Genomic DNA, 57,671 nt, shown 5'->3' with positions numbered 1-57,671 from the left:
GAGTATACGGAGGCATGGATGGATGGTCATTACCTTCAGTTGCTTGGATCGGAGCTGTAATAATGATGTTTGGTATCCTTACAATATCTATGAATCCACTTGATTTATTTAGAAGAAAAGATGATATGGGAGGTTCAATGGATGAAGCCGCTTAATTATGCTATTTTAAAATATTTTACTACAGTTAACGAAGCTTCTGCTGATGATGTTATAGAAGCATTAAAAGGAGAATACGGAAGCTTTAAGGCTTTACAAAAGAAGGCTGTAATCAATGCCTTAATGACGGCAGAAGCAAATGGACTTATTGAAGAAACAAGATTTGAATTAGATAGAGATGGTGAGTTAACTGTTTACTATCATGCCCATGAAGATGGGGCTGCTACAATCAATAAATATATTAAAGATTAATTTTTAACATTGCCCATAGGGTAATGTTTGTACAAGACAAATATTCTGTGATGATGGTAGAACAAGGGCATTGTCTTTAATAATATAAGTAAATTTTCTTGGTAAATAGCCTAATTCACAGTGAAAAATATTTAAGAATTTATTGTAATAACATATTGACTCTCCCCTAAAGGGCAAGAGATATAATCAGTATAAAGTAAGTAACAGGGTTATATTAAACAAATATATAGTATAGTTCTTTGTTTAATTAAAACATATTCGTTTAAATAGGAAGGAGGAAATATATATGAGATACTATGGAAATGAGGCTTTAGGTCTTGTAGAGACAATAGGATTAGTTCCTGCACTTGAGGCTGCAGATAAAATGCTTAAGGCAGCTAACGTTGAACTTATTTCATATGAAAATGTTGGTTCAACCCTTGTAACTATAATGGTAAAAGGTGATGTAGGTGCAGTTAAATCTGCTGTGGAAGCAGGTGCAGAGGCAGCGGCTGCTGTTGGAACATTAACAGCACACAATGTTATGCCACGTCCTATTAGAGAAGTTGGAGATATTGTTTCAGTACATGATATTGATGCATAAATATAGAAAGGAAATGATACAAGTATGGCAAGATATGAAGCTTTAGGATTAATTGAAACTTTCGGGCTAGTTTTTGTTTTAGAAGCAGCAGATGCTATGTGTAAAGCAGCGGATGTTGAACTTATAGGATATGCAAACGTTGCCTCAGGATATATATCTGTATTAGTTCAAGGTGATGTTGGTGCTTGCAAAACAGCAGTAGAAGCTGGTGTTGCAGCAGTTAAAGCAATGGAAGGTGGAAACCTTTATAGTTCAATAGTTATTCCAAGACCACATCAGGATCTTGGAAAAATAATAAAACGTTATTCTATTACAAATCTTGTAACAGAATAAAAGTATTAAATTTTTTCTGAAAAGGGAGAGAGAAAAATGAATATTATAGATAATGATTTACTCTCCATGCAAGAAGCAAGAATTCTTGTTGAAAATGCTCGTGAGGCACAAAAGAAATTAGCAACCTTCCCACAAGAAAAACTTGATGAGATAGTTGAACGTATGGTTGAAGAGATTGAAAAACATTTAAAGGAACTTGCCCAGATGTCTAATGAAGAAACTGAATATGGAAAGTGGGAAGATAAATATATCAAAAACCGCTTTGTATGCAGATATCTAAAAAATAGGCTTAAGGGAATGAGATGTGTAGGTATCATTGATGAAGATAAGGTTGGAAACACAATGGATGTTGGAGTACCAATGGGCGTTATTATAGCCTTTTGTCCATCCACTAGTCCTGTTTCTACAACTATATATAAGGCATTAATTGCAATTAAATCAGGAAATGCAATTATATTTTCTCCTCATCAAAGGGCTAAAAATGCAATTGGCAAAACAATTGATATTTTGATTAGAGCTGCGGAGGGAGTAGGACTTCCAGAAGGTGCCCTTGCATATTTACATACAGTAACTGAAAGTGGTTCGGTGGAGCTTATGAAACATAGAGATACTTCACTGATAATGAACACGGGAGTTCCAGAAATGCTCGATGCAGCCTATAAATCTGGCAAGCCAATAATTTATGGCGGTAATGGAAATGGCCCAGCCTTTATAGAGCGTACAGCGGATATAAAGCAAGCAGTTAGAGATATTATTGATAGCAAGAATTTCGATTATGGAGTTGTATCCAGTGCTGAACAATCAATTGTGGTTGATAGTTGTATTGCAGCTGAAGTAAGAGAAGAACTTCAAAAAAACGGTGCATACTTTATGACAGAAGAAGAAGCTGAAAAATTGGCAGCCACATTCTTGGATAAAGATGGGGGCAAAAATGTAGAGATAATCGGTAAACCACCAAAATTCTTAGCTAAGAATGCTGGTTTTAGTGTTCCAGAAGATACGAAGCTTCTCATCTCCAAGCAAAAGTTTGTTTCACCAAAAAATCCTTATTCAAGAGAAAAGCTCTGTCCAGTGCTAGCCTTTTATATAGAAGACGACTGGATGCACGCTTGTGAAAAATGTATAGAACTATTGCTTAGTGAGAGGCAGGGACATACACTTGTTATACATTCAAAGGATGAGGAAGTTATTCGTCAATTTGCACTAAAAAAACCTGTTGGAAGAGTGCTTGTTAATACTCCAGGAACTTTTGGAAGCATGGGTGCAACTACAAATTTATTTCCATCCATGACATTAGGCAGTGGTTCTGCAGGGGATGGAATGACTTCTGATAACGTTTCACCTATGAACTTAATATATGTACGTAAAGTTGGGTATGGAGTTCGAAATGTAGATGAACTTGTTAAAACAGTAGATCTTGAAGAAGATAAATTAAATTCAAAGGAAATAGATAACATTAAGTTATTAGAGAGTATTTTGAAAAAAGTTATGAGGGATTTAAAATAAAAATCATATTTCAAATATGAAATATATTAAAGAATGAGAGGTAATAAATTGGATATTCGTGAATTTTCAAATAAGTTTATGGAAGCTACTAAAAACATGTCTGACGAAGAACGTGCTGGTTTAATGAAGATGTTTTCTAGTGTTTCTAAAGAAATAGCAAAAGAAGAACCAGCTTGCACACAGGTTGCAGGTGATAACAATGGTCAAATTCCAGATGGAATAACAGAGCGTTTAGTTAAGTTAAAGGAAATTTACTTAAAACACGTTCCAACTATAACAACTCACCGTGCAAGAGCTATTACTAAAATAGCCAAAGAAAATCCTGGTATTCCTAAATCCGTTTTGCGTGGTAAGTGTTTCAAACATTGCTGCGAAACTGCACCACTAGTAATTCAAGATAACGAACTTATCGTTGGAGCACCAAATGGTAAGCCTCGTGCAGGAGCATTTTCTCCTGATATAGCTTGGAGATGGATGGTTGATGAAATTGATACAATAGGAAATCGTCCACAGGACCCATTTTATATCTCAGAAGAAGATAAGAAAATTATGCGTGAGGAATTATTCCCATATTGGCAAGGTAAATCCGTTGATGAATACTGTGAAGACCAGTATCGTGAAGCTGGAGTATGGGAACTTTCAGGAGAATCCTTTGTTTCAGATTGTTCTTATCACGCAGTAAATGGTGGAGGGGACTCTAACCCAGGATATGACGTTATATTAATGCAAAAAGGTATGCTTGATATAAAAAGAGAGGCAGAAGAGAAATTAGCTAATCTTAGTTATGAAAATCCAGAAGATATAGATAGAATTTATTTTTATAAATCATTAATCGATACTGCTGAAGGAGTTATGATATATGCTAAACGTATGTCAGACTATGCAGCTGAGCTTGCTGCAAAGGAAACTAACCCTAAGCGTAAAGCAGAGCTTCTAAAGATTTCTGAAGTAAATGCTAGGGTTCCAGCACATAAGCCAAGTAATTTTTGGGAAGCAATTCAAGCAGTTTGGACTATAGAATCATTACTTGTAGTTGAAGAAAATCAAACAGGTATGTCTATAGGACGTGTTGACCAATACATGTATCCATTCTATAAAGCAGATATTGAAGCAGGACGTATGACTGATTTTGAAGCATTTGAACTAGCAGGCTGTATGCTTATAAAAATGTCTGAAATGATGTGGATAACAAGTGAGGGTGGTTCTAAATTCTTTGCAGGTTATCAGCCATTCGTTAACATGTGTTTAGGTGGTGTTACTAGAGAAGGTCGTGACGCTACAAATGAATTAACTTATCTTTTAATGGATGCAGTTCGTCACGTGAAGATATACCAACCATCATTAGCATGTCGTATACATAAAGGCTCACCTCAGAAATACCTTAAGAAGATAGTTGAAGTTATTCGTGCAGGTATGGGATTCCCAGCATGTCACTTTGACGATGTTCATATAAAGATGATGTTAGCAAAAGGTGTTTCTATAGAAGATGCAAGAGATTACTGCTTAATGGGATGCGTTGAGCCACAGAAGTCAGGAAGATTGTATCAATGGACTTCTACAGGATATACTCAATGGCCTATATGTATAGAACTTGTTCTTAATCATGGGGTACCACTATGGTATGGTAAGCAAGTATGCCCGGACATGGGAGATCTAAGTAAGTTTAAAACTTATGAACAGTTCGAAGCAGCTGTTAAAGAGCAAATTAAATACATTACTAAATGGACAAGTGTTGCTACAGTAATTTCTCAACGTGTTCACAGGGATCTTGCACCAAAGCCACTTATGTCTATGATGTATGAAGGTTGTATGGATAAAGGTAAGGGAGTAGAAGCAGGCGGAGCTATGTATAACTTCGGACCTGGAGTAGTATGGAGTGGTCTTGCTACTTATACAGATTCTATGGCAGCTATAAAGAAATTAGTATTTGATGAGAAAAAATATACATTACAAGAAATGAACGAAGCTTTAAAAGCTGACTTTGTTGGATATGAACAACTAAGAAAAGATTGCTTAGAAGCACCTAAGTATGGTAACGATGATGATTACGCAGATTTAATTGCTGCAGATTTAATCAACTTTACTGAACAAGAGCATCGTAAATATAAAACATTATATTCAGTGCTTAGCCATGGTACTTTATCAATCTCAAATAACACTCCATTTGGACAACTTACTGGAGCTACAGCAAATGGACGTAAAGCATGGACACCTTTATCAGATGGTATAAGTCCAACTCAAGGAGCAGATTATAAAGGACCTACTTCAATAATTAAATCTGTTTCTAAGATGAGTTGTGAAGATATGAATATAGGTATGGTTCATAACTTTAAGCTAATAGCTGGTCTTCTTGATACACCAGAAGGTGAACAAGGAATAATTACACTACTACGTAGTGCATGTGCTCTTCAGCTTGGAGAAATGCAGTTCAACTATCTAGATAACAATACTTTACTTGAAGCACAAAAGCATCCTGAAGAGTATCGTGATTTAATAGTTCGTGTTGCTGGATATAGTGCATTCTTTGTTGAATTATGTAAGGATGTTCAAGATGAAATCATAAGCAGAACTATGCTTACACATTTCTAAGTAGAGAACTCAAATGTTAAGTAGATATCCCAAATCTTTGATTTGGTGATAGTCACTTACACAGAGTGCTGATTTGTAGTGAATCAGTTAAGCAGACGTCCAAAATCTGTGATTTTGTGATGGTCGCTTACTCATTTGACTAAAAGGAGAAGGAGTTTCATCTAAATATATTAAAAATCAGTGTGAGTAAAATTGGAGAATGAAAAATATGAGTAATGGAACTTTAGGTATAATTGAACGAAAAGCGACGATTTTTAATATACAAAAATACAATATGTATGATGGAGATGGAGTAAGGACTTTAGTATTCTTTCAGGGGTGTCCCCTTAGATGTAAGTGGTGTGCAAACCCTGAGGGAATGATTAAAAAGAATAGAGTTATGTTTAAAAGTGATTTATGTGTTGATTGCGGGGCTTGCGCTTCTGTTTGCCCTGCTTCAATACACACTATAAGCAGTAAAACTTCGAAGCATGAGGTTAATCATGATGTTGATTGTATTGGATGTGGTAAGTGTAAAAGCGCCTGCCTTAAATCCGCTATATCAATAGTTGGAGAAGTAAAAACCATCTCTGAACTTTTAGAAATCGTAGAAGAAGATAGAACTTTTTATGAAGTTTCCGGTGGGGGAGTTACATTAGGTGGTGGCGAAGTTTTAATGCAGCCTGAAGCCGCAAGTAGTCTTTTAATGGCGTGCAAGCAGGCAGGGATAAATACTGCAATTGAAACTTGTGGTTACGCAAAATTAGAATCAGTACTTAAGGTGGCGGAGTTCACAGATTTATTCCTATTTGACATTAAGCATATTGATTCAGACAAACACTTTCAGTGGACTGGTGTTAGAAACGAACAAATTCTAGAGAATCTTAAAGAATTGCTTCGCCGCAAATATAATGTAAAAATTCGTATGCCTTTACTTAAAGGGGTAAATGACCAGAAAGAAGATATTGAAAAGGTAATGGAGCTTTTGAAGCCATATAAAGATTATAGAAACTTTAAAGGAATTGATTTACTTCCATATCATAAAATGGGTGTAAATAAATATAAGCAATTGGGAATGGAATATCCTATAAAAAATGACCCGAGTTTGACTAATGAAGATCTAAATAAAATAGAAGAATGGATTAGAAAATACGATTTATCTGCAAAAGTAATTCGTCATTAAATAATTTTCAAATAGATGATTAAGATGGAAGGTAAGGTTTATGGGAGATTTTTCTAATAAGGATATACAGCGTATTATACAAGAATCAGTTCCAGGAAAACAAATTACTATAGCTCACGTTATTGCATCGCCAATGCATGATATATATGAGCGTCTTGGAATTGATGAAAGAGGGGCAATAGGTATTTTAACTCTTTCTCCATATGAAACTGCTATTATTGCAGCAGACATTGCTACAAAGGCTGCTGATGTTGAAATTGGATTCCTTGATCGTTTTACAGGATCTGTGGTAGTAAATGGTGATGTTCAAAGTGTTGAGACGGCACTTTGTGCGGTAAACGATACGCTTAAAGATATGCTTGGATTTACTCCTGCTCCCATTACAAGAACATGAGAAAAAAACGCATAATGGTAATTGGTCCTTCAAGATGCGGTAAAACTACATTAGTTAACGCATTAAACGATTACGATGGTCCATTAAGACGAACGCCAGATTTGATCTATGGTAAGAATACCATTGATGTTCCAGGCTCCTACATAGAGAATGCATGGATGTATAAACATGTAATTGCAGCAGCTCAGGATGCATCCTGTGTGCTTGTATTGGTTGATCAGTCTAATTGTGCTGAAATATACTCACATGGATTTGCAAGATCCTTTAGATGTCCGATAATTGGAGTCATAACAAAATGTGATTTAATGGCTGAAAATGAAGAGAAGTGTTTGCGGCAGCTAAAGAACATAGGAGTATTGGAGCCATATTTTCATATTAGTTTTAAAGTGGGAACAGGAATTGACGCCTTAAAAAAGTATTTATTTGAAAAAGGTAAGGAGTAAAGGTCAATGATCAAATTTATTACCGAAGAGTATTTAAGAGATTTATATAGAAAAGAACCTTTTAATACCTACAAGTTACAACAAGGACAGCGTCTTACACCTGGAGCAGTTCAATATTTGTCTGATAAAAGGATAAAAATGATTAATGGTGATTCAAAGACCAATGAAAAAAATCAGGTAAAAGCTATAAAACAGGTAGAGATCACAAAGCAAGAGGAAAAGATCAATTTGAATTTAAATTCGAATTTGAAAAAGAAGCTTTGTTGTAAATTGAAATCTATAGAGGCAACATTTCTTGTTACCAGCAGTGAAATACTAAGAGAAGACATTATTTTAGCACAAAATATTATAAGTTTGGGTAGAAAAATATCAAACATAAGAAATGTTGTGGAAGGCAAAGGTACACTTGAACCTATTTATTGCAGAGAGTGTACTGGCATGAATTCATTAAATTTCACAACTGAGCTTCAGGATTGTTTCGAAATAACAGAATTTCATATGCAGCTTAATAAAAGCAGTGCAATATTAAAAATCCATGTACTTCGTTGTGCTTTAAGAGAGTTACACTTTGAAATAATTGATACTTATGAAAATGACGACGACGACCTAAAAGATAGGATTATAAATAATATTAATTCAATAATTAATTCGCTGTCTCAATTGATTTGTTCAGCAGTAGGAGGAAAACAATGTCAGAGAAAAATCTAACTTTTCAATATTGTGATGAGATGGTTCAAAAGTTTGAAGAAGTCATAGAAAAACCAGTTGTTAGTAACTCTTCTGTTTACTATACAGGTGTAGACTTAGGTACTGCATGTGTAGTACTAGCGGTTTTAGATGAAAATTATGAGCCTGTTGCTGGCAGCTACAGGTATGCAGATGTAGTTCGTGATGGTATGGTTGTTGACTATATTGGAGCAGTAAAGATTGTTAGAGAACTTAAACAGGAAATCGAGGAAAAACTAAATACTGAGCTTCTTTATGCCGCTGCTGCAATCCCACCTGGAACTGACGCTTTAGATTCTGGGGCAATTAAAAACGTAGTCCAAGCCGCAGGATTTGAACTTACATGCCTTTTAGATGAGCCTACTGCTGCTAATGCTGTGCTTAAAATTGAAAATGGTGCAGTTGTAGATGTTGGCGGTGGAACCACAGGAATATCAATTCTAAAGGATGGAAAGGTTATTCACGTTGTTGATGAACCTACAGGCGGTACTCATTTTTCATTAGTTATTTCAGGTGCATATGGAATGCCTTTTAAAGAGGCTGATAAATTCAAAAGGGATAACAAGAATCATAAAGAAATTTTACCGGTACTAAAGCCGGTAGTTGAAAAGGTAGCATCAATTATCAATTATAATATCAAGAATCATGATGTGAAGGAAATTTCTTTAGTAGGTGGTACTTGTTGTTTAACAGGAATAGAAGAAATTATTGCAAAACAAACAGGCGTTTACACACATAAACCTAAAAATCCTATGTTTGTCACACCACTTGGTATAGCATTAAGCTGCACTCAAGATATTATAGAGTAATGAGAATAAGGAGAGGGTTTAAAAGTGGATTTTAGAATCATAAAATCACCTTCCCAAAGTACTAAAGATATTCTAAGAAGACGAATGGGTGGAAACTGTAAAACAGATATAGATAGTAGTGATGCAATAGGACTTGTTCAAGGTAAACTTATTGATATGATTTATGCTGCAGATATTGCTGAAAAAGCTGTTGGAGTTACCGTTGAAGACATTAGGGGAACATGTCCTCAACATATGGTTTTACTGGGTATTTTTGGCGACACAGCATCAGTTGAATCTGCATTGAGTGAAATTAAATTAAAAATGAAAGAGGTAAAGGCAATATGATAGCAGCAAGACTTATTGATAATGTGTGGGCAACTAGAAAATCAGAAGCACTTAACGGGCTTAAATTTATGCTTGCAGAGGAAATTGGTGGAATAGATGCAGGAAGAAGATTTATTGTTGTAGATAACATCAGTGCAGGTATTGGTGATAGGGTTATAGTTAGTACCGGTTCATCTGCTAGAAGAATGCTAGGAGATGACAATATTCCTGTAGATGCAGTTGTTATTGGAATAATTGATGAAGATTGTAATTTTGGTTAAAACACAAATTTCAATGTTATTTGAAAGGAAGTGATAAAGTGAAAAAATTAATATGTGCAAAGGATATTGAAGCATTAATACTAAGTGGAGAAAAGGTATTTTGTATAGATGGTAGTGAAATTATTACACCATCAGCGCAAGATCTTGCCAAAAATAATGGAATAATATTTAGTACAAAGGCTCCTGAACCTAAGGTACAGCAGGCAGCAGCTAAAAAACCATTAAATGTAGAAGATATGGATTGCGATCAGATGCTTAATTTCTTTAGAGCAATGATGGACAAAGGCCTTCTACAGCAAATGCTTGAATGCTTAAAGGCAAAAAGTCTTCCATTCGAAGCTGATAGTGATCCTAGTGGACTTAAGGTTGTTAGAGGAAGTTCAGTAAAAATGGATGTATTTGATACTGGCAATCCAGATAATAAAGTTTACTTCCAAGAGTTAGTAAGTAAAGAAGAATCAAAAATGAGTGCAGGATTCTTAGTTATTGAAGATTCAAAGTTTGATTGGGAGTTGACCTACGAAGAGATTGACTATGTCATTGAGGGAACTTTAACAGTTGAAATCAATGGAAAAACATATACAGCTCATGCTGGTGATGTATTATTTGTACCATCAGGTTCTAAAGTAGTTTGGGGATCACCAGACAAGGCTAGGATATTCTATACAACATATCCAGCAAATTGGGCGGATCTTTTATAGAAGACTAGGAGGATAAACCTATGCAGGCGCTTGGTTTAATAGAAACAAAAGGATTACTTGCAGCTATTGAAGCAGCCGATACAATGGTGAAATCAGCAGATGTGAGTATTATTGAAAAAACTTATGTAGGTGGCGGCCTTGTTACAGTTTTAATTACAGGTGATGTAGGTGCAGTAAAGGCATCTATAGAAGCTGGAGTAGCAGCTGTCACAAAACTTGATGAAGAATTTTTAGTTTCACAGCATGTAATTCCACGTCCTCATGAGGAATTGAAAGGCATAATTGGGCCTAACAATCTCGAAGATGAGCAAGTCTCTGATGAAGAGACGGCTAATGAAGATAAGGTGGATACTATAGAAGATACAGAAAAATCAGAAGTTGTGGAAGAAGAAAAAGATATAGAAGAAACTGAAGAGACTGTTGAAAAAAATCAAGACTCTTTAGACTCAAGTAAGATACATAAGGTGAACTTAGAGAATCTGCGCAAAGATGATGTAGATAAGTTAGTAGAGAAAAGTGGTATTGAGAAAACCATTTCTATGTTATCTAAGTTAAAGGTTGTTAAGCTTAGAAATCTAGCTCGTGAATACAAAGATTTCGTAATCACAGGCAGAGCAATTTCAAAGGCAGATAAAAATTTATTAATTGCTAAATTTAAGCTATATTATGAGAAGAAATAGCTATTGTTAAGGCTAAGAAGGGAAGTATGAAACAATGGAAAACTTTGATAAAGATTTGCGCTCAATACAAGAAGCTAGAAATGTTGCCAGACTTGGAAAAGTAGCAGCTAATAAAATTGCTGACTATACTGAAGAGCAAATCGATAAAATTTTACGTAATATGGTTAGAGTTGCAGAAGAGAATGCTGTTTGTTTAGCAGAGATGGCTGTTGAAGAAACAGGTTTTGGTAAAGTAGAAGATAAAACTTTCAAAAATCACTTAGCATCTACTATATTATATAACTCAATAAAAGATATGAAGACTATAGATGTAATTAAAGAAGATCCTATAAATAAGCTTATAGAGATTGCTGAGCCAGTTGGTTTGGTTATGGGGATAGTACCTTCAACAAATCCAACATCTACAGCTATTTTCAAAGCTATGATATCAATTAAATCTCGTAATGCTATAGTGTTCTCACCTCATCCATCTGCTGCAAAATGTACAACTAAAGCAGTTCAATTAATGCATGATGCTGCTGTTGCAGCTGGTGCCCCAGAGAATGTTATAAGTGCAGTAAGCATTCCAACAATTGGAGCTACAAATGAATTAATGAAGTGCAAGGAAGTATCTATAATAATAGCTACAGGTGGTCCAGGAATGGTTAAAGCTGCCTACAGCTCAGGAAAACCAGCTCTTGGTGTTGGTGCAGGAAACTCTCCAGCATATATCGAAAGAACTGCTGATGTAGAAAAAGCTGTTAAAAATATTATGGCAAGTAAGACTTTCGATTATGGTACAATTTGTGCCTCAGAACAATCAATAATCTGTGAAGAATGTAATCAGGATAAAGTTGTTGAAGAGTTCAAAAAACAAGGCGGATATTTTATGACAGCAGAAGAAACTGATAAAGTTTGCAAGCTGTTATTTAAAAATGGACACGCTATGAATGCTAAGTTTGTTGGAAGAAGTCCACAGGTTATTGCTAGTGCTGCAGGGATTACAATTCCAGAAGGAACAAAAGTACTTATAGGAAGACAAAATGGAGTAGGCGAAGGTAATCCGTTATCCTTTGAAAAACTTACAACAGTTCTTGGATTCTATACAGTAAAGGATTGGCATGAAGCATGTGAATTAAGTATTGAATTACTTCAAAATGGAATTGGTCATACAATGAGCATTCATACTGAAGACAAAGATATAGTTATGAAATTTGCTAAAAAGCCAGCTTCACGTATCCTTGTTAATACTGGTGGAACTCAAGGTGGAACAGGTGCAAGCACAGGACTTAATCCTTCATTTACTTTAGGATGTGGTACATGGGGAGGAAGTTCAGTATCTGAGAACGTTACTCCAGAGCACCTTGTAAACATTAAGAGAGTTGCTTATGGAATAAAGGATTGTACAACATTAGCAGCTGATGACAAAACTTTTAACTATGTAAAAACTACTGAAAGCTGTCATGAACTTGAAAACGCATTTATGAATATGAGTCCAGCTCAAATTGCAGCCGCTGCAGCAGCTTTAAACAAAACTAATGAGTGTACTGCAACTACTAACACTTGCGCTAGCAATGAAGGTGAAAAAAATGAAGGGCTTTTAGATTTAGTTAACCAAATAGTTGCTGCTATTAAGGGGGCAAACTAATGGACAACTTTGAATCAGTATTAAAACTTTTGTTAGAGACAGTTGAATCTAATGGAAAAAAAGCTGTAGAAGAAAATTTATCTGAGATTCCAGTAGGTATTTCTAATAGACATGTACATCTTTCACAAAAGGATTTAGAATGTTTATTTGGTAAAGACCATGAACTTGTGAAGCTTAAAGATTTATCTCAACCTGGACAATATGCTTGCAAAGAAGTTGTAACAATTTGCGGACCAAAGGGTGCCATTGAGAAGGTTAGAATTCTTGGACCTGTAAGAAGCAAGACTCAAGTTGAAGTGTTAGCTGGAGACTGCATTAAGCTTGGAGCAGTACCACATATAAGACTATCAGGAGAATTAAGCAGAACACCTGGAATCACATTAGTTGGACCAAAAGGTTCTGTCCAAATTGAAGAAGGATTAGTGGTTGCTCAAAGACACATTCACATGACACCTGAAGATGCTAAAAATTTAGGGGTTTGTGATGGAGATGTAGTATCAATAAAATTTGATGACCTAAGAGGCGGAGTATATAGCAATGTAGCTATTAGAGCTAACGATGCTTCAAAGCTTGAATGTCATCTTGATATTGAAGAAGCTAATGCAATGGGCATGAACTCAAACTCAAAAATAACAATAGTAAAATAAAAGTTTGTAAATAAAAATTAAAATATAAAAATATAAAAATAAAGGATATTTAGGAGGATTTTAAAATGGTAAAATATGATGCATTAGGAATGATAGAAACTAAAGGATTAGTAGGAGCAGTAGAGGCAGCTGACGCTATGGTTAAGGCAGCAAACGTATATTTAATAGGTAAAGAATATGTTGGAGGCGGACTTGTAACTGTTATGGTTAGAGGAGATGTTGGAGCTGTTAAAGCTGCTACAGATGCTGGAGCTGCTGCTGCACAACGTGTTGGAGAATTAATATCAGTTCACGTTATTCCACGTCCACATTCAGAGGTTGAAGTAATTCTTCCATCAAATAAAGAAGCTGTAAAATAAGATTTTCAGTTAGACTATACAATATACAAACGTCGCTAAATATGGTTTAGCGGCGTTTTTATTGCGTTAAGAATACTATTATTTAGCTAGCTTGGGCTTCCAGATTTGGCATAAAAAATACCTTCCTTTCTTTTGTTCAAGCAAGTGCTGTCAGTTTTTAGACAACAAAAAAGACACCTGTGATGTTTTGTACCGTAATTAGATTTACGTGAAAAGCACCACATGTGTTGTTTCTTGAATTTATTATTTAATTTTTTATGTAACTCTATATTTAAGAGAGACTCTTAAATATCAACTATTTTATTAAATCTTCAACAAACTTAGGAAGTATAAAACAACCATGGTGAAGTTCTTTAGTATAGTATTTTGTGTCTATATCTATAGTGTTAGATAAGTCCACAGTTTTTGGATCATGCTTCTTTGAACCTACAGTAAAGCTCCAGAAACCACTTGGATAAGTAGGAATTCCAGCCATAAATAATCTAGTTACAGGGAAGATAGCATTTGCATCATCATAAACCTTCTTTACAACTTCAGGTAAATAGAAAGGAGTTTCAGTTTGAGCTATAAATATTCCTTCCTCTGTTAAACATTCAAATATCTCTTTATAGAAACTACCGCCAAATAAACCTTCAGCAGCTCCAAAAGGATCTGTTGAGTCTACTATAATTACGTCAAACTCATTCTTGTGTTCATGAACATATTTTATACCATCACCTATAAATACTTCACATCTAGGGTCGTCTAAGGCACAGCTTATTTCTGGTAAGAATCTCTTACACTCTTTGACAACCTCGCCATCTATTTCACATAAAACTGCCTTTTCTACAGAAGGATGTTTAAGAACTTCTCTTATAGCTCCACCATCTCCGCCACCAACAACAAGTACCTTCTTAGGATTTGGATGGGTAAATAGAGGAATGTGTGCTATCATTTCATGATAAACATATTCATCTTTAATTGTAGTTTGAACTATACCGTCTAAAACCAACATCCTTCCTAAAGCATATGTATCAACTATAGCTAAATCTTGAAATTCGGTTTTTTTAGTAACTAATGTTTCCTTTATTTTGTATGTCATAGCAGCATCAGCTATCTGACCTTCTTTTAACCACATATCCATAATGCATACCTCCTATTGAAAACTTTATAATGATATTATATCTTTAATCAAACAAATAATATTATAACAATGATTTTAGTAAATGACAATTAAAAGGTAAGGATTGTTGATAACACTATATTTTAGGAAGGAATTTTAATAATTATTGTTGAATTGTAGAAAAAAATAATTTTATAGTATAAAATTATGCAAATTGGTAAAAATAGAAGATAAAAATATTTATGAAAAAGAAGGAAAAATATTACAAAAATAGAATAATAGTTAAATGTACTATTATATTCTTTTAGTTTTTATAATATACACAAAAATTTATTAAGAGAAGGGGGGTAAGACCGTCTGGCTCGGACTATGCAGAAACTATCTGCATACCCTGTAATTTAATATATATTAGTTAATTACAGGCACTTTTGGTTTAGCCAAGAGCCAAAAGTGGTAAATTAATGTTAAGGGAATAGCTTTAACGCTAAGACTATAGGGCACAGAATAAATGTAGTTTTAGTAGAGCGAATGATAGCATGTATGTAGAATTTGAAAACAGAGATGAAAAACTTATAGCCTACATAGTAGGAGAATTAGATCATCATAGTGCTGAAGAGGTTAGAAATAAAATTGATGATAGGTTAGATAGAGAAAATATAAGTAAGTTAATAATGGACTTTTCTGGTGTAACTTTCATGGATAGTTCAGGTATAGGTGTAGTGATTGGAAGATACAAAAAATTGAGCTTGAAGAAAGGAACTATATGTATTACTAATGTAAGAGATTCTGTAAAAAGAATCTTTGAACTATCAGGTATGTTTAAAATAATTAAGCTTTATGACAGCACTGAAGAAGCAGCTCAGATTATTTAGTGGGGGGATTAGAAATGTACGAGAATATGATGAAAGTAGAGTTTCTCAGCAGATCAGAAAATGAAAGTTTTGCAAGAGTAGCAGTAGCAGCTTTTGCATCACAGCTAGACCCAACTGTAGAGGAGTTAGCAGATATTAAAACTGCAGTTTCAGAAGCAGTTACGAACTCTATTATTCATGGATATGAAAATAGTAAAGAAGCTATAGTTAAAATTGAGGCTTATATCAAAGATAGAGAGCTTACAATAGTGGTAGAGGACCAAGGTGTTGGAATAGATAATGTTGAGCTTGCTATGCAGCCATTATATACATCAAGGCCAGACCTAGAAAGGTCAGGAATGGGTTTCACTGTAATGGAGACTTTTATGGATACTTTAAAAGTGGAATCTGAGAAAAATAAAGGGACAAGATTGATAATGAAAAAAGCATTTAAATCTTTAAGTTAGGTGAATAGTATGAGTGAAGAAGCTGTAAAAAAATCCAGGTACGACTATGAAGATAACCTAGAGCTCATTAAGTACGCTAGAAATGGAGACAAAAGTGCCTTAAATAAGTTAATAGAAGTTAACTTGCCTCTTGTTTCTACAATAAGCAAGAAATTTTTAAACAGAGGATATGAGTACGAGGACATATTCCAAATAGGATGCATGGGATTAGTTAAAGCAGTAAATAACTTTGATGAAAAGTATAATGTAAAATTTTCTACATATGCTGTTCCTATGATACTTGGAGAAATAAAAAGATTTATAAGAGATGACGGCATGATTAAAGTAAGTAGGAGCGTAAAAAATACTGCTAAAAAGCTTCATTATGATAAAGAAGCTTTAACTAAGCAGCTTAATAGGGATCCTACAATTCAAGAACTGTCAGAGTTTTCTGGAGTAAATACTGAAGATATAGTTTTTGCAACAGAATCTGCCAATAGTCTTCAATATCTACATGATACCATACATCAAGATGATGGAGCTCCGGTACTGCTTATAGATAAGTTAAGTGAAAATCCACAGGAAGACAGCGATATGATAGATAGAATAGCATTAAAGGAAGCTTTAAAAAGTTTAGATGTTAAGTCAAGGCAAATAATTATGCTTAGGTACTTTAAGGACAAAACCCAAATTCAGGTGGCAAAGATGCTGGGGATAAGTCAGGTACAAGTTTCAAGAATTGAAAAGAAAGTATTAAAAATTATGAGAGAAACCTTAAGTGGATAGGATACATTAACAGTGTATCCTATTTTTATTTTTGTTTAAAAATAAAAATACTGCACACAATAAAATAACTATATTTATTACAAAGGATGTGTTTTGTGTGCCAATAAAGGAAGCTAAAGTTAGAGAAAAATTTAAAAAGATATCTGCACAAACTCAGCCTAAACCTAATTTACTGAAAAACTGCATAAGTGCTTTTATCGTTGGAGGATTAATCTGTGATATAGGACAGTTCTTTAATAACTTTTTACTAAATAGAGGAATACCAAAGGATGATTTAGGAGCATACGTTTCAATAATAATGGTTTTTATAGGAGCACTTCTAACAGGTATAGGAGTATATGACAAAATAGCAACCCATGCAGGAGCTGGCACTGTAGTTCCTATAACTGGGTTTGCCAATTCTATAGTTTCACCAGCTATGGAGTTTAAAAAAGAAGGCTACATTTTTGGTGTAGCAGCTAAGATGTTTACTATAGCAGGACCAGTGCTAGTTTATGGTATAGGGTCATCGGTTATAGTAGGTATTGCTTATTTTATCATAACAAGAATATGAACCTTAATTGTCAGTTGACGAAAGGGGAGGATTTAGTTGAATAAAAAAATAGGTAAGCATACTGTGAAAATAGAAAGTAAGCCTAGAATAATTGCTGCTACAAGCATAGTAGGTCCCAAGGAAGGAGAAGGGAATTTAAAAAGCTATTTTGATACAATACTACAAGATGATTTAAATGGAAAAGAAAGCTTTGAAAAAGCAGAAAGCGATATGCTATATAATGCAGTAGTGCAAAGCATAAAGAAAGCAAAAATAAAGGAAGAACAAATAGATTTCTTGCTAGCAGGAGATTTATTGAACCAGCTCACATCTTCAAGTTTTGCAGCTAGAGGTATGAATATACCCTTTTTAGGTCTGTATGGAGCATGTTCCACAATGACAGAATCCTTAGGAGTGGCGGCTATGCTTATGGATGGTAACTTTGCTAATTATGTTGTTGCAGCAACCTCGTCTCACTTTGCAGCAGCAGAAAGACAATTTAGGTTTCCGCTGGAGTTTGGAAATCAAAGACCGCCTACAGCTCAGTGGACAGTAACTGGAGCAGGGTCTATGGTTTTAGGTAAGGAGGGAAACTATCCTTATATTACCCATGTAACTATAGGCAAGGTAAAGGATTATGGAATAAATGACCCTAATAATATGGGAGCAGCTATGGCACCAGCAGCAGTTTCTACTATATATCAACACTTTAATGATACAAAAAGGTCGCCAAAGTATTATGACCTTATAGTAACTGGAGACTTAGGCAAGTATGGTAAGGAAATAACAATTAGTCTATTAAAGGAATATGGATACAACATAAAGGATAACTATATAGATTGTGGAGAAGAGATATTTGACAGCGAAAGACAGGGAACTAATGCTGGAGGAAGTGGCTGTGGATGCTCTGCAGTAGTTTATAGTGGATATATATATAAAAATATGTTAAGTGGAAAGTTTAAAAGGGTACTATTAGTTTCTACCGGTGCACTTTTAAGTACTACATCTTCGCTACAGGGAGAGAGTATACCTGGTATTGCCCATGCAGTATCTGTAGAATATGGAAAGATGGAGGACTAACAATGAAGAGCTATCTAATGGCATTTATAGTGGGAGGAACAATATGTGTAATTGCTCAAATACTTATGGATAAAACTAAATTAACACCAGCAAGAATATTAGTAAGCTTTGTGACAATAGGAGTAATTTTAGGGGCTCTAAATATATATGATTTTGTTATAAAACTAGGTGGGGCAGGTGCAACAATACCTCTGCCTGGGTTTGGATATTCCTTGGCTAAAGCTACAATAAAAGAAGTTGATAGCAAAGGAATTTTAGGAGCTTTTACAGGTGGTATAAAGGGAACTGCAGGGGGAATAACAGCAGCAATAGTATTTGGATATATAATGGCTCTTTTATTTAATCCTAAGACTAAGGACTAAATAAAAAAGGCATACTCTAAATAAGAATATACCTTTAAGTTAAACAAAATCTTAAAATTTCTTACTGAAAGACTTAGCTTAGCTAAGTCTTTCAGTAAGGTTATGGATTTTTTGTTGTAGACTTTTTGGGATTTGTACCTTTATTGTTAACCGGAACACTTTCCTCATCCTCATTATTTTGCGGAGAGTTTGGTTTTGTGTTATTTTCACCAGGTTTATCCGTTCCACCATTTGTATCTGTATTATCTATATCTTCATCAGGGTTTTCCTCTGTACCATTATCGTAATTAGTTTGATTATTTTTATCTTTAGAAGGCTTTAAAAACTGATTATCCCAAATTGAATTTTTATAGCCTGAAGAGTGGGATAAATTACAGTAATCAGAAGGAATGGAACCCTCTAAAAACAGTTCATTAGATACCTTGTTGCCTGTAGGATCACTATAGCAGGCAGAGGTAGGTAATTTACCAGAATCTAAACAAACTGCTGCACTTACTACACCTTGAGGCATTGTAATATCCTTTGCTACTAAGTTTGCATGAACAGGCTGCATTATAGCTGCCCATACGCCTGCAGCCATATTACTGTTAGCACCACTAACTATAGTATTATCATCATTACCAATCCACACTGATGCAGAATAATATGGTGTGAGACCAGTAAACCATAAATCTTTACTTTCACCAGAGGTACCGGTTTTTCCTCTTACTGGCATATTGCCAAAGTTGGCTCTAGGACCTGTACCACCAGGACTAACAGGACCTTTTAATATATCATACATTATATAGGCACTTTCAGCAGAGAGAACCTGTTTAGTTTCTTTTTTATTTTCTAAAAGAGTTTTTCCGGTTCTGTCTACAACCTTACGATAGAATTTAGGATAGGTATACACACCATTATTTCCAAAAACGCCGTAAGCCGCTGCCATTGTATAAGGATTTGTTCCATAAGTCATCTGCCCTAAAGCTAAAGCAGATATACTTGATTTATCAGAAGGATCTAACTTTAGTCCAAACTTTTCTGCATATTCAGCACCGGTTCTTAAACCAATTTGATTCTCTATGTTTACTGCAGGCACGTTTAAGGAATGCATTATAGCCGTCCTTAGGGTAACATTACTGCCGTATTGGCCAAAAGCTAGAGTGTCATTTTTAGGGCTAAAGCCGTACATTTTAACTAGATTATCTGGCCATGGAGAGTCATCTACTGAAGTAGCTGCAGACATCTGCTTCGAATCTATAGCTGCACCATATACTGTTAGTGGTTTAATGGTAGATCCTGGACGCCTTAAGAAGTTGTCTGACGCAGCTCTATTATAAGATAAAGCATTTTGATCTCCTCTTCCTCCAACAATTGCTTTAACATCTCCAGTATGATAATCAATTATTACAGCAGAAGCCTGTGGCTGCATTATGCCATTTTTGTCTTTTCTTGAGTTAAGGCCAAAGGTACTATCTGCATCAAGCAATGCTTGAGTGTTATCTTGAATACTTTTATCCATAGTTGTATAAATTTTTAGTCCACCGTACATAACAAGATGTTGAATTTCCGTATCAGTATAATGATATTCAGCTTTTAAGTCCTTTTTAACTTCCTCTATGGCAGGTCTTGAAAACCATTCATAGTTAAGTTTATTCTTAGGTGCAGAATAGGGTTGAAATACTAGTTTTCCGCTTTCCAAGTCAGATAACGCCTGATTATACTGATCACTGGAGATATATCCATTCTCATTCATTTTCATTAGTACATTTTTAGTTCTATTTAAGTAAAGAGAGGGATTTTTCTTAGCTGATGGTGAATAAGGATAGTATACAGAAGGATTTTGAGTTACTCCTGCAATAAAAGCACATTGTATTAAGTTTAAATCCTTAGCTGGTTTTGCAAAGTATTGCTGTGAAGCTGTCTCAACTCCATAGATACTGCCGCCTAAAGATATGGTATTCATATAAGCTTCCAGTATTTGCTCTTTAGTTAATTGCTTTTCCAGATTAACAGCTAAATAGCCTTCCTGAATTTTTCTTTTCCAAGATACTTCAGAAGATAAAATTGTATTTTTAAGAAGCTGTTGAGTTATAGTAGAAGCACCCTGTAAAGAGGATTTGCCCTTTATTTTGCTTTTTACATTCACATATGCTGATCCTATAATTCTTTTAAAGTCTATACCACCATGTTTGTAAAACCTCTCATCTTCAATGCTGACAAAGGCATTTTTTAGGTCCTCAGGCATATCTTTAAATGAAATTATATTTCGCTGCTCAGTTACAAGCATTTTATCCATGAATTCATCCTTGTCGTTATATAAAACTGATGGCTCGTTCAAAGTTAAAACTTGATTTACGTCTAGAGGTGGAGCATTTTTTATTATAGCTAAAACTGCCCCAGCAGAGGCTACAATAGATAATATAAATAAACTGAATATAGTAATCAGCGTAATTTTTAAAGCTTTATAAGGAGCTTTTTTGCGCTTTTTAACCATAATAGTCCTCCTTGTTTTTTATTTAGGAAAATTACCGATTTTAAATTATTATAACATAAACTAAGAAATTAATGAAATACATAAAAATTATGAGTAAATAAGGGTAGAACTACTTAATATAGATATTAGTAGTGAATTTTTCTTAGGTAATAGCAGAAGAGGTGTCAAAAGAGATGTCAGCCCAAATATTGGTAGGGTAGACTTTAGAGTTTTCAATAAAAAATTCTGTGATCAAATTAATGAACACAGAATCTATATTTTTATTATTTTTCTTCCCAGTTGAAAACATAAGGGATATTTCTGTAGTAGTCACCATAGTTTAATCCATAACCTACAACAAATACATCAGGAATTTGGAAACAGCAGAAATCAGGTTTAATATCTGTTTTTCTTCTTTCAGGCTTATCTAATAGAACACAACATTTTACACTAGCAGCTCCAAGTGATTTTACGTGGTTCATTACAAAATTCATTGTAATTCCAGTGTCCACTATGTCGTCTACAATAAGAACATCGTATCCAGTAATATCATCAGGTATGTCATTTACAACTTTTACAGTTCCAGAAGATTCTTCTGAGTGGCCATAGCTTGAAGTTGTCATGAATCCGATTTTTACAGGAATATCTATATCTCTAACTAAATCTGCTGCAAATATAAAGCTTCCTCTTAAGAGTGACAGCACATATAAATTCTTTCCTTCATATGCATTACTAATTTCTTTACCTAACTCTTTTATTCTTTCAGCAATTTTTTCCTTGCTTAATAATACGTTTCTTGATTTATCCTCCATAATAAGCCTCCAACCATACATATTTACAATAATAGTTTTATAGTATAAAATTATATGAAAGTTGTCAAGTATAGAAAGTTTTTGGTAAAATATGTAGTATACTCTACATATTTTGGTTTTTTTTAACTTCAAACATTTTAAATTTATAGTTTAAGTTTTTACATAAGAACATAAAATTATTACAGGTTGGTAAGGATAAAACTAAGTATAAGTGAGAGAATTTAGAAAGCTTGATTAATAAAAGAATGGAGATGATTCTATGATATATGGAAATACAGAGGGAGTAAAAAATTTCATATTAGATAAACTAGAACAAATTTATGAAATGAAAATTCCTAAGGATAGCATTTGTAATGAAGAACTTATAGATATAATTGCTGAGGCAACTTCCTATTTAAATAGAGAAGTTAGTGTTGCAGTTACTAGAAAAGGAGCAGTAGTTGCAGTAGCCATAGGTGATAGCAGTACTGTTGAAATGCCTGAAATCGATGTAAAGGAAAAGAAGCTATGTGGAGTTAGAATAATACATACCCATCCAAATGGAAACTCAAGGCTTTCAGCAATAGATATTTCTGCCTTAATAAAGTTGAAATTGGATTGCATAGCGGCAGTTGCTGTAGAAGATAACAAAGTTATAGATATGTCCATAGGCTTTTGCGGCATAGAAGATGACTTACTTGTTGGAGAAAGTACAGAGCCAATAACTATTGAGCAGGCTCTTCACTATAATATATTAGATAGAATAAATCACATAGAAAGCTTAATGAAAAATAATGATATTATTGATGATGATAGTGAAAGGGCAGTGTTAGTTGGAGTAGAAAGCGAAGAAAGCTTAGAGGAGCTGGCAGAACTGGCTAGGGCCTGTAACGTTAAGGTAGTTCACGCAGTTTTACAAAAGAGATCCACCTTAGATACTGCTTTTTATGTAGGAAGAGGCAAGGTAGAAGAAATAGCACTTTTAAGACAGTCCTGTAATGCTAATGTTGTTATTTTTGATGATGAGCTTTCTGCATCTCAAGTAAGAAACTTAGAAGAAAATCTAGGAGCAAAGGTTATAGATAGAACTACATTAATATTAGAGATATTTGCAACTAGAGCAAGAAGTAGAGAATCGAAAATACAGGTAGAGCTTGCACAACTTAAATATAGACTTCCAAGATTATCAGGTTTAGGTACTGTTCTTTCAAGAACTGGTGGGGGAATTGGAACAAGAGGTCCTGGAGAAAAGAAGCTGGAAGTAGATAAAAGACATATAAGAGAAAAGATATATGATTTAACAAGAGAGTTAAAGAAAATAAGACAGGTTAGAGAAACCCAAAGGGGAAGAAGAACTAATATACCAAAGGTTTCACTAGTAGGGTACACCAATGCTGGTAAGTCTACTCTTAGAAATAAACTATGTGAGATTGCTATGCCTAAGGAAAACTCTGAAAAGGAGAAGGTATTTGAGGCAGATATGCTTTTTGCAACCTTAGATATAACCACAAGGGCAATAGCACTGCCAGACAGCAGAGTAATTACTATAACTGATACCGTTGGGTTTATAAAAAAGCTTCCTCATGACTTAGTAGAAGCTTTTAAATCTACATTAGAAGAAGTGCTTTATTCAGACTTGCTTTTACATGTAGTTGACGTTTCATCAGATACTGCAGAAGAACAAATAGATGCAGTTAACAATGTACTGTCACAGCTTGGTGCAAAGGATAAGCCTACTATACTAGTACTAAATAAAATAGATAGAGCCTCTGAAGAAAGAATAAAAGAAATTGAAGAAGAATATGCAGGGATACAGATTATTAAAATCTCTGCTAGAGAGGGAATTAATTTAGATTCTTTATTAGAGGTTATAGGAAATGCTCTTCCTTATACTTTAAAAGAGGTAGAGTATATTATACCTTATAGTGATCAGTCTATGGTAGCATTTTTGCATAGAAACGGAAAGGTTAAAGAAGAAGAGTACAGAGATGAAGGAACTTATATCCGAGCTATGGTAGAGGATGAAGTATTTAATAAGTGTGAAAGTTATATGATTAAATAAGCTATTTTAATAAGAGCATGACTGCTGAAAGACGATGTAGAAAGCATAATAGTAGTTGAATTTAACTAGTCGGTTATGGGCTTATTTCAAAAGTATATCAAAAACACCCTGGTAATAATACTAGGGTGTTTTTGGTAGTCATAACAACTAATGCCTCCTGGTAAATGAATTGGAGAAATTATAAACTTTTCTTTTAGTTACTAATAAAATTAATATTTATTTTTAAGTAATAATTATTGTTGACTGGTTTAGAAATTTATAGTAAAATAATTATAGAAAGTTAAATATCACGGAGGTAATATTATGGATAGTTATATTTGTAAAGTTTGTGGATATATTTATGACCCAGAGGTAGGAGATCCTGATGCAGGGGTTAACCCAGGAACAGCCTTTGAAGATCTTCCAAAGGATTGGCTATGCCCACTTTGCGGAGTTGGAACAGAAGAATTCGAGAAGGTAGAATAGAATAATATATGTAAGGGATGTACTAGAAACTAATTAGTACATCCTTTTTTATATGGAAAAATAATTATGAGTAACTTAAATATATATATTTATTATTGGAAAAATAATATTAAGCATATAAATAAATTTTACATACTTAAAGTCTATTAGGAAAGGATGAATAAATCATGGGAAAAATATGTCCTGTATGTAATAAAATAAATGATATAAGATCAGACTGTGAAGAATGTGGAGGAACTATGGAAAACCTAGGGAGAGTACAGGATTTTTCAGACCCTTATGGACCTCAGCAGCCCTTGAATGATGCTGAGGACTACTGTGCTCATTTATATAAGTGTAATAATTGTGACAATAGAAAAAGAATTGAGGTTTCAAAAGTAAATATTTAAAATTTGAAAGAAAAAATTCATTAGTGCAGTTTTACTATTGTAATTGTGGTAAAATGTATTATATAATATAAAAAATTAAATGTTCATTCAATTTAAAAAAGGGGGAAAAATAATAATATGGAGAGGACTATCTTGCAATATCAAAAAGCTTTCAATAGTATAATTGAAAGACTGAAATCTAATGATTCAGTTCTAGCAGTTATGGTATTCGGCAGTATGGTTACAGGGGATTTGTGGGACGAATCGGATATAGACCTTTTTGTCATATTGGACAAAAAAAATCCGGATATAGAAAATATCTATACTGAGGAGAAAAATGTCCCGGTTCATATCAAACTTATGGGTAAAAATAAGTTTTTGCAATTACATGAAGAGGATTTAAGAGGGGGATTCATTCATAGAATATTTGCATCATCAAGACTTGTTTTTTCAAAGGATAGCCAGGTAACTGCTAGATACGACAACGGAAGATACTATCCTGATCTAGATAGAGAAAGATGGAATATGGTTTATCTTGGCAAGGTGCTAAAGAACATAGGTTTATGTAAAAAGTATTTATATAATAACGGAATATATACAGCCTACACAGCTGCAGTTAAAGCTACCCAGGAGTATTCAAAATTATATGTTAACTCTTCTGGATATATGATAAGTAAAGATGCTATGACAATGGCAATGAATTTAAACGATAGCTTTAGAAAGATTGTAGATGATTTGTTTTTCAACAAAATAGAAATGGAAAAGGCTATAAACAACACTCTTGACTATTTACAAACAAATGTAGATGGTTCAATAAGGAATTTAACTAACATTTTAATAGATTATATGAGAGAAAAAGACAGTTTCTTAAGTGCAGAGGATATAAAAAACGATAAGTTATTTTATAATTATGAAATAAATATGGAAGATGTATTAAATAAGCTTTGGGAGAAAAACGTAATAAAAAGAGAAACCAGAGATTATAGATCAGAAGATGGTAAAGTTCTTTTTAAAGAAAATGTTTATTTTATTTAAAAATTCATAAGTATAATTGTGGTTGGCGAACTTAAATTTTGGTACACTAAATTTAGGTTCGTTTATTTTTTAGTTAAATAAGTTATTTGGAGAGTTAATTAAAATGGATAAATACTATGTAGATTTCAAAGAAGGAGAAATACCTAAATATATTACTATTGCAAAACACATAAAGAAACTAATTGATGGAAATAAGTTAGAAGATGGAGAGAAGTTGCCATCTATAAGAAGCCTTGCAATACTACTAGAAGTGAATAATGTAACCATAGTTAATGCTTATAAGAAACTTCAAGGGGATGGTTATGCATTCCAGAAGATGGGCAGTGGAACCTATGCTAAGAGAAAGGATATAAATAAGAGTTTCAAAAAGGAATACTCTGAGGTTTTAAAAAAAATAGCTGGTGAAAGATTAAAGGAATATATAGATTTTACAGGAGAGACTCCTTTTAGCAACTTTTTTCCTGTGGCATCCTTTAAAGATGTACTTAATGAGGTGCTAGATAGAGACGGTGCAGAGGCTCTTGTATATCAAGAGGCATTAGGATATGAGGGACTAAGAAAAAGTATCAGTGAGGTTTTTTGGCAGGATAGAGTCCATAGTGATGATATTTTAATAGTTTCTGGAGCACAGCAGGGAATTGATATAATATCAAAGGCATTAATAAATAACAACGACACTGTGGTTGTTGAAAAACCTACCTATAGCGGTGCGTTATCTGTTTTCAAATGGAGAAGAGCAGATATACTTGAGCTGCCCATAGAGAAAGATGGCGTTGATGTAGAGAAGTTTGAAAAACTACTTAAAAAAAATAAAATTAAGTGTTTCTATACTATGAGCTATTTTCAAAACCCTACAGGAATGACCTACAGTATTGAAAAAAAGGAAAAAATATTAAGACTAGCAGAAATTTATGATTTTTATATTATAGAAGACGATTATCTTTCAGAATTAATTTATGATGAAAGTATAGAGTATAAAAGCTTTAAAAGTCTTGATAAAAATGATAGGGTAATATATATAAAAAGTTTTTCAAAAATATTTCTACCAGGAATAAGAATAGGATATTTAATAGCACCTTTAAAGTTTAAAGAAAGTATTCAAAACTCTAAGGTAAACACAGATATATCTACTTCAAGTCTTATGCAGAGAGCACTGGATTTGTATATAAAAGAAGGTCGTTGGAAGGAATATATAAATAATCTAAAGCTTGTATATAAGGAACGATATATACTCATGGGGAAATACTTAAGAAAGTATTTAGGAGACAAGGTTAGTTTTATAAGTCCAGGTGGTGGACTGCATTTTTATTTAAAAATAAATAATTCTAATGAGGTTGATTCAATAGAGTTGTTTAGAAAGGCTAAGGAAAAAAAGGTTCTTATTACCCCAGGAACTTTATTTTACAAAGTACCTTCTGATGGAAGAGAATATTTTAGAATTGGATTTTCTCAAGCAGATGAAAATTCTATGGAAAAAGGGGTAAAAATAATAGGTAATATACTAGAGTAAAGGATGGTGAGTGTTCTGAATCCAGGGGGAATGCTCAATATAGAATGGAGCGAAATTGACAACTATACAGAAGAGGATATAACATATTTTTTATTTATAGAAGGAAAGTCTATTGATAGTTTATGTAAGATAAGAAATTTAAACAGAGAAACTATTCAAAAGCATATATTAGATGGAAAAATTAAATATGGTATTTTAGCTAAGAGCAGTAATGAGAAGGAACTTTTTGAAAGTATATCTAGGTCAGGAAAGCTGGATAAGGTTGAAGTACTTAAGTGTTTAGATGAAAGTAGCAAGAAGAAGCTTATTAATTATATTAGGACTAACTATGGAGACATGAAGACTAAGGAAAAGGAAAATGCAGTATGGATACTAGGAGAAGTTGGAGACAAAGAGGTATTAAATGTTTTAATTAAAGCCTGTGTTCATAACCATGTTAATGTAAGACGGATGGCTGTATCCGCTGCAGGTAAAATTGGGGATTCAGCAATGGAGCCTATAGCTTTAAAGGCACTAGAAGACATCAATCCCCAAGTAGTTATGTACGCTATAAAAACCTTAATAAAATTAAGAAGCAAAAAGGCTGAAGAAAAGATAAAGGAGATTTGCCGTAAAACAGAAAAAGAATATATTAAAAAAGCAGCAGAAGAATATTTTGATATAATTGGAAATGAAGAGTTGAAAATAGGTAACTGACTTTAATTCTTCATTTCATAGAAGGGTGTGATATTAAGTGGGTTATTTTACTATAAAAGATGAAGCAAAAGCTGAATTTGAAGAGAAAAAATCTGTTTTTATTGGTCATGTAAAAAGAGTTTATACAGAAGATGAAGCTAAAGACTTTATAAACAAGATAAAAAGTGAGCATAGAGAAGCAAGGCATAATGTTTATGCTTATGTTATTGGAGAAAATAGAGGCATTCAAAGGTATAGCGATGATGGAGAGCCGCAGGGTACAGGTGGAATCCCAGTTTTAGAAGTTATAAAAAAGAATGAAATAACAGACGTAGTTGCGGTAGTTACTAGATACTTTGGCGGTGTTTTACTAGGAAAAGGTGGACTTGTAAGGGCGTACTCTAAAGGAGCAGCTATGGCCGTTAGTGAAGGTGGCATAGTTGAAAAGGTTAAGGGATCAATAGTAGATATTATATTAGATTATGATATGCTGGGCAAAGTGCAATACTTATTTGAGCAAAACCTATGGCATATAGAGAATATTGATTATACAGATAAGGTTAAGCTTACAATGTACTGTCCGCTGGATATACTTGAGGAAGTACAAAAGGGAGTAGTAGAAACTACCAATGGCAAGTGTGAAATTATTATAGGAGATGAAGATTACTATTTCAAATTGGAAAACCGACTATTTAAAGAAAACTAGAATAAGAGAAAATTTATTCTACTAATATTTGAATTGTAAAGCCCTTATATGATATAATAATTAACGTGTTTTGCCCAGTATATTGAATTTGGGTGTTAAATTTGCATATAAAAATTATTTTAAATAATATTATACGAGTGTTAATAAGCAGCAATATAATATACAAACCATAAGTTAGGGGGAAGTACATATGTCAGGACATTCAAAGTGGCATAATATACAAGCTAAAAAAGGTAAAATGGATGCTAAAAAGGGTAAAATCTTTACTAAAATAGGTAAGGAATTAGCTATAGCATCTAAAAATGGTGGTTCAAATCCAGATACAAATGCTAAGCTAAGAGATGTTATTGCAAAGGCAAAGGCTAATAATATGCCTCAAGATACAGTAACAAGAGCAATCAAAAAAGGTGCAGGAGAAATGGAAGGAGTAAACTACGAAGAAATAGTTTACGAGGGCTATGGTCCAAGTGGAGTTGCAGTTATAGTAAAAACTTTAACTGACAACAAAAATAGAACAGCAGGTAATGTAAGAGCAGCTTTCACAAAGCAAGGTGGAAACATGGGCTCAACTGGCTGCGTATCTTTCATGTTCCAAACTAAAGGACAGATTGTTATTGAAAGACAAGATAACATGGATGAAGATGAAATCATGATGTTAGCTTTAGATGCTGGTGCAGAGGATTTCGATGCTCAAGAAGAAGTGTTTGAAATAACTACTACTCCAGAAGATTTTGGTACAGTTAGAGAAGCTTTAGAAGGAGCAGGACTTGAATTCCTATCAGCTGAAGTAACAATGATACCAGATACTATGTCTGCAGTAGATATGGAAACAGCAGTGAAGATTCAAAAGCTTATTGATAAGCTTGAGGATGACGATGACGTTCAAGACGTTTATCACAATGCTGAATTCCCAGAAGGATTTGAAGAATAAAGGGTTTACAGATGTTTTAAAACATCAAAAAACTTTAATGTTTATCATAACTAAAGATAAACATTGGTATTTTAGTAATTAATGATTATGACAAACCATTTTTCATGTGAATGTATATAAAAATTCATGTGAGGAGTGGTTTATTTTATATATTTTATATAAAAAAATTGTAATGGACAGAATACTGAAAGTATAATGGTGGTATGGTTTTTTATGAAGGAAAGTTGAGGGAAAAACTCATGTATAAACATTGTTCCGAAACAAATAATAACTAATAAAGAATGAATAAATTTATTTGTCACATATTTTTTTAATATCTTGTCTATAAATTTATCTAATTTTAAATAGAATACCAATAAAGCAATTACTATATTTATAGTTATTATAAAATATAAATATGATAAATTGATTAAGTTTAAATTATTAGTGATATGCACTGAAGATATTATTAGCAGAAAATATATAGATACTAATTGTGTTTTACCTAATATGTTAAAAAAGACATGTTTTTCTTCGTTATTCATATCCATAAAATGATTACCAAAAGCCATCCATAAAAAAATAAGTATATATAAGTATTTATTTGGAGTACCTAAAATAAAATTCATATAAAAATCAAATCCTCTCTTTTCTATAATTCAAAACTCCCATCTTGATCATTTATCTGTGAAAGATTTAATATTAAAGAAATATTAGTTTATAAGCCTAAATTGACTTACAGATAGATTGTACCATTTAATACCATAAATTAAAATATAAGTTTCAAAAAGCTATATACTAATTTAACTTTTTTAGGAGATAAACTACAAATTAAAGCTCAGTTAAATTTAAAATAAAACTAAAACAAATAATAAAATTGCACTGGCTTAATAGCCAGTGCAATTTTGGAACTAAAGTCAGTATTAAAAGAGTTTGTGTTAGAAATATATATCTGTAAGTTAAGGTCGTATAAATATTTTAAAATAATTTTTAATAATTTGCACCTACTTAGCTATTAATCAATAACCAAAGATATGTTTTAGCTTTGCTCTGGTGACTTTTTAATTAGTACTTTGTTTATTCTTTTCTTATCACATTTTAATATGATAAATTCATAACCCTCATAGTGGATTTTGTCGTTAATTTGTGGATAGGACTTTAATTGTGAATATATCCATCCTCCTATGGTGTCAATGTTTTCTGCCTCAATAGCAGGTTCTAGTAGGTCATTTATATCCTCAATAAGAACTTTTCCGTCTACAATGTAATTGCCTTCTTTATTTCTTATAATTTCTTCACTTTCCTCATCAAACTCATCTTGAATTTCACCGACTATCTCTTCTAAGATATCCTCAATTGTTAGCAATCCAGCTGTTCCACCATACTCATCAACAATTATTGCCATTTGTACTTTTTCTCTCTGAAACACTTTAAATAACTCGCTTATTGACAGTGATTCCGGAACAAATTTAGCCTCACGAATAATATCTTTTATGTTCTCAGTATTACCTTCGATTTTTTGCTTATATAGGTCCTTGATGTGTATAAAACCAATAACATTATCCTTGCTTTCCCTGCATACTGGGTACCTAGTTAATTGTTCCTCTAATGTATAGGCTATTATCTCATCAAAGGAATCCTCAATAAAAACACAGGCCATATCAGTACGAGGTATCATTATATCTTTTACCGTTGTTTCTGAAAAATCAAATATATTATCTACAAAAGTCAGCTCCGTTTTATCAATTAAGCCATGCTTATAACTATCTTCAACTAATAATTTTATTTCCTCATCTGTATGAGCCGCTTCATGTTCATCCACAATTGATAGACCAAATAATTTTAAAATAGCATTGGTACTGTGATTAAAAGCCCACATTACAGGATAAGTTAGTTTGTAAAATAGGATTAGAGGTTGAGCTGTATACATAGATATTTTTTCTGCACTTATAATAGCCAAAGACTTAGGCACTAACTCTCCAAGTACAATGTGAAAAGCTGTTATTATTGTGAAGGCTATTATAAAGGATATTGAATGCATAGTTACTTCCGATAAGTTGAATAGTTTAAATAATGGTTCAAGGGATTTAGCAATTGCAGGTTCTCCTACCCATCCTAAACCTAGGGATGCTAAAGTTATTCCTAGCTGGCAGGCAGATAAGTATGAATTTAAATCATTAACAACCTTTAAGGTATGTTTTGCACTTTTATTTCCTTCAAGTACTAAGGTTTCTATTCTAGATTTTCGTACTTTAACTACTGAAAACTCTGCCGCAACGAAAAAACCGTTCATAAATACAAGTAATAATACAATAGTAAGATTTATTACAGTAATCATTTATTAATAATTCCCTCCTAAGTTAATATATATCTTTTACTAATTAATACTAAATTAAACAGTAAAAATTATTATATCATATATTAGTATCAATGTTATAATTAAATTAGTCTTAATAATGTAAATTATTTGCATAGGAAACTTCTTCTTTTCTTATATTTTTCTCAAAATAAACTTCTTATATTAATAGTTAAATTTTTTACACATGGGAATGTATAATATTACAGGTATCTGTCCATAATATCTCTGAGGAGGGATATTATGGATAAAAGAAAAATACGAACTGTTTTATTAGTCTTTTTAACTATTACAATTTTTGGTTTAAGCTATTATATATGCATAAGTAAATTAAAAAATACAAACCTAAAGAAGGATAGATATCAGGTTGAGAATAACAAAGGAAGAGACGCTCTAACTGTAAACTCCAGTGCAGAGGGAATAATATCAACTGGTTCTAATGTGATTTTCAAAACAAAATATGCAAAAAGCAATGAAATTATAATTGATAAAGAGGAAAAAGCTAGAGATATATCTGCGAAAAATAAATCTCAAATAGAAGAGACTTATAAGGATGAAGGTTATAAAGTTCAAAGCATGACTCCATCTGAGGTTATAATGATGAGAGAAGTAGACAAATATGCTCCTAATAAATACGTTCTTGGCATAAAAGATCAATGTATTGCTATATATAAAACAGATAAAGATGGAAATATGTTTATTGAAAATGATAAAAGAGATATAACTGATATAAGGATTGATAAGCTTAAACAAGCAGATATCCAACTTTTAACCCGTGGAGATAACTATTTTCAATGTGATACAAGAGAAGAAGCAGAATCACGCCTTGAAGACTATGAATAATAGCCTTCAGGGCGCTTTTACTTTACTTGAATTAAATTCATCAAAATGGTAAAGTAATATGTGATATTTATAATTTTGGAGGAAAACTATGTATGAATATATAAAGGGAAACTACATTGGTATGAATAAGGATTACATAGTAGTTGAAAATAATGGCATAGGCTATAAAATATATACTTCCGGTAGTACTTTAGCTAAAACTCCTAAAGCAGGAGAAGAGATTTTTCTTTATTTGCAGCAAATTGTAAGAGAAGACTTTATAGGCTTATACGGCTTTTTAACTAAAGAAGAACTTAATATGTTTAACCTGCTGCTGACTATAAGTGGAGTAGGAGCAAAGGCATCCTTGTCACTTTTATCTATAAGCAATGTGAATAACTTAAAATATGCAATACTATCTGGAGATGAAAAGACAATTACTAGGGCACCGGGAATAGGTAAGAAGATGGCCCAAAGAATTATTTTGGAGCTAAAAGATAAGATACAGCCAGATGAACTTATAGGTGAAGCTGGTGAAGGGGCTATAAATATAGAACAGAATACAGAAAATATATCAGAAGCATTAGAAGCTCTTATGGCCTTAGGATATACGGAGAAAGAAGGACAAAAGGCTCTAGCTTCTGTAGATAAAGGGGAGTCTGTAGAAAATATTATTAAAAAAGCATTAAAGATTTTAATGAGTTAAAAATAGGTGGTGGTGGTTGTGGAAGAAAGAATAGTAACGGCTTCAAATTTAGATGAGGATAGAGATAATGAATATAGCTTGAGACCTCAAAGATTAAAGGAATATATTGGACAAAAAAAGGTTAAGGATAAGCTTAAGATTTTTATAGAAGCGGCTAAAAAAAGAAAAGAAGCATTAGATCATGTACTCCTCTATGGACCACCAGGTCTAGGTAAAACTACCTTAGCAAATATCATAGCTATGGAAATGGGAGGAACTTTAAAGGTTACTTCAGGACCAGCTATAGAAAGAGCAGGAGATTTAGCAGCAATTTTAACAAGTCTTAATGATTATGATGTCTTGTTTATAGATGAAATTCATAGATTAAATAGGAATGTCGAAGAAATACTGTACCCTGCTATGGAGGATTATGCTTTAGACATTGTCATTGGAAAAGGAGCTTCCGCGAAATCTATAAGACTGGACCTTCCTAAATTTACTCTTATAGGAGCAACTACAAGAGTAGGTCTTTTAACATCACCTTTGAGGGACAGATTTGGTGTATTATGTCCTATGGAATTTTATGAAAATGATGAGCTTAAAGAGATCATAGTAAGATCTGCTAGGATATTAAATACAGAAATAGATGAAGAGGCTGCTTATGAAATAGGAAAGAGATCAAGAGGAACACCAAGAATAGCTAACAGACTCTTAAAAAGAGTGAGAGACTATTCAGATGTTAGAGGAACGGGAATAATAGACTTGGAAACAACAAAGGCAGCTTTAGAACTTTTAGATGTAGATAAAGAAGGTTTTGACAGTATAGATAATAAAATATTAACAGCAATAATAGATAGCTTTAATGGAGGGCCTGTTGGACTTGAAACTCTTGCGTACTTTATTGGAGAAGAACTGGATACTATTCAAGATGTCTATGAACCCTACTTGTTACAAAAGGGCTTTATAATAAGGACACCAAGAGGAAGAGTGGCATCAGATAGTGCTTATGTGCACCTAAATAGAGTAAAAAAGCCAGATAGAGTATCAGGTAATCAATCCTCTATATTTGATAAATAATTAGCTTACAAAAGAAAGAGAGTGTGGAATATTTTGAAGGTTACAGACTTTGATTTTTACTTACCAGAAGAGTTGATTGCTCAACATCCATTAGAGCAAAGGGATGAAGCAAGATTAATGCTTTTAGATAAGGAAACAGGTGAAATTGAACATAAGATTTTTAAAGATATAGTGGATTATCTGCAGCCTGGGGACTGTCTTGTACTTAACGATACAAGAGTACTTCCAGCAAGACTTATAGGCGGAAAAGAAGGCACTGGCGGGAAAATGGAGTTCTTACTTTTAAAAAGAACAGATAAGGATACCTGGGAGACCCTAGTTAAACCAGGTAAGAGAGCCCAGATAGGTAGTAGATTTGTATTTGGAAACGAAGAGCTTAAAGCAGAAGTTGTAGGTATGGGAGAAGAAGGAAGTAGAATAGTTAAATTTGAATATGAAGGTATATTTGAAGAAGTTTTAGACAGATTAGGGCAAATGCCGCTGCCTCCATATATAACAGAAAAGCTTGATGATAAGGAAATGTACCAAACTGTTTACTCTAAAGAACAGGGATCAGCAGCAGCACCTACAGCTGGCCTTCATTTTACCAAGGAACTTTTAGAGCAGATAAAAGAAAAGGGTGTAAATATAGCCTTTTTAACCCTCCATGTTGGACTTGGAACTTTTAGACCTGTAAAGGTAGAAAATATACTAGAGCACAATATGCATTCAGAATACTATTGTATGTCAAAGGCTACTGCTGATATAATAAATAGAACAAAGGAAAGTGGAAAAAATGTGATAGCAGTGGGAACTACTTCCTGTAGAACCTTAGAAACTATAGGTGATGAAAACGGAAGGGTAAGAGAACAGTCAGGATGGACAGATATATTTATATACCCGGGATACAAATATAAAATCGTAGATAAACTAATTACAAATTTCCATCTTCCACAGTCAACTTTAATAATGCTTGTAAGTGCTTTAGCTGGAAGAGAAAATGTAATGAAGGCCTATGACTTAGCGGTAAAGGAAAGATATAGATTTTTTAGCTTTGGAGATGCTATGTTTATAAAGTAAGATTAAATTCTAAAAAGTTAGTTACTAATAGATTATATAAGGCTAGTTGAAAAAGGAGTGTTTAGATGTACAAATTACTTAAGAAAAGTGGAAAGGCTAGAAGAGGAGAATTTACCACTCCTCATGGTGTAGTTCAGACTCCAGTATTTATGAATGTAGGAACATTAGCAGCCATAAAGGGAGCTGTGTCTAGCATGGATTTAAAGGAAATAGGATGTCAGGTTGAACTTTCTAATACCTACCATCTTCATTTAAGACCTGGTGATGAAGTAGTGAGAAAAATGGGTGGATTACATAAATTTATGAACTGGGATAGACCTATTTTAACAGATTCCGGTGGTTTCCAAGTGTTTTCATTATCAAAGATGAGAAAGATTAAAGAAGAAGGAGTATACTTTAACTCTCATATTGATGGAAAGAAGATATTTATGGGACCGGAAGAAAGCATGAGAATACAAAGCAATTTAGCTTCTACAATAGCTATGGCCTTTGATGAATGCATACCAAACCCTTCACCTAGAGAGTATGTTATAAAATCTGTAGAAAGAACCACTAGATGGCTTCATAGATGTAAAGAGGAAATGGATAGATTAAATTCTCTACCAGATACTATAAATAAAAAGCAAATGCTTTTTGGAATAAATCAAGGTGGAGTATATGAGGATATAAGAATAGAACATGCTAAAACTATAACTAAATTAGACCTAGACGGCTATGCTATCGGAGGTTTAGCAGTTGGAGAAACCCATGAGGAAATGTACAGAATAATAGATGCAGTTGCTCCCCATCTTCCAGAGGATAAGCCGATTTATCTTATGGGTGTAGGTATCCCAAGTAATATACTTGAAGCTGTAGATAGAGGAGTAGACTTTTTTGACTGTGTTCTTCCTGCAAGAAATGGAAGGCATGGACATGTATTTACTAAGGATGGTAAAATAAACTTAATGAATGCAAAATTTGAATTGGATGGTAATCCAATAGATGAAGGCTGTCAGTGTCCTACATGTAAGAATTATTCAAGAGCTTATATAAGACACTTATTTAAGGCCAAAGAAATGCTTGCAATGAGACTTTGTGTACTGCACAATCTTTATTTCTACAATAATCTTATGCAGGAAATAAGGGATGCTATTGACGGAGATTATTTTAAAGAATATAAGAAACAGAAGCTGGAGCAATGGGGTGGAAGAGCATAGCTTAGACAATGCTTCTACTAAGGAATTGTTGCAATTAACAAATATGGTAGATAATTGACAGAGGACAATTGATGTTAAGTGAAACTTTATAAAAGAGAACCTTATCTATATATTGTCCATTGTTAACTTATTATAAATGGATAAAAGAGAAATAAAGGAGGTGAATAGGATGAAACTATTAATTCAATTATCACCAATATTATTCATGATGCTCTTCTTTTACTTAATAATATTTATACCAGAAAATAAAAGAAAAAAGAAATACAGAGCAATGTTAGACAACCTTAAAGTAAATGACGAAATTATGACTAAAGGCGGTATAGTAGGTAAGATAGTAAATATTCAGGACAGATTTATCATAGTGCAAACTGGACCAGACAGAGTTAAAATAAAGCTTGATAAGACTGGAGTGTTAAATTTATTAGCTGAAGTTGAGCCTCTTGAGAAGAAACCAGAAGAAAAAAAGGTTGAAACTAAAAAGGAAGCCTAAATTTTAATCATAAAACACCTTCTCTCTACATAGATACTATTAGATGGGAGGTGTTTTTTATGGAAAAAAACAACAGCTACCTTCCTGCGGCGGAAGGGGTACTTAGGGGTTTTATCATAACAGTGGTATTGCTTTTGATTTTTGCAGTTATAATGACCTTTATTGATGTTAGTGAAAGTGTAAGCTCAATGTTTTATCTTATCACAACTCTTTTAAGCATAATGTATGGAGCTATTTATGCAGTTAGAAAAATTAAAAGAAGAGGTTGGTTTATAGGAATTCTTGTCACGCTGCTTTACTTATCTATACTTTATGTAGTTTCGGTAATATCAGGAAATTCGGCAGTTATAGGCACAGACAGAATGCTCAGGTTTTTTCTTGCTGTGTTTGTAGGGGCACTGTCAGGAATTATAGGAATAAATTTGTAGAATAGCAGTAAGCATCTAAGGAAATTGTCCATTATTAAAACTTTATTTTATCCTTAGTTTATGTTATAATCAAACGGAAAACTTTAAAAATGGAGGAATTTTATATGAAACATATAAGAACAATAAACAGAACTAACTTAAAGGACAGCTTAAAGAAGCCAGGATGCAAAGAGTGTGCTAATTCATGTCAATCAGCATGCAAAACTTCCTGTACAGTGGCTAACTTAGCTTGCGAAAATTAATATACATTAAAGCAGTAACATAATGTTACTGCTTTAACTTTAAGTAGACATTTATAGCTTTATATTTAGAGTATAATTAAAATAATTTATAAATAGTTACATTTAACAAGGAGGAAATTGAAGTGGCAGATATACATAAGTTCAAACAAGGTGAAGATTATTACATAATTGATATAAATTCAGGATCAGTGCATGTGGTGGATGAGTTGGTGTACGATCTTTTAGATGATGAAAAGTTAAGAGGTCTAGAGGAACTTTTAGCTGAATTTAAGGACAAGTATTCAGAAGAAATAATAAGAGAAGCTTACAGTGAGATTGAAGAACTAGTTACAGAGGGAATACTATATTCAAAGGATTTATATGAAGGAATAGCTTTAGCTTCCGATAATGGAGAATCCTTTGTAAAGGCATTGTGTCTAAATATAGTTCATGACTGTAACTTAAGGTGCAAATATTGCTTTGCAGATGAAGGAGAGTACAAAGGCTGTAGAAAAATGATGTCTGCAGAAGTAGGAAAAAAATCTATAGATTTTGTTATAGAAAAATCCGGTCCTAGAAAAAATATTGAGATAGATTTATTTGGCGGAGAACCATTAATGGCCTTTAATACTATAAAGGAAATCGTAGAGTATGCAAAAGAAAAGGAAAAAATCCATAATAAAAACATAAGATTTACAATGACAACTAATGCAACTCTATTAAACGATGAGATAATGGACTATCTAGATAAAAATATGGGAAATATAGTTTTAAGCATAGATGGAAGAAAAGAAATAAATGACAAAGTAAGGGTAAGGGTAGACGGAAGCGGAAGCTTTGATGCTATATTGCCTAAAATAAAGAAGATGGTAGAAGTAAGGGACAAGTCAAAACAGTATTATGCTAGAGGAACCTTTACAAGAGAAAATACCGATTTCTTTGAGGATGTAAAGTTTTTAGCAGAAGAGGGTTTTGATGAAATATCTGTAGAACCAGTAGTTCTTCCAGAAGAACATCCTCTTTCATTAAGAGAGGAAGACCTTCCAACTATATATGAGCAATATGATAAGCTTTATGAGGAAATGGTTAAACGTCATAAAGAGGGAAGAGAGTTTAAATTCTATCATTTCAATATAGATCTTCAGGGCGGACCTTGTGTATATAAGAGAATATCAGGCTGCGGAGCTGGACATGAATATGTAGCTATAACTCCAGATGGAGATATATACCCATGTCATCAATTTGTAGGAAATGAAGATTTTAAAGTTGGAAGCATATATGACAATAAAGAATTAAATAAAGATATAGAAAATAAGTTCAAGAAAGCCCACATATATAACAAGCCAGAGTGTAAAAAATGCTGGGCAAGATTTTACTGCAGTGGAGGATGTCAAGCAAATAACTACAACTTTAATGGTGACATGAATATACCATATTCATTAGGATGTAAGATGCAGAAAAAGAGAATAGAGTGTGCAATTGCATTAAAATCAAAAGTTATGGAAGAAAAGTAGTAGTATTTACAAAATCCATATATAGTTTACAAAGTACTTAAATCTTATAAATATTGACTAATCTTTTTTATTGACGGGATTTTTTTAAAGTAATATAATGGCTTATGTATATGTTTGTAAATATAAGGAACTGATTATACACAAAGGAGGATGAAAATGAAGAATAGGACAAAAAGTACCGTACTATTTATACTATGTGTACTTGTAATAGGTTTTCTAGCTTATTCTGGTGTCTATGGAGTCACTGCTGGAGGATATAGATTAAAACCCTTTAGTGAAGTTATAAATAGAGGACTTGATCTTCAGGGGGGAGTTTCTGTTCTAGAAGAAATTCAGGCTGATAAAGTTGACCAAGAGACTATGAGCAAGGTAACAGAATTATTGTCTATGAGAGTTAACAAGCTGGGAGTAAGTGAAACTGTTGTTACAAGAGAAGGACAAAAGAGAATAAGAATAGAAATACCAGGAAAGTATGATGCTAAAGAAGTTATCGATGGTGTTGCTAAAACTGGTGAACTTAAGTTTGTAGGTCCAGATAAGCAGACTATTCTTACTGGTAAAGATGTTAAAAAGGCTACAGCATATGTAGATTCACAGGATGGAAAACCAACAATAAGTCTTGAGCTAAATGATGCTGGAACTAGAAAGTTTGCAGATGCAACTCAAAAGTTTATAGGTAAGCCTATAACTATTACCATGGATGAGGATGAGCTTACAAGCCCAACGGTTCAAGCTCATATAACTAATGGTAAAGCTGTAATTACAGGAAGCAAGAGTCTTGACGAAGCTAAGAGACAGGCTAATATAATTAACTCTGGTGCACTACCTGTTACTGTTAAACCAGTAGAAGTTAAGACAATAGGAGCATCACTAGGTGCAAACGCACTTCCATTAAGTATTTTAGCTGGTAAAGTTGGTATAGCAATAGTAATGATATTTATGATTCTTTACTATAGAATACCAGGAGTTATTGCAAGTATAGCATTGGTACTATATATATACATAGTGCTTTTAGCCTTTGCAAGTGTAAATGTTACTTTAACTCTATCAGGTATAGCAGGTTTCCTTCTTACAGTAGGTATGGCGGTAGATGCCAGCATACTTATATTTGAAAGGATGAAGGAAGAACTTAAAAGTGGAAAATCTATTAAGGCAGCAATAGATTCAGGTTTCCATAGAGCTATGTCTTCTGTACTTGATGCTAATATAACTACAATCATTGCCGGTGTTGTACTTTACGGACTTGGTTCAGGTTCTGTTAAAGGTTTCGCATTGACACTGATTATAGGTGTTGCTTTAAGTATGTTTACCGCTATAACAGTGACAAGATGGTTAATAAAACTTGCTGCTGGCATGGGATGGTTTAAGCATAAATGGTCCATAGGAACCTTCGGAGTACATGATTTCAGAAGGGGGGTAAAATAGTATGCTTAAAATCATAGAAAAAACTAAGATATGGTTTACTATTTCTGCAATTATAATAGTAGTAGGACTTGGCTTCATGGCTACTAGAGGCTTGGAATACGGTTTGGATTTCAAAGGTGGTACAGTAGTTCAATTTAACATTGGTAAAGACTTTAATAAAGCAGATATTGATGCCATAGTTAAAAAGTATGATAAAGATTTTCAGTCTAATAAGGTAAATAACACTTTTATTGAGATAAAGAGTGCTAATTTAACTAGTGACAATATAAGCAGCATCGAAAAAGATGTTAAAGCAAAGTTTAAAGAGAGCAGTTTAACAAATCAAGAAAATATCGGTGCTGCAATTGGTAAGGAAACAAGAAATAAGGCTATTCAAGCAGTTTTATTAGCAACTGTTGCAATGCTGATATATATAGGCATAAGATTCGAGTTTAAATTTGGAATGGCAGCGATTTTATCAATTGTGCATGACATATTTGTAATGTTAGCAGTATATTCTATCTTTAGAATACCTATAGATTCAAGTTTCATAGCAGCTATACTAACAGTTATAGGTTATTCTATAAACGATACTATAGTTGTTTTTGACAGAATAAGAGAAAACCAAAAATATGCTAGAAGAATGAGTGTAACAGAGCTTGCAAATGCCAGCATAACTCAAACTGTGGCTAGATCTATAAATACAGTTTTAACTGTTGTAATTACATTATTTGCAGTTTATGCTTATGTACCTTCAATAAGAAACTTCTCAGAACCACTTTTAATAGGTATAATATCAGGATGCTATTCATCAATATTTATAGCAACTCCTTTCTGGGTAATGCTAAAAAAACATGGAGGCAAAAAGAAATTACAGCCTGCAAAGTAGTAAACTCTTTAAAATACTAGTTTAATATGATAAAATAAAAAATCTAGAGTATATGAAACTCTAGATTTTTTATTGCTATCAAATCCTTCTATAAAGTATTTGTAAAAAACGACAATATCATTTATAATATATATGCTTTCGATAAATTTGGAGGATTTTATTATGGAGAGACAAAACACTAAAATACATCATTCAGAGTTTACACATATGCAAGACCCCTTTCGCTTAAAGGGAATGAAAGAGGCCTTAACTAGAATAATAAAGGCAGTAAATGAAAGAGAAAAGATAGTAATTTATGGATACTATGATTTAGATGGTATAGCATCAGTATCTTTATTGCTGCTGGTTTTAAAGTATTTAAATGCAGATGTAGAGTATTTTGTTTCTGATGATATAGATGAAGAGTTTGGCATAAACTCAGATGTGGTAAGAAATCATATAAAGTTTTTAGGTGCAAAGCTAATGATAACTGTAGGCTGCGGAGTGAATTCTGTTTCTCAGGTAGAACTGTGCAAGGAGTTAGGCATAGATGTTATTATAACAGATAACCATAAATGCAAAAAAGAATTGCCAGATACCGTTATAATAAATCCAAATCAAAAAGGCTGCAGCTATCCCTGTAAGGTTTTAACAGCAGGAGGAATTGCTTTTAAGCTGGCACAGGCTATATCTATGTATTATCAGATGAAATGTATAAGTAAATACTTGGATTTAGCCATGCTTGGAACTTTATCAAAGGGTTTTAATATAACTGGTGAAAATAAGCTCATAGTTAATCAAGGAATTCATCATTTGAATTATACCAACAACTATGGATTTAAGGCTTTGTTAAAGGTGCATAAAATCTCAAGTATAAATAAGGAAAGTATATACAGATTAGCACATAATATTATACCTTCAGTGAAGAATAGAAGGTGTGTAGATAACGCTAGAATAGCGGTAGAACTTTTTACTACCACTAATATGGACAGGGCTGAACAGATAGCTAAATATTTAAAGAACGAAATAAGAGGAAATGAGCTGTGTGTTCTTTAAAAATGTGTTTTAAAACTTGAATATATGTCAATAATTAATATATAATAAGATGGTATAAAATTTGAGATATTTCTCGAGTTTTCGCCTAACAATAATTGAGGGGGAATACTAAGTGGATTTAAAGGAAAAGATAAGAATAATAGATGGATTTCCAAAGGAAGGAATAAGCTTTAAAGATATTTCTACTATATTACAGGATAAGGATGCATTCAAATATACAATAGATAAGATAGTAGAACATCTTAAAGATAAAAACATAGATATGGTAGTAGGTCCAGAAGCTAGAGGTTTTCTATTTGGAGTACCAGTAGCCTATGCTATAGGAGCTGGATTTGTTCCAGTAAGAAAAAAGGGTAAGCTTCCATATGAAACTATAAGCATAAACTATGATTTAGAATATGGTAGTGATGAATTAGAAATACATAAAGATGCAATTAAACCAGGTCAAAGGGTTGCTGTTATAGATGATCTACTAGCAACAGGTGGAACTATAAGTACAGTTGCTAAGCTGGTTGAGCAAGTTGGAGGAGAAGTTGTAACTCTAGACTTTGTAATAGAATTAAAGGATTTAAAGGGAAGAGATAAGTTAGAAAACTATGAAGTAATGTCTTTAGTGGAGTATGACATTTAATTATATATATAAATAATTTAAAATTGCAAGTTTCTACAGTATATAATATAATAGTAATAAAAAATAATGGCTGGTTTTGGTAACCAGCCATTGATTTTAAGGGAGTAGTAGTATGCTGGAAAAGATAATGGAGAAAATAGATAAAAATTGTAGTAATGTAGATAAAGAGATGGTAAAAAAAGCATATAACCTTGCCTATGAAGCACATAAGGATCAAAGGAGAGAGTCCGGTGAACCTTATATAGCTCACCCCGTAGAGGTGGCGTGTATATTAGCAGAGATGGGCATGGACACCAGTACAATTACAGCAGGACTACTCCATGATGTAATAGAAGATACAGAGTATAGCTTTGAAGACCTAAGCAGAGAATTTAGTGTAGAAATTGCTAATCTTGTAGATGGTGTAACTAAGCTTGGTAAGATAAAATATAAAACAAAAGAAGAGCAGCAGGCAGATAATGTGAGAAAAATGCTCCTTGCTATGGCAAAGGATATAAGAGTTATATTAATAAAGCTAGCAGATAGATTACACAATATGAGAACATTAAAATATATGCCTGTAGAAAAGCAAAAAGAAAAGGCTAAAGAAACCTTTGATATATATGCTCCCCTTGCCCATAGATTAGGTATGTCAAAAATTAAGTGGGAGTTAGAAGATTTAGCTTTCAGATATATGAATGCAAATGAATACTACTTTATAGTTAGAAAAATAGCGGAAAAACGAGTTGAGAGAGAAAATTATATAGAAGAAATAGTAAACCAATTAGAGAATAACCTTAATAAGGCGGCTATCCCATGTGATATAGAAGGAAGACCTAAGCACTTCTACAGCATATATAGAAAAATGGTGAAAAAAAATAGGACTATCGATCAAATATTCGATTTAACTGCTATAAGAATATTGGTTGATAGTGTAAAAGATTGTTATGCAGTATTGGGAATAGTTCATACTATATTTAAACCTATACCTGGCAGATTTAAAGACTATATTGCGATGCCGAAGCCTAATATGTATCAATCTCTACATACCACAGTAATTGGACCACAGGGAAAACCTTTTGAGATACAAATTAGAACCTTTGAAATGCACAAAACTGCTGAGTATGGAATAGCAGCTCACTGGAAATACAAAGAAGGTGTCGACAACGCAGAAGATATAGATAAAAAGCTCACCTGGCTTAGAGAAATTTTAGAATGGCAGGGCGAAACTTCCGATGCAGAAGAATTTATGGAAGGTTTTAAGATAGATTTATTCTCAGATGAAGTATTTGTATTTACTCCAAAGGGAACTGTAATTAACTTACCTAATGAGGCCACACCTATAGATTTTGCATATAAAATACACACTGATATTGGAAATAGGTGTGTAGGTGCAAAGGTAAATGGCAAGATGGTTCCGTTAGATTATCAATTGAAAACTGGTGAAATTGTTGAGATATTGTCCTCTAGTACACCAAAGGGTCCTAGTATTGATTGGCTAAATTTAGTGAAGAGTAATCAGGCAAAAAGCAAAATAAGAGCTTGGTTTAAGAAAGCCAAACGTGAGGAAAATATTATTAAAGGAAAAGAGCTACTTGAAAGGGAAGCTAAGAAGCAGGGGTATAACTTTGGAGAAATAGGAAAAGGGGATATACTAGACAGTATATTAAAAAGATATAATATGAATTCTGCTGACGATTTATATGCAGCAGTAGGTGTAGGTGCTGTAGTTCCCTCAACTATAGTGATTAAGATAAAGGAAATGTTCTATAAAACAGAAAAAAGCGAAAGTAATGATTGGAGAGTCATTCAAGAGCAATTAAATAGGGGAGCTGCTAAGCCTAATAAAGTGAAACAAAAATCTCCAGGGGTAATTGTAAAAGGTGAGACCAATGTACTTGTAAGGTTTGCAAAATGCTGCAATCCTGTTCCAGGGGATGAGATAATAGGCTATATTACAAAAGGAAGAGGAGTTTCCATACATAGAGAGGACTGTAAGAATGTAGATTTCTTATTACAAAATGAGAATAATAAACTTATAGAAGTAAGTTGGGGAAGACCTAAAGGTGCTGAATATGTAACGGAAATTCAAATTCAAGCAGAAAATAGAGAAGGACTACTGGCTGAGTCTATGGAAATCATAAGCAATAGCAAAACATCTCTATATGCAGTAAATGCTAAACCTGCTAAGAACAATATTGCCTATATTAGTATACAATTAAAGATATCTGATATCGAAGATTTAAAAGATGTTATGAAAAGAATAAGAAAAATTAGAGGAGTTCTTGATGTATATAGAACTAAGAGATAACTTTTCATATTTGTATTTATAGATAAGATTCAGCTAGAGGATTCTCTGCTGAATCTTACTTCTACTTAATAAAATTTTAAGGGGTGTTTTTAATGCGTGTGGTGGTACAAAGAGTTAAATACTCAAAGGTAGTAGTAGATGGAGAATTAATAGGGGAAATTAATAAAGGGTTAAATGTTTTACTTGGTATATCTAAAGAAGATACCTTAGAGGACCTAAGTTATATAAAAGATAAAGTACTTAATTTAAGAATATTCGAAGACGAAAATGGTAAGCTTAATAAATCCCTTATGGATATAGGTGGTGACCTTCTAGTAGTTTCACAATTTACTTTATATGGCGACTGTAGAAAAGGTAGAAGACCAAGCTTTATAGAGGCTTTAGGTGGAGAAGAAGCAGAAAAAATCTATGAAGAATTTGTAAGACAGTGTAGGGAAGTTGTTCCTAAGGTTGAAACAGGAAAATTCGGTGCAGACATGATGGTAACTATAGAAAATGATGGTCCTGTTACACTTATGATAGACAGTAAAAAGAATTTTTAGGCGGTGGACTCTTTAGTAAAGAGGGAAGTCTTTGTTATAAAAAATGTAACCTTATATCTTTATTATGTTTTATAAGTATTACTTAGGGGAGGTTTAATAAATGGAAGTTAGAAGAGTACCTGCTGGGGTCTATGCAGCTAATTGTTATATCTTAATGGATGAGGAAACAAAGGAAGCGGCAGTGATGGACCCAGGTGGAGATGCAGATGATTTAAGCAAAGTTATAAAGGAAATGGGAGCTAAGGTAAAGTACATATTATTAACTCATGGACATGTGGACCATGTAGGAGCAGTTACAGAATTGAAAGATGAGTTTAAAGCGCCTGTTTATATAAATGAAGAAGATTATAAAATGATTAGCAATAGAGAGTATATATATGGAGATATAATAGGAAAAGTTGACGGTTATATAAATGAAGGAGATAGCTTTAAGTTAGGAAGTAGTGAAATTAAGGTCCTTCAAACACCAGGTCATACGCCAGGAGGAGTTTGTTTCTTAGTAGACAACATGGTAATAACAGGAGATACTTTATTTGCTGGCTCCATAGGAAGAACAGATTTGGGCGGTGGAGATTATGAAGCTATTATAAGAAGTATTAAAGAAAAGCTTATGATACTACCTGATGACACTATAGTTTTATCTGGACATGGAGGACAAAGTACTATAGGTAGAGAAAGAGTGCATAACCCGTTCCTTTAGAATGGGAATTGATAATAGGAAATTAAGAAATAAGTTTTACATTATTTTTAATTTCCTATTTAATAAGGGAGGATAGCTACAAAAAGCATAATGAAAATTAAAATAAATTTAAATAATATGCAGTATAGGTATGATGTTTATCAGATAATAAATCTTTTTTACAGCTTTTATGATATAGACTTTGTAGATAGTGATTGGAATTACAAAATAGACATAGATGAAGATAGGATTATTATCTGCAGCGATGAAAGTTGTAAAGAATTTATTTTCAATAAAGAATTTACCTACAAGGAAGGTATAAAAAAAGCTGTTTTTCAATACTTTACTGAAATAACTGGTAAGGTAATGCCTTGGGGAACTCTAGTAGGTATCAGACCAAGTAAAATAGCATTAGAGTTAATAAATGAGGGGAAAGACCATGAATATATAGTTAACTATTTCAAGGAGCATTTTCACACAAGAAGAGATAAGGCAGAACTATGTATAAATGTAGCTAAGGTGGAAGAAAAGTTCGTAAATAAGAGAAAGGATTCTATAAGTGTTTATGTAGGAATGCCTTTTTGCCCTACAAGATGTTTATATTGTTCCTTTACTTCAAATCCAATTGCAGGATGTAAAAGTATAGTAGAACCTTATTTAAAGAGTTTGTATTATGAAATAGCTGAAACGGCAAAGTATATAAGAGAGAATCACTTGAAAATCCAGTGTGTTTATTTTGGAGGCGGTACTCCAACAGCAGTAAATGACAGTCAATTTGAGGAATTGATGGAGCATATATATAGCAGCTTTATAGACAATAATCAGGTTGAAGAGTTTACAGTAGAGTGCGGAAGACCAGACAGTATAACTATAAATAAGCTGCAAACTATGAAAAGATATAAGGTAGATAGAATAAGTATAAATCCTCAAACTATGAATGATAATACTCTAAAGTTAATTGGAAGAGGACATAATACTAGAGATACTATAGATAAATTTAATATGGCGAGAGAACGTGGATTCGATCATATAAATATGGATATTATAGTAGGCCTTCCAGGAGAAGGAATAGATGAAGTAAAGAAGACCTGTGAGGAAATATTTAAGCTTCATCCTGAAAGCATAACTGTTCATGGAATGTCTGTTAAAAGGGCCTCAAGACTTCATGAGGATATAGTAAATAAAGTAGAATTTGCCACCCCTGACCAAGGTGAGTTAAATCTGATGTATCAAGAAACTGAAAACTTGGCAAAGAGGCTAGATATGAAACCTTATTATATGTATAGACAAAAAAATATGGTGGGAAATATGGAGAATATAGGTTATACTATAAAAGGTAATGTAGGCTTATATAATATTCAAATTATTGAAGAAAAGCAGACCATTATAGCCTGTGGAGCAGACGCATCCACTAAAGTGGTGTTCTTAGATGAAAATAGAATTGAAAGACATGGAAATGTCAAAGATGTTAGGGAATACATAAATAGAGTTGAAGAGATGGTTGAAAAGAAGGCAAAGCTTTTAGATACACTATATAAGTAATCAACAACTTACGATAAGTGAAAGAAGAGGGAGGAAGAAAAATGGCTATACAAGCACCAAAAGGTACTAAGGATGTATTACCTGGGGATGTATACAAGTGGCAATATTTAGAGGATAAGTTTAGAAAAATATCTGCATCTTTTGGATGTAGAGAAATTAGAACTCCTGTGTTTGAACACACAGAGCTTTTTGAAAGAGGAGTTGGAGAAACTACTGATGTAGTTCAAAAGGAGATGTACACCTTTAACGACAAGGCAGGAAGAAGTATAACTCTTAAGCCTGAAGGAACATCTCCAGCAGTAAGAGCTTTTGTTGAGAGCAGTCTATACAATGAAGCTCAACCAACAAAACTTTACTACTTTACTCCAGTGCTAAGATATGAGAATGTTCAAAAGGGAAGGTTAAGAGAGCATCATCAATTTGGTGTGGAGGTATTTGGAGCTCAAGAAGCTTCTGTAGATGCTGAAATTATAAGCCTTGCTATGAGAGTATATAAAGAGCTTGGCGTTAAGGGTATAGAGCTTAATATAAATAGCATAGGATGCCCAGAGTGCAGAAAGAAATATAATGAAGCCTTAAAGCAGTTTTTATCAAAAAACTATGATGATTTCTGTGAAACTTGTAAAACAAGATTTGAAAAAAATCCTATGAGAACTTTAGACTGTAAGGTGAAAAGCTGTAAGGAAATAGTTAAAGGGGCTCCTTTAATACTTGACTATTTATGCGATGATTGCAACGATCATTTTGAGAAGTTAAAGAAATACCTAACAGCTCTAGAAATTGAATATAAAGTAGATCCTTTAATAGTAAGAGGTTTAGATTATTATAGTAAAACTGTATTTGAGATAATTAATAACGGAATAACCATTTGCGGTGGCGGAAGATACGATTATCTTATAGAAGAGGTTGGAGGACCATCAATGCCAGCTATGGGCTTTGGAATGGGAATAGAGAGAACTATTTTAACTTTAGAAGAAAATGGCATTGAAATTCCTAAAGAAAGTTACATAGATTTATATGTAGCAGCTATGGGAGATGAGTCAAAGGTAGAGGCTTTAACTTTAATCAATAGATTAAGAGAAAGAAATATAAAATGTGATTGTGACCATATGAATAGAAGTGTAAAAGCAGCTATGAAATATGCAAACAAAATAGATGCTAGATTCACCATTGTTCTTGGAGAAAATGAATTACAAACCGGTATAGCTAAACTGAAGAGAATGAGTGATGGAGAGCAATTTGAAATAAATCTAAAAGATTTAGATAGTATAGCAGAATTAATATAAGGTTGGAGGAGTTACACATGGGAGAAGCATTAAAGGGACTTAAAAGAACCATAATGTGTGGTGAGTTAAGAGAAACACATATTGATAACAAGGTTACAGTTATGGGATGGGTTCAAAGAAAAAGAAATCTTGGAGGACTTATATTTGTTGATTTAAGAGACAGAACAGGTATACTTCAAGTAGTATTTGGTGAAGAAATAAATAAAGAGGCTTTTGATAAAGCTGATGGAGTTAAATCCGAGTACTGTATAGCAGTTACTGGAACAATAGTTAAAAGAGAAGCTCCGAATTCAGAGCTTCCAACAGGAATGGTAGAGTTAAAAGGTGAGTATATAAAAGTGTTATCAGAATCAGAAACACCACCTATATACATAAAAGAAAATTTAGATGCAGCTGAAAATATAAGATTAAAATACAGATATTTAGATTTAAGAAGACCAGATATGCAGAGAATTTTCATGACAAGACACAAAGCAGCTAAAATTGTTAGAGATTTTCTAGATGAAAATGGATTCTTAGAAGTAGAAACACCTGTACTTGCAAATAGCAGTCCAGAGGGAGCAAGAGATTATCTTGTACCGAGCAGAAACTATCCAGGAATGTTTTATGCACTTCCTCAATCACCACAGCTATTTAAGCAGCTTTTAATGGTATCAGGTTATGATAGATACTTCCAGATAGCAAAGTGTTTTAGAGATGAGGACTTAAGAGCAAATAGACAGCCAGAATTTACACAAATAGATATGGAATTATCTTTTGTTGAAGTAGACGATGTAATAGAATTAAATGAAAGATTAATCCAAAAAGTATTTAAAGAAATAGCTAATGTAGATGTTAAGCTTCCGATAGAGAGAATGCCATACAAAACAGCTATGGAAAAGTATGGCTCCGATAAGCCAGACTTAAGATTTGGTATGGAGATAAATGATTTAACTGAAGCTGTTAAAGATGTAGACTTTAAAGTGTTCCAAGATGCACTCTCAAACAATGGTTCAGTAAGAGCTATAAAAGCTGAAGGCAGTGCAGCTATGGGAAGAAAGCAAGTTGATAAGTTAGTTGACTTTGTTAAAACTTACGGAGCTAAGGGCTTAGCATGGATAGCTTATAAAGAGGATGGAGTTAAGTCATCTATAGGTAAGTTCTTAACAGAAGAGCAAACTCAAGCTATACTAGATAAAATGGAAGCTAAAGTTGGAGATTTAATCTTAATAGTAGCAGATAAAAACTCTGTTGTTTTCCAAAGTCTTGGTGCCTTAAGACTACACTTAGCTAAAGAATTAGGAATCCTAGAAAATAACAATGAGTTTAGATTTGTATGGATAACAGAATTCCCGCTTGTTTCATATAATGAAGAAGAAAAGAGATTCCAAGCAGAGCACCATCCATTTACAATGCCTATGGATGAAGATATTCAGTATTTAGAAAGTGATCCAGGAAGAGTTAGAGCAAAAGCTTATGACATAGTATTAAATGGTGAAGAGCTTGGAGGAGGAAGTATTAGAATACATGATACAAAACTTCAAGAAAGAATGTTTAAGGTGTTAGGCTTTACTCAAGAAAGAGCTTGGGAAAGTTTTGGTTTCTTACTAGAAGCATTCAAATTTGGACCACCACCACACGGCGGACTTGCTTATGGTTTTGATAGAATCGTTATGTTCCTTGCAGGAACAGATAACATAAAGGATGTTGTTGCATTCCCTAAGAATCAGAATGCTTTCTGTCCTTTAACAGAAGCTCCAAGTGTTGTAGAAGAAGCACAATTGAAGGAACTTGGTATATCTTTAAACAAATAACCTATGGCAAAATTGCAAATAATTCTGAAAATATTATATTAAATTTCTAAAAAATGTAGTATAATACAATTAAAGAAATATAAAAAATAAATATTCCTACCATGTACGTGGAGTGGGTTCATATTGACCCAACAGTTTTTGAAAGGAAATCGGACTCTTTTTGTGGAATGATGCTGGAACTTAATTTTCTGGAACAAGAATCAAAAAGGAGATTTCCACCTGCGAGAGCGGGTTCAAGAATAACTCATAATACGGCATGGTGGGGTTTTATTTTGCCATTTTTATTTAAATTAAGGGGGAGCCAATTATGAGAAAGGGGTATGTTTATATTATTTTATCTGCGGTTATGTTTAGCACTATGGAGATAGCCGGTAAATTAATAGCAATGGAGATTAATCCTTTTCAGCTGAACTTTTTAAGATTTTTTATTGGGGCATCTATATTGCTTCCGTTAGCAATAAAGGATTTAAGGAAAAGGGAAATTTCATTCAATAGAGGGGATATTGGTTATTTTCTTTTTACAGGTCTTTTATGTGTAGTAATAAGTATGTCATTTTTCCAACTTGCCATAGTACATACTAAAGCTTCAATAGTAGCTATAGTATTTAGTGTCAATCCAGTATTTACAATTCCTTTTGCATATTTTCTATTAAAAGAGCAGCTTAAGAAAACTACGATTCTATCCTTATTTATAAGCTTAGTAGGTATAGCTTGCATTCTAAATCCTTTCAAAATAAATAGCGATGTTAAAGGGATAGTATTGGCTGTTCTCGCAGCAGTAACTTTCTCACTATATAGTGTAATTGGTAAAATGCGTTCAGAGAGATATGGGAGTATAGTTATGAACTGTTTTACGTTCTTTGCAGGAGAATTTATAATGCTTATAGTAATTCTTTTATCTAATATATCAGCGGTGGTACAAGTAAATAAGAAATTAGGTTTATCTGTGTTATCCAATATTCCAATTATACAAGGGATAGAAATGGGAAACATCTTTGTAATAATTTATCTTGGAGTAGTAGTAACAGGATTAGGATATCTATTCTATTTCTTTGCCATGGATGAGACCTCTGCAACCACAGCATCTATAGTATTTTTCATAAAACCAGCACTAGCGCCTATACTTTCTTTAATTGTACTGCAGGAAAGCATACCTTTTAACACTATGCTTGGAATATTGTTTATCCTAACAGGTTCCTTTATAACCTTTAGAGGAAAGAAGGGCAAAGCTGAAAGAAAAATAAAAGAGATTAGTAATATCCACGTTTAAGGTGATAAGCTAAAGAATTTAATAAAATTTCCTGCACAATGAATAATAAAAAAGAAGATAGAGTTTTAGCTCCACCTTCTTTTTTGTCATTGTAAGCTTATAATAAATATAACCTATTTTATAACCTTAACCATCTTTAAATCGTAGTTACTATCCTTAGAAGCCTTTTTATCTACTTTACCTAGGATTGTGTAAGATATAACTAAAAGAACCATACCTACTGCAAAGGATAAAAGTTCGTAATTATTAAATCCAAGTCTTTTAAAATAATAGTTTCCAAATAGTATACCCACTAGCAGCATAACTAGAGGGAAGCCATAAGCCCATAGAGTCATCTTCATAAAGGATTTTGTTTCAAGAGCAACTTGTACCTCATCACCAATAGATGCATTTAATGTATTTTTTACATCTACTAGAGAACTAGATGGAGCACATCCACCGCCACAACTGGCGCAGTTATCTCCTCACCCACTTTTTCTTTTAAAGGATATCAAGGCACAATCATTTTTTAAAGCTACTACATATCCTACTTCAACCATACTAATCAACTCCTATATAATTTACTATTTATCCGATTCAAGTTTCACTTCATAACAGAAAATAAATTATAACCTTTTCTTTAATATAGACAGAGACTCTTCTACTTCCTCTCTTGATAAATTTCCTTCTTCTAAAGTGTTATCATCTTTATTAAGTAATAATTCGTAAAGAGAAATACCTTTTTCTATGGTCTCATTACTAAAATCATTTTCCTGTAAAATTTCATAAAGAGTATCTTCAGCCTTGTCATATTTATTAGTTTTAACATAATAATCAATTATTCTATTCTGAAGAGAAGAAGGTAATCGGTATTCAGACAGTTCTTCAATCATAATCTCTATATCTTCAAAATGATGCTGCAGGTCGCAATTTTCATTGTCTCCTTCATAAGCATGTAAAAATAAGTTCAAAGATTTTAATTCTATATAGAAAGCATCATCTAAGTTTCCCTGTAACTCTAATATAGATGCTTCTTCCTCTAGCAGTTTAGCCATCATAATACATTTATCTGTATTTATAGTTCCATCAGTTTTTATCATATCCAAAAGGTTATCATCAGATAAGGAATTAAAAAATTTCATTCCTAACCTAAATATTTCTTTTAGTGTATTATCGATTACAATGAGGGCTTCCTCATTCTTACCTGACATTTTATATTCCATTATTTTATTAAGAGCTTCATTAAATTTAGACATTAATTCTGATGTTAAGTTACGTTTTAGCATTAGTGATACCTCCAAAAGTTTAAACTGAAAACTTTTTATATAACGTCAACTATATTATATAATATTTAAGGAACAATTTGTACAACTAAAATTTTGCAAATTCATATAAGTACTCAAGTATAAAGGAGAATTGAGTTCATAAAAACAACAATTCTCCACTAGTACTTATACTAAGTTATTTTTTATATTTACTAAGAAATCCTGTACATTTGTAACAATAGAAGTTACTTCAAGACTTCCTCTGTCTCTAAGTTTATTTACACCAAATTCAGAAATATCTACTGTATATATGTATACAGGTCTAATTTTATCTTCTTCCACTTTATACATAGGAGTCATATTACCTGTTGCTATGGTATGAAGCTGGGTTGCTAAACATATTACTGTTGTAGCTTTTTTACTATGAGTTCTCATTGCATCTTGAGCATCATAGACATTTGCAATAACAGGAGGAAGAGGTCCGTCATCTCTAATGGAACCAGCTAATACTAAAGGAACATTGTTCTTAATACATGAATAAACTACTCCTTCTGTGATGTTTTCCTGTTCTATAAATTTTTCTAGAGAACCTGCACGCCTAGCTCTATTTATAACATCTATATGATTATAGTGGCCATTAAAAACAGAGTGTTGAGTATAAATATCCTGACCTAGTGCTGTTTTTAATATGGAACCTTCTAAGTCATGAGTTGCCAGTGCATTTCCAGCAAAAATTGTATCTACATATCCAGCATTTATAAGGGCAGACATAGCATTTTTAGAATCATGATCAAAGACAACAGCAGGGCCTAGAACCCACAATATATATCCATTTTCTCTTTCGTATTTAAGTAATTCATAAAGACTATCATAATCCTTTGAATAAGAGCTTTCGCGAGTTCTGCCAGTTCTAAAAACAAAGGACTGCTCTTCTTCAGATTCTGTATATGTAAAACCACTTACATGAACATAAATGCCATCCTCTGCATTTTCACTTCTTCCTAATACTACGTTGTCACCTATGTTCAGATTTCTAAACTCTTTTATATCTAAACTTTTATCATCCTTAACTACAACAACACAATCCATACGGCTTTCAGATGCTAAAATCCACTTTTCATCTATTTTAAAATATTCAGGATATATAGAAGTAGCGTGATATTTATCAGGAGCAACACCTTTAATTGTTACTTTTTCAGTGATTATGTTAGGAGCTGAAATAAAAGGCTCCTTTGTAAAGTCTGGGGCTTTGTATTCTGGTAATTTAAAACTCATAAAAATACCTCCATTTAATTGTGAAAATATAAGTTATTTTTTGAATAGTAAGTACATTATATCAAAGGTTATAATTTAGTGGCAATAGCAACAATATTTATCATTAATTTTAAAATAAAACTTTAGTTAGATTTATAGAAGTTCTGTGTAAAATGTTAATTTAACTTCTACAAATCATAGTATGGAACTTTTATAGATTTAATATTTGTAACAATACAAAAGATTAAAATAAAAAATTATTTTTATCATAAATTTTAATGGTTTATCAGCCTATTTTTGTTTAACATAAAAACTTACTACCGGGAAAAGCTAGTACTAGAAAGGAGAGATGACAATGACTAATAAGATGAAGTATACACAAAATAACAAAAAATCTGATGGCAGATTTAGAAAAAGGCATATAGATCATACTCCTCAAGATGAAAGTTCAAGAGCTAAGTTTGGAACTTATTCCGAAAAACATTTAGATTAGTTAATATTGTGAGCTACTATATAGATTTTATTCAGTTATAGGTTAAAAATAATATTAAAGTAAAGGAGAATGTCTATGGAAAATGAAAATAAACAACCTAAAACATGGTCTCGTAGTCCAAACAGTGCTAAATATCACTCAAGAAGTGCAAGCTTTAAGGCAAAGCAAAAAAATAATAAAAATTCAAAGGAAAACTGGACTGTAGAGTAAAATAAAAGCGAAAAGTTCTATTTATTTAATAAAGCGTGGTTAGCAAAAACTTATTACTTATATAAAAAACCAGATAAAGTCTTTAGTGGATGAAGTCTAAATATGAGAATAAGGGGTGTTAACGAATGGGAAGATGGTTAAATAAAGGTCATCATGAACAGGCTATGGAAATAGCTAAGGATTTATTAGATAAAGGAATTGGGTCAGCAGAAATAAAAAAGAGAGCTGGTCTTAATGAGCATGATATTGAAAAGGCAAGAAAAAAGATGGAAGGTAAAATGTAAGAGGAGGGGTATATAGTGAGTTTTGATAGAGAAAAAGCAACTAAAAAAGCTAGAGAAATGCTTTTAGATGGTGAAACTTTAGATGAAATTAAGGATAATACCAGGTTAAGACAAAAAGATGTTAGAAGAATACAAAAAGAAATTACAAAACATTTTTAATTAGTGTCTAATCACAAAAAAATGGAAGAGGGGTTTAAAGTATGAAAGGAAAAAATAAGTTTACAAATAAACAAACTGCAGCTATGGGTCTTGAAAGAGAAGATAATGGACAAAATCTCTATGAACAAGAAAGAAAGGCAAAACAAAGAAAGCATGATAATGTGAAGCCAGTTTAATTTGGAAAGCCTCAAGATTGATCTTGAGGTTTTCTATTAAAAAGCTTTTATCCGGTGACTACCCGCTCTAATATTCCCTCGCACGGTGTGAAAGTGACTCACACAAAATCAAAGATTTTGGTTCGTTACTTTTCTCCAAGAGGGAGCAAAGAGCGGCTACGTCCCTGGATTCCTTCGACTAAGAATCAGATGGGGTTGAAACCCCACCTGATTCAAGTCTTAACTTCATAGAAAGGGGATAAGTTTATGGTGCAAAGACATATAGTTGGTAGGGAAATTAGTAAAGAAGATCTTAGAGAGCTACAAGAAACCATTTATGCTAATAGGCATCCAGATAGAAGAAGAACTATGGAAAATCCGGCTACTATGCAAACAGGATACAACAGTGACGGAACTATAAAGGAAGAGAAGATTCAGCCTCATATGTACGAGTTAAATGGAATAAAAGATAAGTAAAGTATAAAAAAATTTCGGAGTAGTAAAAATAAACTACTCCGATTTTTGGGTTTTATTAGTCTTCACTAAGTATACATGGTCTAAATATTCTACAATTGCCACAATGGTTGATACTATTGCAGAACCTATTAAAGTAACTATAGCACCAGAGAAAATAAACTGAGTAAGATACACTACAACAAAGGCTGCAAGAAAATCTGCTATAGTACTTATTATAACAGTACCTGGTTTAAGTAGTGCTAATTCCATTAGATGGCCAACTACTGCAAGAATAATACCTACAAGCACTGGTTGATAGGTATAAGCATAATGTACATCTCTGAAGATATAATCTGAAATTAATAGTATTAATGGGCAAGTTATTATTTTCATTAATAATCCAGTCATAGCTAAATTTCTCCTTTCTTCTTAATACTAGGATTACCAGCTATTACAGTGTTATTCATTCTAGTAATAACTTTTAAGTTTTTTCACCTTATTTTATGTTAAGTAAAAA

65 protein-coding genes, 1 other RNA gene and 1 pseudogene (1 of these 67 running past the window's edge) are annotated in these 57,671 nt (G+C 32.9%); 59 read left to right on the top strand and 8 right to left on the bottom strand.

From position 1 onward, the window contains the following. From N4T77_RS11450 to eutM, 18 genes are all read left to right on the top strand, one after another. On the top strand, positions 1-155 hold the final stretch of the coding sequence (locus tag N4T77_RS11450) for a hypothetical protein (RefSeq protein ID WP_261671933.1). Its footprint begins 961 nt before the window's first position; only the last 155 of its 1,116 coding nucleotides appear in the window; its start codon lies off the left edge, out of view; its stop codon occupies positions 153-155. Next, a complete protein-coding gene (locus N4T77_RS11445; RefSeq protein ID WP_261671932.1) occupies positions 142-408 on the top strand; it encodes a hypothetical protein in 267 nt (88 codons plus the stop codon). Before N4T77_RS11450 ends, N4T77_RS11445 begins: the two co-directional genes overlap by 14 nt. Positions 409-694: 286 nt before the next feature. Further along, positions 695-991: a BMC domain-containing protein gene (locus N4T77_RS11440; protein ID WP_261671931.1), complete on the top strand. Its 297-nt coding sequence runs from the start codon at positions 695-697 to the stop codon at positions 989-991. 24 nt (positions 992-1,015) lie between these two features. Next, entirely contained in the window at positions 1,016-1,324 is a 309-nt protein-coding gene (locus N4T77_RS11435; RefSeq protein ID WP_261671930.1) for a BMC domain-containing protein, read from the top strand. 36 nt (positions 1,325-1,360) lie between these two features. After that, a complete protein-coding gene (locus N4T77_RS11430; protein WP_261671929.1) occupies positions 1,361-2,830 on the top strand; it encodes an aldehyde dehydrogenase family protein in 1,470 nt (489 codons plus the stop codon). A gap of 48 nt (positions 2,831-2,878) precedes the next feature. Next, positions 2,879-5,419 (top strand): choline trimethylamine-lyase, encoded by a 2,541-nt coding sequence (gene cutC, locus N4T77_RS11425; protein ID WP_261671928.1) that lies wholly within the window; start codon positions 2,879-2,881, stop codon positions 5,417-5,419. 208 nt (positions 5,420-5,627) lie between these two features. Next, complete coding sequence (gene cutD / locus N4T77_RS11420) at positions 5,628-6,581, top strand: choline TMA-lyase-activating enzyme (protein ID WP_261671927.1); 954 nt, start codon at positions 5,628-5,630, stop codon at positions 6,579-6,581. Between the two features lie 40 nt (positions 6,582-6,621). After that, positions 6,622-6,975 (top strand): BMC domain-containing protein, encoded by a 354-nt coding sequence (locus N4T77_RS11415; RefSeq protein WP_261671926.1) that lies wholly within the window; start codon positions 6,622-6,624, stop codon positions 6,973-6,975. Further along, positions 6,972-7,418 (top strand): EutP/PduV family microcompartment system protein, encoded by a 447-nt coding sequence (locus tag N4T77_RS11410; protein WP_261671925.1) that lies wholly within the window; start codon positions 6,972-6,974, stop codon positions 7,416-7,418. The genes N4T77_RS11415 and N4T77_RS11410 overlap by 4 nt, the downstream gene beginning before the upstream one ends. A 6-nt stretch (positions 7,419-7,424) precedes the next feature. Then, on the top strand, positions 7,425-8,126 hold the full coding sequence (locus tag N4T77_RS11405; RefSeq protein ID WP_261671924.1) for a cobalamin adenosyltransferase: 702 nt from the start codon (positions 7,425-7,427) through the stop codon (positions 8,124-8,126). Then, entirely contained in the window at positions 8,108-8,953 is an 846-nt protein-coding gene (gene eutJ / locus N4T77_RS11400) for an ethanolamine utilization protein EutJ (RefSeq protein ID WP_261671923.1), read from the top strand. Before N4T77_RS11405 ends, eutJ begins: the two co-directional genes overlap by 19 nt. Positions 8,954-8,977: 24 nt before the next feature. Beyond that, entirely contained in the window at positions 8,978-9,280 is a 303-nt protein-coding gene (locus N4T77_RS11395) for a BMC domain-containing protein (protein ID WP_261671922.1), read from the top strand. Beyond that, on the top strand, positions 9,277-9,540 hold the full coding sequence (locus N4T77_RS11390) for a EutN/CcmL family microcompartment protein (RefSeq protein WP_261671921.1): 264 nt from the start codon (positions 9,277-9,279) through the stop codon (positions 9,538-9,540). The genes N4T77_RS11395 and N4T77_RS11390 overlap by 4 nt, the downstream gene beginning before the upstream one ends. A 38-nt stretch (positions 9,541-9,578) precedes the next feature. Continuing rightward, a complete protein-coding gene (locus tag N4T77_RS11385) occupies positions 9,579-10,241 on the top strand; it encodes a cupin domain-containing protein (protein WP_261671920.1) in 663 nt (220 codons plus the stop codon). Positions 10,242-10,261: 20 nt separating this feature from the next. Continuing rightward, positions 10,262-10,921 (top strand): BMC domain-containing protein, encoded by a 660-nt coding sequence (locus N4T77_RS11380; protein ID WP_261671919.1) that lies wholly within the window; start codon positions 10,262-10,264, stop codon positions 10,919-10,921. A gap of 34 nt (positions 10,922-10,955) precedes the next feature. Next, complete coding sequence (locus N4T77_RS11375) at positions 10,956-12,548, top strand: acetaldehyde dehydrogenase (acetylating) (RefSeq protein WP_261671918.1); 1,593 nt, start codon at positions 10,956-10,958, stop codon at positions 12,546-12,548. Next, the gene (locus N4T77_RS11370; RefSeq protein WP_261671917.1) at positions 12,548-13,195 is read left to right on the top strand and encodes a phosphate propanoyltransferase; all 648 of its coding nucleotides are present in this window, start codon (positions 12,548-12,550) and stop codon (positions 13,193-13,195) included. The genes N4T77_RS11375 and N4T77_RS11370 overlap by 1 nt, the downstream gene beginning before the upstream one ends. A 65-nt stretch (positions 13,196-13,260) precedes the next feature. Then, complete coding sequence (gene eutM / locus N4T77_RS11365) at positions 13,261-13,554, top strand: ethanolamine utilization microcompartment protein EutM (protein WP_261671916.1); 294 nt, start codon at positions 13,261-13,263, stop codon at positions 13,552-13,554. Between the two features lie 295 nt (positions 13,555-13,849). On the opposite strand, the gene speE is transcribed toward eutM, so the two are convergent. Beyond that, a complete protein-coding gene (gene speE / locus N4T77_RS11360) occupies positions 13,850-14,677 on the bottom strand; it encodes a polyamine aminopropyltransferase (RefSeq protein ID WP_261671915.1) in 828 nt (275 codons plus the stop codon). A gap of 515 nt (positions 14,678-15,192) precedes the next feature. Here speE and spoIIAA point away from each other — a divergent pair. The 6 genes from spoIIAA (at position 15,193) to spoVAE (ending at position 18,713) form a co-directional block, all read left to right on the top strand. Further along, entirely contained in the window at positions 15,193-15,528 is a 336-nt protein-coding gene (spoIIAA, locus tag N4T77_RS11355) for an anti-sigma F factor antagonist (protein WP_261671914.1), read from the top strand. A 14-nt stretch (positions 15,529-15,542) separates the two neighbouring features. Continuing rightward, positions 15,543-15,974 (top strand): anti-sigma F factor, encoded by a 432-nt coding sequence (gene spoIIAB, locus N4T77_RS11350; protein WP_261671913.1) that lies wholly within the window; start codon positions 15,543-15,545, stop codon positions 15,972-15,974. Between the two features lie 9 nt (positions 15,975-15,983). Further along, positions 15,984-16,739, top strand: a complete 756-nt coding sequence (sigF, locus tag N4T77_RS11345; protein WP_261671912.1) for an RNA polymerase sporulation sigma factor SigF — start codon at positions 15,984-15,986, stop codon at positions 16,737-16,739. A gap of 97 nt (positions 16,740-16,836) precedes the next feature. Next, a complete protein-coding gene (gene spoVAC / locus N4T77_RS11340) occupies positions 16,837-17,292 on the top strand; it encodes a stage V sporulation protein AC (protein ID WP_261671911.1) in 456 nt (151 codons plus the stop codon). 36 nt (positions 17,293-17,328) lie between these two features. Further along, positions 17,329-18,351, top strand: a complete 1,023-nt coding sequence (spoVAD, locus tag N4T77_RS11335) for a stage V sporulation protein AD (RefSeq protein WP_261671910.1) — start codon at positions 17,329-17,331, stop codon at positions 18,349-18,351. Positions 18,352-18,353: 2 nt separating this feature from the next. Beyond that, the gene (gene spoVAE, locus N4T77_RS11330) at positions 18,354-18,713 is read left to right on the top strand and encodes a stage V sporulation protein AE (RefSeq protein ID WP_261671909.1); all 360 of its coding nucleotides are present in this window, start codon (positions 18,354-18,356) and stop codon (positions 18,711-18,713) included. A 100-nt stretch (positions 18,714-18,813) separates the two neighbouring features. Here spoVAE and N4T77_RS11325 read toward each other — a convergent pair whose 3' ends face one another. Continuing rightward, complete coding sequence (locus N4T77_RS11325) at positions 18,814-21,189, bottom strand: transglycosylase domain-containing protein (RefSeq protein ID WP_261671908.1); 2,376 nt, start codon at positions 21,187-21,189, stop codon at positions 18,814-18,816. Positions 21,190-21,452: 263 nt separating this feature from the next. Beyond that, on the bottom strand, positions 21,453-21,980 hold the full coding sequence (gene hpt, locus N4T77_RS11320) for a hypoxanthine phosphoribosyltransferase (protein ID WP_261671907.1): 528 nt from the start codon (positions 21,978-21,980) through the stop codon (positions 21,453-21,455). Positions 21,981-22,239: 259 nt separating this feature from the next. Between hpt and hflX the strand changes: the two genes are divergently transcribed. The 8 genes from hflX to N4T77_RS11280 all read left to right on the top strand — a co-directional run bounded on the left by hflX (position 22,240) and on the right by N4T77_RS11280 (position 29,711). Continuing rightward, complete coding sequence (gene hflX / locus N4T77_RS11315; protein WP_261671906.1) at positions 22,240-24,021, top strand: GTPase HflX; 1,782 nt, start codon at positions 22,240-22,242, stop codon at positions 24,019-24,021. A gap of 303 nt (positions 24,022-24,324) precedes the next feature. Beyond that, complete coding sequence (rd, locus tag N4T77_RS11310; protein WP_261671905.1) at positions 24,325-24,486, top strand: rubredoxin; 162 nt, start codon at positions 24,325-24,327, stop codon at positions 24,484-24,486. A gap of 167 nt (positions 24,487-24,653) precedes the next feature. Next, positions 24,654-24,875 carry a hypothetical protein gene (locus N4T77_RS11305; RefSeq protein ID WP_261671904.1) on the top strand — a complete coding sequence of 74 codons (222 nt, stop codon included), beginning with the start codon at positions 24,654-24,656 and terminating at the stop codon, positions 24,873-24,875. A gap of 117 nt (positions 24,876-24,992) precedes the next feature. Beyond that, positions 24,993-25,889 (top strand): nucleotidyltransferase domain-containing protein, encoded by an 897-nt coding sequence (locus N4T77_RS11300; protein ID WP_261671903.1) that lies wholly within the window; start codon positions 24,993-24,995, stop codon positions 25,887-25,889. Between the two features lie 103 nt (positions 25,890-25,992). Further along, a complete protein-coding gene (locus tag N4T77_RS11295; RefSeq protein WP_261671902.1) occupies positions 25,993-27,399 on the top strand; it encodes a PLP-dependent aminotransferase family protein in 1,407 nt (468 codons plus the stop codon). A gap of 30 nt (positions 27,400-27,429) precedes the next feature. Then, positions 27,430-28,095: a HEAT repeat domain-containing protein gene (locus tag N4T77_RS11290; RefSeq protein WP_261671901.1), complete on the top strand. Its 666-nt coding sequence runs from the start codon at positions 27,430-27,432 to the stop codon at positions 28,093-28,095. Positions 28,096-28,132: 37 nt separating this feature from the next. Next, positions 28,133-28,780 (top strand): YigZ family protein, encoded by a 648-nt coding sequence (locus N4T77_RS11285; protein WP_261671900.1) that lies wholly within the window; start codon positions 28,133-28,135, stop codon positions 28,778-28,780. Between the two features lie 190 nt (positions 28,781-28,970). After that, on the top strand, positions 28,971-29,711 hold the full coding sequence (locus N4T77_RS11280; protein WP_261671899.1) for a YebC/PmpR family DNA-binding transcriptional regulator: 741 nt from the start codon (positions 28,971-28,973) through the stop codon (positions 29,709-29,711). 1,018 nt (positions 29,712-30,729) lie between these two features. Here N4T77_RS11280 and N4T77_RS11275 read toward each other — a convergent pair. Next, positions 30,730-32,028 carry a hemolysin family protein gene (locus N4T77_RS11275; protein ID WP_261671898.1) on the bottom strand — a complete coding sequence of 433 codons (1,299 nt, stop codon included), beginning with the start codon at positions 32,026-32,028 and terminating at the stop codon, positions 30,730-30,732. 261 nt (positions 32,029-32,289) lie between these two features. Between N4T77_RS11275 and N4T77_RS11270 the strand changes: the two genes are divergently transcribed. The 21 genes from N4T77_RS11270 to N4T77_RS11170 all read left to right on the top strand — a co-directional run bounded on the left by N4T77_RS11270 (position 32,290) and on the right by N4T77_RS11170 (position 52,899). After that, complete coding sequence (locus tag N4T77_RS11270; protein ID WP_261671897.1) at positions 32,290-32,889, top strand: hypothetical protein; 600 nt, start codon at positions 32,290-32,292, stop codon at positions 32,887-32,889. Positions 32,890-32,977: 88 nt separating this feature from the next. Further along, on the top strand, positions 32,978-33,574 hold the full coding sequence (ruvA, locus tag N4T77_RS11265; protein WP_261671896.1) for a Holliday junction branch migration protein RuvA: 597 nt from the start codon (positions 32,978-32,980) through the stop codon (positions 33,572-33,574). A gap of 18 nt (positions 33,575-33,592) precedes the next feature. Further along, complete coding sequence (gene ruvB / locus N4T77_RS11260) at positions 33,593-34,630, top strand: Holliday junction branch migration DNA helicase RuvB (protein ID WP_261671895.1); 1,038 nt, start codon at positions 33,593-33,595, stop codon at positions 34,628-34,630. Positions 34,631-34,663: 33 nt separating this feature from the next. After that, positions 34,664-35,689 (top strand): tRNA preQ1(34) S-adenosylmethionine ribosyltransferase-isomerase QueA, encoded by a 1,026-nt coding sequence (gene queA, locus N4T77_RS11255; RefSeq protein ID WP_261671894.1) that lies wholly within the window; start codon positions 34,664-34,666, stop codon positions 35,687-35,689. A 65-nt stretch (positions 35,690-35,754) separates the two neighbouring features. Next, entirely contained in the window at positions 35,755-36,885 is a 1,131-nt protein-coding gene (gene tgt / locus N4T77_RS11250; RefSeq protein ID WP_261671893.1) for a tRNA guanosine(34) transglycosylase Tgt, read from the top strand. Between the two features lie 169 nt (positions 36,886-37,054). Next, entirely contained in the window at positions 37,055-37,375 is a 321-nt protein-coding gene (yajC, locus tag N4T77_RS11245) for a preprotein translocase subunit YajC (protein ID WP_261671892.1), read from the top strand. 59 nt (positions 37,376-37,434) lie between these two features. Further along, entirely contained in the window at positions 37,435-37,803 is a 369-nt protein-coding gene (locus N4T77_RS11240; protein WP_261671891.1) for a TIGR04086 family membrane protein, read from the top strand. Positions 37,804-37,907: 104 nt separating this feature from the next. Further along, on the top strand, positions 37,908-38,045 hold the full coding sequence (gene scfA / locus N4T77_RS11235) for a six-cysteine ranthipeptide SCIFF (RefSeq protein ID WP_261671890.1): 138 nt from the start codon (positions 37,908-37,910) through the stop codon (positions 38,043-38,045). A gap of 122 nt (positions 38,046-38,167) precedes the next feature. Continuing rightward, positions 38,168-39,538, top strand: a complete 1,371-nt coding sequence (scfB, locus tag N4T77_RS11230; protein WP_261671889.1) for a thioether cross-link-forming SCIFF peptide maturase — start codon at positions 38,168-38,170, stop codon at positions 39,536-39,538. A 156-nt stretch (positions 39,539-39,694) separates the two neighbouring features. Beyond that, entirely contained in the window at positions 39,695-40,963 is a 1,269-nt protein-coding gene (secD, locus tag N4T77_RS11225) for a protein translocase subunit SecD (RefSeq protein WP_261671888.1), read from the top strand. 1 nt (position 40,964) lies between these two features. Beyond that, complete coding sequence (gene secF, locus N4T77_RS11220) at positions 40,965-41,831, top strand: protein translocase subunit SecF (RefSeq protein ID WP_261671887.1); 867 nt, start codon at positions 40,965-40,967, stop codon at positions 41,829-41,831. A gap of 162 nt (positions 41,832-41,993) precedes the next feature. Continuing rightward, on the top strand, positions 41,994-42,866 hold the full coding sequence (locus N4T77_RS11215) for a DHH family phosphoesterase (RefSeq protein ID WP_261671886.1): 873 nt from the start codon (positions 41,994-41,996) through the stop codon (positions 42,864-42,866). 112 nt (positions 42,867-42,978) lie between these two features. Next, positions 42,979-43,497 carry an adenine phosphoribosyltransferase gene (locus N4T77_RS11210; protein WP_261671885.1) on the top strand — a complete coding sequence of 173 codons (519 nt, stop codon included), beginning with the start codon at positions 42,979-42,981 and terminating at the stop codon, positions 43,495-43,497. A gap of 112 nt (positions 43,498-43,609) precedes the next feature. Further along, positions 43,610-45,787, top strand: coding sequence for a bifunctional (p)ppGpp synthetase/guanosine-3',5'-bis(diphosphate) 3'-pyrophosphohydrolase (locus tag N4T77_RS11205; RefSeq protein WP_261671884.1), 2,178 nt, complete (start codon positions 43,610-43,612; stop codon positions 45,785-45,787). 92 nt (positions 45,788-45,879) lie between these two features. Then, positions 45,880-46,329 carry a D-aminoacyl-tRNA deacylase gene (gene dtd, locus N4T77_RS11200; protein ID WP_261671883.1) on the top strand — a complete coding sequence of 150 codons (450 nt, stop codon included), beginning with the start codon at positions 45,880-45,882 and terminating at the stop codon, positions 46,327-46,329. Positions 46,330-46,429: 100 nt separating this feature from the next. Next, positions 46,430-47,029: an MBL fold metallo-hydrolase gene (locus N4T77_RS11195; protein WP_261671882.1), complete on the top strand. Its 600-nt coding sequence runs from the start codon at positions 46,430-46,432 to the stop codon at positions 47,027-47,029. Between the two features lie 90 nt (positions 47,030-47,119). Further along, positions 47,120-48,550 carry a coproporphyrinogen III oxidase gene (locus N4T77_RS11190; protein WP_261671881.1) on the top strand — a complete coding sequence of 477 codons (1,431 nt, stop codon included), beginning with the start codon at positions 47,120-47,122 and terminating at the stop codon, positions 48,548-48,550. A 41-nt stretch (positions 48,551-48,591) separates the two neighbouring features. After that, the gene (gene hisS / locus N4T77_RS11185) at positions 48,592-49,836 is read left to right on the top strand and encodes a histidine--tRNA ligase (protein WP_261671880.1); all 1,245 of its coding nucleotides are present in this window, start codon (positions 48,592-48,594) and stop codon (positions 49,834-49,836) included. A gap of 17 nt (positions 49,837-49,853) precedes the next feature. Beyond that, positions 49,854-51,629, top strand: a complete 1,776-nt coding sequence (gene aspS, locus N4T77_RS11180) for an aspartate--tRNA ligase (RefSeq protein WP_261671879.1) — start codon at positions 49,854-49,856, stop codon at positions 51,627-51,629. 90 nt (positions 51,630-51,719) lie between these two features. Beyond that, positions 51,720-51,899, top strand: a non-coding RNA gene (gene ssrS / locus N4T77_RS11175) — 6S RNA. A 37-nt stretch (positions 51,900-51,936) separates the two neighbouring features. Then, positions 51,937-52,899 (top strand): DMT family transporter, encoded by a 963-nt coding sequence (locus N4T77_RS11170; protein ID WP_261671878.1) that lies wholly within the window; start codon positions 51,937-51,939, stop codon positions 52,897-52,899. A 113-nt stretch (positions 52,900-53,012) separates the two neighbouring features. Here N4T77_RS11170 and N4T77_RS11165 read toward each other — a convergent pair. The 3 genes and pseudogenes from N4T77_RS11165 to N4T77_RS11155 form a co-directional block, all read right to left on the bottom strand. Continuing rightward, positions 53,013-53,345: pseudogene (locus N4T77_RS11165) on the bottom strand (SoxR reducing system RseC family protein); the annotation flags it as partial. Between the two features lie 159 nt (positions 53,346-53,504). Next, complete coding sequence (locus N4T77_RS11160; RefSeq protein WP_261671877.1) at positions 53,505-54,164, bottom strand: DUF6483 family protein; 660 nt, start codon at positions 54,162-54,164, stop codon at positions 53,505-53,507. A 165-nt stretch (positions 54,165-54,329) separates the two neighbouring features. Next, positions 54,330-55,418, bottom strand: coding sequence for a hypothetical protein (locus N4T77_RS11155; RefSeq protein ID WP_261671876.1), 1,089 nt, complete (start codon positions 55,416-55,418; stop codon positions 54,330-54,332). A gap of 334 nt (positions 55,419-55,752) precedes the next feature. Here N4T77_RS11155 and N4T77_RS11150 point away from each other — a divergent pair, with 334 nt between their 5' ends. The 6 genes from N4T77_RS11150 (at position 55,753) to N4T77_RS11125 (ending at position 57,175) form a co-directional block, all read left to right on the top strand. Next, positions 55,753-55,890: a CPC_1213 family protein gene (locus N4T77_RS11150; RefSeq protein WP_261671875.1), complete on the top strand. Its 138-nt coding sequence runs from the start codon at positions 55,753-55,755 to the stop codon at positions 55,888-55,890. 75 nt (positions 55,891-55,965) lie between these two features. After that, positions 55,966-56,100, top strand: coding sequence for a hypothetical protein (locus N4T77_RS11145; RefSeq protein ID WP_261671874.1), 135 nt, complete (start codon positions 55,966-55,968; stop codon positions 56,098-56,100). Between the two features lie 125 nt (positions 56,101-56,225). After that, positions 56,226-56,384, top strand: a complete 159-nt coding sequence (locus tag N4T77_RS11140) for a hypothetical protein (protein WP_261671873.1) — start codon at positions 56,226-56,228, stop codon at positions 56,382-56,384. 15 nt (positions 56,385-56,399) lie between these two features. Further along, positions 56,400-56,543, top strand: coding sequence for a hypothetical protein (locus N4T77_RS11135; protein ID WP_261671872.1), 144 nt, complete (start codon positions 56,400-56,402; stop codon positions 56,541-56,543). Positions 56,544-56,584: 41 nt separating this feature from the next. Further along, the gene (locus tag N4T77_RS11130) at positions 56,585-56,719 is read left to right on the top strand and encodes a hypothetical protein (protein ID WP_261671871.1); all 135 of its coding nucleotides are present in this window, start codon (positions 56,585-56,587) and stop codon (positions 56,717-56,719) included. 246 nt (positions 56,720-56,965) lie between these two features. After that, a complete protein-coding gene (locus tag N4T77_RS11125; RefSeq protein WP_261671870.1) occupies positions 56,966-57,175 on the top strand; it encodes a hypothetical protein in 210 nt (69 codons plus the stop codon). Between the two features lie 33 nt (positions 57,176-57,208). On the opposite strand, the gene N4T77_RS11120 is transcribed toward N4T77_RS11125, so the two are convergent. After that, entirely contained in the window at positions 57,209-57,562 is a 354-nt protein-coding gene (locus tag N4T77_RS11120) for a YndM family protein (protein ID WP_261671869.1), read from the bottom strand. Positions 57,563-57,671 lie beyond the last annotated feature (109 nt).

It is taken from the genome of Clostridium sp. CX1 (genome assembly GCF_025398335.1).
GTDB classification, from domain to species: domain Bacteria; phylum Bacillota; class Clostridia; order Clostridiales; family Clostridiaceae; genus Clostridium_AM; species Clostridium_AM tanneri.
Note: the sequence above shows the minus strand (reverse complement) of the source record. Positions and strands in the feature narration are given on the sequence as shown.

What these genes read in the sequence shown, in the direction of transcription:
- N4T77_RS11445 (WP_261671932.1), top strand. Translation starts at nt 142, where the DNA reads ATGAAGCCGCTTAATTATGCTATTTTAAAATATTTTACTACAGTTAAC.
- N4T77_RS11440 (WP_261671931.1), top strand. Translation starts at nt 695, where the DNA reads ATGAGATACTATGGAAATGAGGCTTTAGGTCTTGTAGAGACAATAGGA.
- N4T77_RS11435 (WP_261671930.1), top strand. Translation starts at nt 1,016, where the DNA reads ATGGCAAGATATGAAGCTTTAGGATTAATTGAAACTTTCGGGCTAGTT.
- N4T77_RS11430 (WP_261671929.1), top strand. Translation starts at nt 1,361, where the DNA reads ATGAATATTATAGATAATGATTTACTCTCCATGCAAGAAGCAAGAATT.
- cutD (WP_261671927.1), top strand. Translation starts at nt 5,628, where the DNA reads ATGAGTAATGGAACTTTAGGTATAATTGAACGAAAAGCGACGATTTTT.
- N4T77_RS11415 (WP_261671926.1), top strand. Translation starts at nt 6,622, where the DNA reads ATGGGAGATTTTTCTAATAAGGATATACAGCGTATTATACAAGAATCA.
- N4T77_RS11410 (WP_261671925.1), top strand. Translation starts at nt 6,972, where the DNA reads ATGAGAAAAAAACGCATAATGGTAATTGGTCCTTCAAGATGCGGTAAA.
- N4T77_RS11405 (WP_261671924.1), top strand. Translation starts at nt 7,425, where the DNA reads ATGATCAAATTTATTACCGAAGAGTATTTAAGAGATTTATATAGAAAA.
- eutJ (WP_261671923.1), top strand. Translation starts at nt 8,108, where the DNA reads ATGTCAGAGAAAAATCTAACTTTTCAATATTGTGATGAGATGGTTCAA.
- N4T77_RS11390 (WP_261671921.1), top strand. Translation starts at nt 9,277, where the DNA reads ATGATAGCAGCAAGACTTATTGATAATGTGTGGGCAACTAGAAAATCA.
- N4T77_RS11380 (WP_261671919.1), top strand. Translation starts at nt 10,262, where the DNA reads ATGCAGGCGCTTGGTTTAATAGAAACAAAAGGATTACTTGCAGCTATT.
- N4T77_RS11375 (WP_261671918.1), top strand. Translation starts at nt 10,956, where the DNA reads ATGGAAAACTTTGATAAAGATTTGCGCTCAATACAAGAAGCTAGAAAT.
- N4T77_RS11370 (WP_261671917.1), top strand. Translation starts at nt 12,548, where the DNA reads ATGGACAACTTTGAATCAGTATTAAAACTTTTGTTAGAGACAGTTGAA.
- eutM (WP_261671916.1), top strand. Translation starts at nt 13,261, where the DNA reads ATGGTAAAATATGATGCATTAGGAATGATAGAAACTAAAGGATTAGTA.
- speE (WP_261671915.1), bottom strand. Translation starts at nt 14,677, where the DNA reads ATGGATATGTGGTTAAAAGAAGGTCAGATAGCTGATGCTGCTATGACA.
- spoIIAA (WP_261671914.1), top strand. Translation starts at nt 15,193, where the DNA reads ATGTATGTAGAATTTGAAAACAGAGATGAAAAACTTATAGCCTACATA.
- spoIIAB (WP_261671913.1), top strand. Translation starts at nt 15,543, where the DNA reads ATGTACGAGAATATGATGAAAGTAGAGTTTCTCAGCAGATCAGAAAAT.
- sigF (WP_261671912.1), top strand. Translation starts at nt 15,984, where the DNA reads ATGAGTGAAGAAGCTGTAAAAAAATCCAGGTACGACTATGAAGATAAC.
- spoVAE (WP_261671909.1), top strand. Translation starts at nt 18,354, where the DNA reads ATGAAGAGCTATCTAATGGCATTTATAGTGGGAGGAACAATATGTGTA.
- N4T77_RS11325 (WP_261671908.1), bottom strand. Translation starts at nt 21,189, where the DNA reads ATGGTTAAAAAGCGCAAAAAAGCTCCTTATAAAGCTTTAAAAATTACG.
- hpt (WP_261671907.1), bottom strand. Translation starts at nt 21,980, where the DNA reads ATGGAGGATAAATCAAGAAACGTATTATTAAGCAAGGAAAAAATTGCT.
- hflX (WP_261671906.1), top strand. Translation starts at nt 22,240, where the DNA reads ATGATATATGGAAATACAGAGGGAGTAAAAAATTTCATATTAGATAAA.
- rd (WP_261671905.1), top strand. Translation starts at nt 24,325, where the DNA reads ATGGATAGTTATATTTGTAAAGTTTGTGGATATATTTATGACCCAGAG.
- N4T77_RS11305 (WP_261671904.1), top strand. Translation starts at nt 24,654, where the DNA reads ATGGGAAAAATATGTCCTGTATGTAATAAAATAAATGATATAAGATCA.
- N4T77_RS11300 (WP_261671903.1), top strand. Translation starts at nt 24,993, where the DNA reads ATGGAGAGGACTATCTTGCAATATCAAAAAGCTTTCAATAGTATAATT.
- N4T77_RS11295 (WP_261671902.1), top strand. Translation starts at nt 25,993, where the DNA reads ATGGATAAATACTATGTAGATTTCAAAGAAGGAGAAATACCTAAATAT.
- N4T77_RS11290 (WP_261671901.1), top strand. Translation starts at nt 27,430, where the DNA reads ATGCTCAATATAGAATGGAGCGAAATTGACAACTATACAGAAGAGGAT.
- N4T77_RS11280 (WP_261671899.1), top strand. Translation starts at nt 28,971, where the DNA reads ATGTCAGGACATTCAAAGTGGCATAATATACAAGCTAAAAAAGGTAAA.
- N4T77_RS11275 (WP_261671898.1), bottom strand. Translation starts at nt 32,028, where the DNA reads ATGATTACTGTAATAAATCTTACTATTGTATTATTACTTGTATTTATG.
- N4T77_RS11270 (WP_261671897.1), top strand. Translation starts at nt 32,290, where the DNA reads ATGGATAAAAGAAAAATACGAACTGTTTTATTAGTCTTTTTAACTATT.
- ruvA (WP_261671896.1), top strand. Translation starts at nt 32,978, where the DNA reads ATGTATGAATATATAAAGGGAAACTACATTGGTATGAATAAGGATTAC.
- tgt (WP_261671893.1), top strand. Translation starts at nt 35,755, where the DNA reads ATGTACAAATTACTTAAGAAAAGTGGAAAGGCTAGAAGAGGAGAATTT.
- yajC (WP_261671892.1), top strand. Translation starts at nt 37,055, where the DNA reads ATGAAACTATTAATTCAATTATCACCAATATTATTCATGATGCTCTTC.
- N4T77_RS11240 (WP_261671891.1), top strand. Translation starts at nt 37,435, where the DNA reads ATGGAAAAAAACAACAGCTACCTTCCTGCGGCGGAAGGGGTACTTAGG.
- scfA (WP_261671890.1), top strand. Translation starts at nt 37,908, where the DNA reads ATGAAACATATAAGAACAATAAACAGAACTAACTTAAAGGACAGCTTA.
- secD (WP_261671888.1), top strand. Translation starts at nt 39,695, where the DNA reads ATGAAGAATAGGACAAAAAGTACCGTACTATTTATACTATGTGTACTT.
- secF (WP_261671887.1), top strand. Translation starts at nt 40,965, where the DNA reads ATGCTTAAAATCATAGAAAAAACTAAGATATGGTTTACTATTTCTGCA.
- N4T77_RS11215 (WP_261671886.1), top strand. Translation starts at nt 41,994, where the DNA reads ATGGAGAGACAAAACACTAAAATACATCATTCAGAGTTTACACATATG.
- N4T77_RS11205 (WP_261671884.1), top strand. Translation starts at nt 43,610, where the DNA reads ATGCTGGAAAAGATAATGGAGAAAATAGATAAAAATTGTAGTAATGTA.
- dtd (WP_261671883.1), top strand. Translation starts at nt 45,880, where the DNA reads ATGCGTGTGGTGGTACAAAGAGTTAAATACTCAAAGGTAGTAGTAGAT.
- N4T77_RS11195 (WP_261671882.1), top strand. Translation starts at nt 46,430, where the DNA reads ATGGAAGTTAGAAGAGTACCTGCTGGGGTCTATGCAGCTAATTGTTAT.
- N4T77_RS11190 (WP_261671881.1), top strand. Translation starts at nt 47,120, where the DNA reads ATGAAAATTAAAATAAATTTAAATAATATGCAGTATAGGTATGATGTT.
- hisS (WP_261671880.1), top strand. Translation starts at nt 48,592, where the DNA reads ATGGCTATACAAGCACCAAAAGGTACTAAGGATGTATTACCTGGGGAT.
- aspS (WP_261671879.1), top strand. Translation starts at nt 49,854, where the DNA reads ATGGGAGAAGCATTAAAGGGACTTAAAAGAACCATAATGTGTGGTGAG.
- N4T77_RS11170 (WP_261671878.1), top strand. Translation starts at nt 51,937, where the DNA reads ATGAGAAAGGGGTATGTTTATATTATTTTATCTGCGGTTATGTTTAGC.
- N4T77_RS11160 (WP_261671877.1), bottom strand. Translation starts at nt 54,164, where the DNA reads ATGCTAAAACGTAACTTAACATCAGAATTAATGTCTAAATTTAATGAA.
- N4T77_RS11155 (WP_261671876.1), bottom strand. Translation starts at nt 55,418, where the DNA reads ATGAGTTTTAAATTACCAGAATACAAAGCCCCAGACTTTACAAAGGAG.
- N4T77_RS11150 (WP_261671875.1), top strand. Translation starts at nt 55,753, where the DNA reads ATGACTAATAAGATGAAGTATACACAAAATAACAAAAAATCTGATGGC.
- N4T77_RS11145 (WP_261671874.1), top strand. Translation starts at nt 55,966, where the DNA reads ATGGAAAATGAAAATAAACAACCTAAAACATGGTCTCGTAGTCCAAAC.
- N4T77_RS11140 (WP_261671873.1), top strand. Translation starts at nt 56,226, where the DNA reads ATGGGAAGATGGTTAAATAAAGGTCATCATGAACAGGCTATGGAAATA.
- N4T77_RS11130 (WP_261671871.1), top strand. Translation starts at nt 56,585, where the DNA reads ATGAAAGGAAAAAATAAGTTTACAAATAAACAAACTGCAGCTATGGGT.
- N4T77_RS11125 (WP_261671870.1), top strand. Translation starts at nt 56,966, where the DNA reads ATGGTGCAAAGACATATAGTTGGTAGGGAAATTAGTAAAGAAGATCTT.
- N4T77_RS11120 (WP_261671869.1), bottom strand. Translation starts at nt 57,562, where the DNA reads ATGACTGGATTATTAATGAAAATAATAACTTGCCCATTAATACTATTA.